We start from the raw sequence: 57,671 nt of genomic DNA on the forward strand, positions 1-57,671 counted from the left end.
TGTACACATACACTGGAACCATTGTCATGCCTGGGCTTGTATCAGATGTAGCACCAGTCATTCTTTTGGTGTTGATTTTAACTACCAGATTGCCTTCATTATCTTTAACCAAGCTGCTGTCAAAACCGGAAACTACAGCTGTAAAGTTGCTCGCAGACATGTCTACTAATTCATCATATTGGTTTTTAGCAGCCAGTTTCACTTGTGCTTTTGTTGTTTGCGCAATTGTATCAGAAGCAGAAACGAAGTCAATTTTCTTAACAGCTTCAGCTTCTCCTGTGAATGTTACAGTTGCTTTATCAACTGCAGCTGTATCCAGACCGGAAAGAGTTACTGTGTATTCGCCCTCGCTAATTTTCACATCAGTCAAAGTCAGAACTGCGGACTTTTTGTCATCAGCGAATTTAACTGTAGTTGCTACATTAACACTACCTTTTTTCAGTGCCAATGTTGCTTTCGCAGTATCAACTGGTTTGTTGAAGTTTACAGTTACTTGTTTTACACCAGTTGCTTTAGCTTCTGTTACAGATACTTTACCAGCCGGTACGTATTGTTGCTTCGCTTCGTATGCGCCTGTCAAAAGCAGGTCGCGAGTTGCGTTAGCTTGGCCGCTGAATGTACCGTCTTCGCCGTTAGCAAGAAGTTTCAGTTCAAGTGCCAAAGCGACATAACCTTGAGCCCAACCGGATACAGTTGTGTCTGTACCAGTTTTAGCTTTTGCATCAGCGTCTTTACCCAGTACGCGAACCAGGAAAGTTGCCAGTTGTTCTTTTGTTACTTTACCCGCTGGGTTATATGTGTTTTCGCCGTAACCGTCAGTTACACCAGCTGTTTTCAAAGCTTCGATGTAAGGCAATGCATAACCATTGGCTGCATCGTCCATACTAACATCTGTAAAGCTCGATGTTTTCAAGTCTTTGTTGATTTCAAGACCCATGATCAATGCCGCTACTTTCGCGAATTGCGCACGGTTCATTTCGTCTTTCAAGCCGAAAGAAGTGTCGCTCACGCCGTCAAAAATACCGGCGCTGATCATTGCATCGAATTTCGCTTTCGTCGCTGCATCCAGATCTTTCAGATCTGTGAAGTCTGCGGATGTTTTACCGAATGCTACGGAAGAGAACATCGACAGTGCAACTGTTGCAGAAAGCACTACGGATAAGCTTTTCTTCATAAAGGTTGTTTCCTCCTAAGTATTTGAAGTTTTTTGTTATAAAAACTTATAACCAACGGGCGACTGTGACTTTCGCGCATACTTTTTTGTAGCTTCGCGTCTATCTCCTTGGCTACAAACTGAGTATACTATCTCGTACATCGAAATTCATTGATAAGAATTTTCCAGTTGGTAGAGTGCGAGACAATAGATTTTTTAATGCAATTTGCCTACAAGACAAGCTTACTATTGATTTATGAACAAATTGAGAATTGAAGCTGAATGATAAATAAAAGATTCCTTAAAATATCATGAAATACTGAGTAAACACAAAAAGACTGCATCCAAAATTCGGACACAGTCTTTCTAGTTATTGTTTAAGGTATTTTCTTTTGTTGCTTCAATACACGGTTTGCAATCGCTGCTGCTTGAGCACGGGTCATGTTGCCTTTAGGATCGAAACTGAAAGTTGGTTTCTTTTGGCCTTCGACTGGTGTGTTTTCAATACCATCGATGAAACCCGCTTTGGCTACAGCTTCTACAGATGCCAACGCATACGTATCAATATCAGCAGCGTCTGTGAATTGTTTCTTCAAATTAGCTAATGATTTTGTTGAATCCGTGCTTACTTTCATATTCGCCGCTCTCTCAATCATTACTGCTGCGTCTGCACGACTGATGGAATTCGTAGGCAAGAATAATCCATTAGAGTTTCCTCTGACGATGCCAGCACGGGCCCCGGCTTCAATATGCATGAAGTCATACAAGCTGCTGCTGTTTGATAATCCTAGACCCCTGCGTACATCGGCGAATGTACCTTGGAAGTTCGGATTCGTCGGATCGTTCGTATGATACGTTGTATCCTCATTTACTAAAGGAATTTCGAAAATGTTAACCAACATCGTTACAAATTCACCGCGGGTAATAGCATCGTTCGGTAGGAACTGACCTGCTGTTTTGTTGTTCATGATCCCTTTGGAATAAAGAATATCCAAGTAATCGCGAGCCCAGTCATGATTGGTTACATCATTAAAGCTATTATCCATGTACATGACTTGGAAATACCCGAAACTTTCAACCGGGACTTTAATGGTGTGGGATTTTGGATCAACTACACCACCAATATTTTTCCAGCCAACATACTGATTACCGGTACCGCTTGGATCAATAAAGGTACCAAATTGATACACGGATAGATATTTCCAGGAATCGTTACGAATTTCATCATCGTATTTCAATGTTAATGTTCCACGTTCAGTTGGAATAACTAAATTCTTGATGAATCTAGAGTAGAATGCTGTTTCCCCTGGCCCAAGAATGGATGGAGAAGGTAGATTGCCACTACCTTGGAGCGCATCTTTCAACGTCGCTGCTGTGCTAGCTGCACTAATATCAATTGTACCGCCATCAACCCAGAAAAGTTTGCTCGCCGGTCTAAAGCGTCCTGTAGGTTCTTGAAGGAATCGAGTTCCGGCCGGAGTTTCTGAAGCTTTATCCACGCGCCCATCATCTTGATTAGCAATACCAAAAACAAGATTGCGATCTGCTGAAATGAACTGCTCCGTTTGTGTACGATCATTTCTCATCAACTTCGTATCTTTAGGGAATGTCAGTTGAAGGTCGCCGCCGAATAAATTCATTTTCGATGCAAGGGTTGTACGATACTGAGCGCCTTCAATTGGCGTATTCAAGTTATTGAGAACGAAACTACCTTTAGTTTTTGCGGTACCACGAGTAATTTCAAAGCTAACGGTATTTTTACCAGCTTTTAAATTAGGTACATCGAGTCTGAATTGCCCAGGAGCAATCAATTTCGCTGATACTTTGTTATATATGATGCTATCTGCACCATCAGCTTGAACAATGACGGTTTGAAAGTTTGTGTTTACATTAGCTTGATCAATGTTGCTAGCGTTTTTTACGAAGTTCGTTGGTGAAATTAATACATAATCAACTGGCTGTTTTGTAACAGTTATCATTTTACTTGTTGTACGACCAGTCTTATTTTTGGCAACTAGTTCGAGTACATAATCCCCATATGCATCTAATGTTAGTGGCGTTGTAATATTAAACTTTGTCGTCATCTGGTTGTTATCTAATGGATTGACGACCTGAGACAATTGAGCCAGCAATGGAGTTGTTCCTGCTGTAAGAGTAGAACCGACAGGTACACTTCTTACATAGAGAATGGATGTAGATTCAGGATCCGCTGAGTTCAATTTTGCATTCAAAACAGTACCTGTAAGTTGTAGCCTATTGGAAGTTGTCAGGTAAGAACCTGGCAAGCTGCCAGCTTTATTAGGTGTAACTGTAGCGTCGAGGGCCAATTCCTCGATTAGAGGTGCAAAGTCGCTTAGCACAAAGACATCGTAATTGGTTTGAGTTACAAGTACTTTCGGGTTCGGCGCTGGTCCGTTTGGCCTTAAGTAAAGCGAGAACTTGATTGATTTTTTTCCGTCAGCATTGAACAAGGTCAAAAATGATGCTTCTGGAATTGTGAAAGTTCCATCTTTCGCATCAATCATCCCCGTAGTTGGGGGTGTTGCAGAAGAATCTCCTACTGTAAGCGGGATATTAGTATCGTTAACTGTCAATTCTACATCTGAATATCCAGTTTTAGGAAGGTTGACGATTTTACCCGTAATACATGGACCCATTGTAGCACCACATGTTAATTGTGTTTTGTTGCTTACTACCTTACCATTGTATAAGTTATTAACAATAACATATGGCGCGCTGGAGATATTTAATTTATAGACCTTAGTTCCAGCAGGATTATCTCCTAGAGTCGGATTCGTACTAGATGGTACTATTGTCATATCAGTTAAACCATCTGGAATATTCTCAAGAACGACCGTTGCAATACCGCTTGCATTTACAGGTACTGTTACATTATTTAAAAATCCTGGAATTGTTACTTTAACCTGATTGGAATTAGCATTTGTATGAATTCTCAAAGTAGCTGGGAATTCGTTAATCTGATTCGTCCCTTGCTCGGACAACTTGACTTCAAAGGCCGGAGCACTAGGTGGTGCGAAGTATTGAGCTACATGATCTAAATAAGGAAGATTCGGATTCGTATAGTTAAACAAGTATCTTGTTGTTGCCTGTCCACCTAAACTAGTGATAAATGTAACATCAATCTCTTGTGAGGTTGTTGTTCCGCTAAGAGGAAGAATAGCAGAGATATGATGAACATCATAAGCCGTTCCAGGCGTTACTGCAGCCGTTGTCGATAAACTTGGTGCAGTTCCTGCTGGAACTGGTGGAACTGCTGTTGAGTTAGCATTCAAGCTTCCCGTTGTCGTTACTGTTCCATCGGCAAAATTATATCGTATGGATGCTCCGCTACCTGCTACACTAATATCAGCATAGGTGTAATCAGCACTGCCTGCAGTTATATTGCCTTTGCTGTTTTTTAGATCTGCGGTAAAAGTAATATTGTTATCAGTACTGCTTTGTAAATTCGGTACATTAACAAGAGCTTGATTAGTACTGCTTGCAGATTCTTTAAACCTTACCTTACCGTTAAAAGCAAAACCCAGACCGTTATTGTAAACAAACGTTCTTTTAGCAGTGTAATAATTCGTTGGGTTCTTGGAGATAAATGTAATTTGATTATCCCCTGGCGTAAGTGTCAAATCAGAAGCTCTTCCGGTATTCATAAGGAAGGTAAAGATACCATTAGAGAAGTTCGTCGCTTCATATGTAGCTCCGGAGACGGTTGCATCTACTTGAAAAGCATTATTAGAATTACCTGTAACAGTCAAGTTCGTATACGGTCCTGTTGCCGGATACATGCCGCCATCCGCGAAATCGACATCATTAATTTTCAAACCAGTGATATTAGAAACAGGAGTAAAATAGATCCAAGCCGGCTTAGAGTCAACAGTAGATGTACCGCCATATTTAATGACAATTTTATTCAAACCTTCCGTTAACTGCACATTCTCAAAAGTAATTTGGTTGCTGTTATTCGGATTTTTAATCGCTCGATTTGTTTTATTGGGAGTTGAAATCCCTGTATTGAGATTTTTGATTTCGTAAAAGATATTCGCTATCTGATCATCGGAGATACCCCCAATATCAGCACTCAGTGTGATCGGATTCGATGTGATTCTTGGAACTGACGCATCTGAAAAGGGTGTAGGATCTTGGACCACCGTTGTATCATTAGGATCCGTATGTACGTAGTAATTCGTAATATTAATAACCGGCGCAGCAAAAGCAGTCATCGGCGGCAGGAGTGCGATCAGCATAGCTATCATCAGACTGATACTAATCCACTTGTTTCTGTTTGGTTTGCTTTTCAAAACTAGCTCCTCCTTATGTAAATGATATTAGTCAAGCCATGGTATTCTCTCAACTTACCAGTATTCGACAATCCCTCCTATGTACTTCCAACATTCTACAAGATTAGACGCGGCCATGAGCCAAAAGTTGTTGTATCTTTCTTATCGGTAGATTCGCAGGAAATGTTTAGAGCAAGAAAAAAATTCATAAAAAGCAAGAAAAACCCAGCCGCAATTGGCTGGGTTTGAATGATTTATAAGGGCGTTACTTGCCTACGCGATCGCTCTGGACAGGCTTGCCGAGCAGACGCTGGAAGAAGTTCAAGACAGGCTTGCGGCTCTTGCTGATAATGCCGATAGCTTCGGCGCCGACGAGCATCACCAGGAATAGTGCTACGATGATCATGACTAGTCCCCACGTAAAGTCCTGGGAGATAAACACGGAACAGACAACGGCGCTGCCGCCGAAAATAAGGGCTATTCCGTAGATAATCAGTACGCTTGTACGATGGCTAAAGCCGAGCTGCAATAAGCAGTGGTGCAGGTGGCTTTTGTCCGGTGCTGAGATCGGTAATTTATTAACGTAGCGACGCATGATCGCGAAAAAGGTATCGGATAAGGGCACGCCCAGGATCATGATCGGAATTAACAAAGAGACGACAGCGGCTTGTTTGAAGCCGAGAATGGACAAAGTCGCAAGGGCGAAGCCCAGGAATAAGGCACCGGAGTCGCCCATGAAGATTTTGGCCGGATGGAAGTTGTAGAACATGAAGCCTACGATACTTCCGAGTAAAATAACGCTGAGCAGTACAACGGTCACGTTCGGCATCATAAGAGCCAGCACCAGAATGGTGGCTGTTGCGATACCGGAAACGCCGGCGGATAAGCCGTCCAAACCGTCGATGAGGTTGATGGCGTTGGACACGCCAACGATCCATAATATAGTAATCGGAATGCTTAACCAGCCAATGTTGAAGTTGGTCGTTCCGAATGGAATGTTAACGAGGTCGATCTTTAGCCCGAATGCTACGACGATACATGCGGCGATAAGTTGTCCGAGCAGCTTCCATTTGGGCGAAAGTTGGAAACGATCATCCAATGCCCCCGTAATGACGATGACGAGGCCGCCTAGCAGCAAACCAAATGCTGCATCCTTGTTGACTCCGTCGAGTGCTGGAGAGATGACGAAATAAGCTCCGACGAACGCAAGGAATATGGCTAATCCTCCGAGACGCGGCATTATTCGGGTATGTACCTTACGATGGTTCGGGGCGTCAACGGCTCCTACCCAGAAGGCAAGTTTTTTGACCAGGGGTGTTAGCAGCAGCGCCATTAAGCACGAAGCGATAAACCCAATCGCATATAATCCATACATCTTCTTCTTCACAGCTCCTCTTATCTGGGGTGGCAGGTCATCCGCCGAAATGAATTATACTCCGAATTGTCCACAAATACCACTGCTAATTTTGTCTGAAATGACCTTTTTCAGGCAATTTTCAAAGATTTTTTCATGGTTTTGTGACTTTCTCTTTTTCGCGCATGACTTTCAATGCGAATTTCGGGAGTATAAGCATTCTCTTGTAGCGCCAAGGCTCCTGCAGAAGGCGGTAAAACCACTCCAAACGAAGTTTTTGAAACATGAGCGGCGCCCTTTTTAGCTTGCCCGAAAGAACGTCAAAACTTCCGCCGACGCCCATCATGACCGGCACGGCAAGTTGTTCCTTATATTTGGCAATCCAAGGCTCCTGATTGGCTGCTGATCTTCCTACAAAAAGGAGATCGGGCGCAGCCTGAACGATATCCGCGATGACTTCAGCGTCTTGATCAGCTCCAAAATAGCCATCGCGAACGCCGACTAGCTCGATACCTGGATATAACGCCTTTAGGCGATCAGCTGCAGCCTGTATCACATCCGAAGATGCGCCGAGCAGGTAAACCTTCCAGCCTTTCGGCTCTCCGACTTTCATAAGTTCATGGAGCAAATCATAACCCGGCACCCGCTCCGCTACAGGCTCACCCACATAATTAGCGGCCCAAACGACGCCAGTACCGTCAGGAACGATCAGCTCAGCCTCCTGCATCATGCGCAGATAAGCGGGATCTTCCTGAGCGGCCATCACCATGATGGGATTGGCGGTAATGATTTGATGCGGTTGTCTTTGCTCGATCGCGTCCGTCAAGTAGGCGACGGTTTGCTTCATTCCCATCTTGGAGACCGGAACGCCATAGATACGTACTTTGGGTATGGTAGCAGCTGCCGACGCTGCCGCTGAATTTGTAGTTGTTGTTAGGCTCATAAAATCTCTCATCCTTTATGACGTTGGAATCGGATATTTGGTTGCTTTTATTTGTTTCCAATATAAAAGGAAACGATTTGCTGCGCGGGGCGCTGCGCCTGCGCTTTCAGTTCTTCGATGGCGGCGCTGCGGGACGCCGCCCATTCGGGTTTGCCGTCGAGAAGCTGCAGCGCCTCGACGGTGAAGGCTTCGGCATCGAAGCGAGCGGTCGATGCCGCGGCTTTCATGCCGAGCCTATGGAGGAACTGGTCGATCTTCGGATCGTACGAGATGCCGACCATAGGCACATACTGCGAGGCTGCATAGATCAAAGAATGCAGCCTCATCCCGATCAGCAGGTCGCAGCCCGCGACCTGCTCGAGCATATCCTGCGGATGGACGACGCCGAGCGCCATCCCTACACGATCACCGTGATCGCCCAGCCGGTCGATCACGAACTGCGACGCCACCTCATCCGAGGGGAGGTGGAAGGGCAAGAACCGCAGCCGCACATCCGCGCGGGCTGCGACCAGTTGCCCCAAGGACCGCGAGAGAGCTTCCAACTCCGAGCGGTCCTGGTTCCAGAAGCGGACGGACACGCCGACCGTCCGCACGCTCGCAGGCGCGCCGTCAGCCGCGCCCGAACCCCCGCCGGACGCCTGCGAAGCAGCGTCCGTACCGGCCAGCCCGGCCGAGGGCCCCACCGCGCTGCGCGCATCGCGCAGCGGCAGGCCCATGACCGGGTCGGGCACGACCTCGATGCGCTCCCGCGGGAGGCGCATCTGCCCAAGCAACTCCGCGGACTCCGTGTCGCGGACCGACACATACCGGCAGCGTTTAAACACGCCGCGGATCCAGCCATCGAACATCCGGCGGTTCACCGGGCCGATGCCTTGCGAATAAATGAATGTCGGCTTGCCCAGCCACTGCGCCAGCTTCAAAACCGCCAAGTAATACGGGATCGTCTTGGCGCTTGTGGCATCCTGCAGCAAGCTGCCGCCGCCGCTGATTAAGCCGTCCGCTTCGCTCAGCGCGCTAAGCAGAGCTCCCGGCTTCATCCGATGGTACGCCTGAACCCCGTACATCTGGGATGTTTTCTCCGGATTCGCCGACAACACGATGGGCTCAATCCGGATTCCTTGGGCGCGTCCTTGCTCCTGCAAAGCAAACAGGATGGATTGAAGCACGGCTTCATCGCCGCTATTATCGAATCCATAGTAGCCCGATAGCGCTATTTTGACAACTGAGGCACCCATCGTTTCCAACTCCTTGCGACAATTTCCCAAGCTGCAATTAAGACGAGGCCAATCAATGCACCGAATACGAGACCGTACGTGATACGGATAAGTGAAATATGAAGCGGCGTATGCAAATGCGCGAACGTATCTACTATCGAGAGCTGCCCGATGACACCGATGAACATCAGATAAACCGCATTTTTATAACGAACCGCCAAGTAAGCCCCAAGTAAGAAGAGCGGATGAGCGAGCAGGAACTCTTTAGTCCGAGGACGCACGCCCAGCGTATTTTCCAAGAAAGAACGGAACAATTTTTCCACGGTGGAAGCTTGTCCTTCATTACCGGTACGCGACAAGTAATAAAAGATAGCCGCAAGCGCTACGCCCGCCGTTACGATCCATAGCACACTTATATAGGAAGAAAGAAGACGTCGAACGTGAGCCCACTTCTCGACGTACGTATTTTTCTCACTAAAGAACAGCAAGTACAATCCTGCAATCGCAATTGGCAGCAAGTGCAGCACACCAACCCCGCGGAATTGCTGCAGCACGAGCAAATAGGTAATGTGATTCAGCAGCGCAACCACATACACGACTCCGATTAGCGAGATCAAAGACGTTTTGAGAAGCTGCCACAGTCCATAAGCAATTCCTGACTTCCACTTGGCTGCTACACCGGAACGTACCGACCGGATCGCGAGCATGATTGCCACGCTCGGCGCGCTAATGGCTGTACCCAGCGCAAGGCCTTGCGCGTAAAAATTCGCCGACAAGGCATGCAAAGCAACCGCGCCCAGCAACCCTGCAACGAAAAGGAACAAAGCTAATTCCGGAACAAAGAAGGTAACCATAAGAACAATCAAACTTACGCCGCCCACAAGCATGAAGATACGTGCTATTTTCTGCCAAGCGGTGGTTTCCACTTTAAATGTCTCTGCTTGTCCTAATGTAAAGCCGACTTTCTCTATGCGAGGGATGGCCCCGTCCTTACCATTCAGACTTTCATAGAAAGCTCCTAATGGATCGACCAGTTTGCCTTTATCCAAGCTTTTTACAGGTTTGGCATTTAAGAAAACCATGCGGATATTGCGATCTTTGACCGCCAGCACGAATCGATCGGCAACGCCTTGAATGCGATCCTGGAGCTCAGCTTTTTTCAGAGGTTCTGTCAGCTTCTCCCCGTCTTTCTCGGTAAAAGAATGCAGTCGAACCACGTTATAGTTGGTCTGTTTCGCTAAGGTGTTGAACCCTTTTTGCGGTTCCTTCAGCAGCTCAATAGCCGCCAATCCGATTCCATTTTTATGCAGCAGATCAGCCATTTTGTTCAAGTTCACTTCGGTATTTTCTTCCGTGTAACCCGGAACTTCGTTACCGTCTACGATGATACGTTTCACGCCGATATCATGCAAACTTTTGAGCAGACGATCCATTTCATTGGTAACGAAAGGCCTGCGGTTGGAAAGGCGCACCACAATTTGGAACCCTTGGTCCTTCAGCATTTGCAGTGTGATCGGGTCCGGATCCATGGTCTTGATGGAGGCGTCATCCATGCTCATTTGAATAATAAGCCCGCTTCTATTTTTAAAATTCCAAGGTTTCGTGGCTACCTTCAAATCGCCAAACGTCTTTTGAATCAGCGGCTCCAACTTCTGCTGGGTCGCGTTATCGGCAAACAAGATATATGTGTAATTCTCGTTCGGCTCTCCAAAAGTTTGCGTCATTGCCATCGCATCACGCGAATTAAACATCTCGATCCGGCGGCTCGATCTTAATTCAGATAGCGTGCTCTCGTAAACAGCCATCGATCCGATGCCTGCCGCCTTCATATTCTTGAGCTGCTCCGTCACAAAGCTTTGCGGATTCGTCTGAATATCGGCAATATCGAGCAAATCACGATAATCAAAAACAAATTCCACTTTATTGACGGATGTTTCCGTCTGATTACGGGTAAAGGCTAAGGGCAGCGAGCCCAACATGCCGATAATAACAAGCCACCATAAAATGTTTTTCAGGGGATTATTCCATGTTTTATACCACTGAACCAAGTTGTCCACTCCTTAGAGTTTTTCGCAAGAAAAACTGACATCGAAAGCATATGCTGAGCTTTCCGGAGGAAAGCTTTCTTCGTAAGCATTAGCTATACTTTCCCTCTTACATTCGAAAACCTCTCCAGACTTGAAAGCCTAAGCTTAGGTCGAATGAAAGCGGATTTGACTTCCAACTATTCATTAGACGACCTATAACCGACTTTGGTTCTGAAGAGGTTCCTTACATCCTATTTCCTTATCCTGCTTTTTATCCGTCTACACGGCTAAGTACATATTGAATAATGCCATCTAACTGCTGCGAAGCCTCAGAACCTATAGATCCCTGCACCGCAAAATAAAATTTGATTTTCGGTTCGGTACCGGAAGGACGCAGGCAGAACCACGATCCGTCCGCCAATCTGAATTTCAATACATTTTCTCGTGGCAGTCCGTTAATGCCTTGTTCGTAATCCTCGACACCCGTCACGTTAATACCATTGATCTCAGCAGGCGGGTTGGTTCTCCAAGCTTGCATAATTTGGCCGATTTGTTCCACGCCGTCTTTCCCTTTGAGGGTTCTTGATTCAAGCTTTTCCAAAAAGTATCCAAAGGATGCGTAAAGCTCCTGCAGTACATCGTATAAAGTCTTGCCCTGTTTCTTATAGTAAGCGGCCGCTTCGCAAATAAGCATCGCTGCAATTACTGCATCTTTATCACGCGCATAATCTCCCGCTAAATACCCGTAGCTTTCTTCATATCCGAACAGGAACGCATACTCACCACTCTGTTCGAACTGAGTCATTTTTTCCCCGATATATTTAAAGCCGGTTAACGTATTTAATGTAGGAACTCCGTAATGTTTCGCGATGACCGCTCCCATTTCACTGGTCACGATCGTCTTTACGACGACGCCATTCGCTGGCAAAGTTCCGCGTTCTTTCAAACTCGATAGCAAGTAGTTAACCATGATTGCGCCAGATTGGTTACCCGTCAGCACAAAATATTCGCCATTCGGATCTTTCACCACTGCACCCATGCGGTCCGCATCCGGATCGGTTCCGATGATAATATCGGCATCCCACTCCTTCGCCTGCGCAATTGCGATCGTGAAGGCGTCCTTCTCTTCCGGGTTCGGCGATTTGACCGTCGAGAACTGAGAATCCGGTAGCTCTTGCTCCGCTACGACGCGTACTTGGCCGAAACCTACGGCTTTCAATACTTCGCGCACAGGCAAATTACCTGTACCGTGCAGCGGTGTGAAGACGATGCGGAAATCGTCGTTGATTTGTTTGATGATTTCCGGGTTCTGACTAACGGCTGCAACCGCCTCAATGTACTTCGCGTCGATCTCTTCACCAAGCCACTGAAGAAGTCCTTGTGCTTCCGCCTCCGCCTTAGTCAGCTTCTTCACTTTAGCAAAGGAATCTACACTCTGTACTTCTGCGATGACCTGCTCAGCAAAAGCCGGAACGAGCTGCCCTCCGTCTGCGCCATACACTTTATATCCGTTATATTCAGGCGGGTTATGGCTCGCAGTAATCACAACACCTGCTGTCGCTCCCAAATAACGAACTGCAAATGAAAGCTGCGGCGTCGGACGAAGCGCTTCAAATACATACGCTTTAACGCCATTCCCCGCGAATACCAGCGCCGCTTCCAGCGCGAACTCCGGTGACATATAACGCGAATCATAAGCAATAACAATGGAAGGAGCATCTGTACCCGTTCCGCGCACATATTGCGCTAAACCTTGGCTCGCTCGGCCAACCGTATAAATGTTGATCCGGTTCGTACCGGCGCCAATGACACCACGCAGTCCGCCTGTGCCGAATTCCAAATCTTTGTAGAATCGATCCTCGATTTCTTTTGCATCATCACGAATAGATAACAGTTCTTCCTTGGTTCGAGCATCAATTGCTGGGTCCTCCAGCCATAGTTGATATTGAGTTTGCACACGCGTCATAGTTGTCAGGTTCATCTCCTTTAGTCTATGTATTATTTATTAGCAAGGGCGAACATAAGTTCACCTTCGACTACCACCTTGTCGCCAACTTTCGCTATGGCTTGGCCTTTCACAACGGTTCCTTTAACCCGCGTAATGGTCATTTCCAGCGTCAGAGTGTCTCCAGGAACAACTTGCTCGCGGAAACGCACGCCGTCGATGCCTGCGAACAAACCGATTTTGCCTTTGTATTGCGGCATGGACAGAACGGCCACAGCGCCTACTTGTGCCAACGCCTCAACGATCAGCACGCCAGGCATTACCGGATACCCGGGAAAATGCCCTGTAAAGAACGGCTCGTTTATCGTCACATTCTTAATACCTACAGCTCTAACGCCCTCTTCCACTTCCAAAATGCGGTCAACCAACAGGAATGGCGGACGATGAGGAATAATTTCTTGAATTTGATTAATATCTAGCATAACAAAGATGCTCTCCTTTCAAATTGCTTGCATAAAATACAAGGTAACAACTTACAATAATGTTGTCCCTTCACGAACTGCAGGAAGTGAAGGTTGATATAAGGGAGCTTATGTATAGGCCTGATTGGCTGGTCGATACATAGGCTCTTTTTTCATGGGTACTCAGCTTTATCTTTACGGTTCAATAAGAGGAATTGGATAATATAGATAATCGAGGTAACGAATGAAACGATGATGACAAACCATAGGTACGTGATCGCAAAGGTTAATTCAAAGACGATAAATAGAATGGCCAAATAATAAAGGACGGTCGTTAATTTGCCCATTACATTCGCAGGGACCGTTAGCTTACCCCGAAAATGAAAGAACGCGGAGCCGATAATCATTCCCAAATCGCGAATGAACATGGCTGCTGCCGCTTCCCAGGGAATCATGCCCGAGATCAGCAGGGATAGAATCACTGTGATCATCATGCACTTGTCCGCAAGCGGGTCCAGCATGACACCCACTTGAGTAATAAGCCCTCTGGTTCGCGCCAAATAACCGTCGAGAATATCCGTAAGTCCCGCAAGCAGCAGGATGAGAAAGGCGATTTTGATATAGCCGTTGAAGAAGAACATGAGGTAGACAGGGATCAGGAGAAACCTGCTGATCGTGAGCATGTTCGGAATATTCAAGTTACCACTCCCGAGCCGTGAAATCTACAAAACGATCCTAAACCTCCTTCATTATACCGTTCCTTTCCAAAAAATAAAACTCCCTCGCGGGAGTTTCGGTTAATTCGCAAATACCAAATCGTACAAATGCCGCCACGTGCTCATATGGAAGATTTCCGAAGCAGGCTGTTGGCCCAGCTTGGTATAACCGATCCAGAGGCCGATATAAACGGCAAGCACCGCTAAAACGGGAACACGAATGATTTTGAGAATAAGAAATGTAATTTTCAGCCACTTCGGCTGCGGTTTCTTCTTTTTTGGAGTAGACTTGTCGGGCATATGTTGCCTTATCCCTCCCTTTCCTCTATCAGGCGCGCAAATTGTTCGCCAAGTTCATCATCTGATCCGAAGAAGTGATAGCTCGGGAGTTGAGCTGCAGGGCACGCTGAACCATGACCAGATCTGTCATTTCATCCGCTAGCGTCACGTTGGATTGCTCCAGATAACCTTGCATCAGCGAGACACGGTCTGCATCGTTATTGGCAGTGCCGTTGACGGTTTGCAGCACGTTGGCTTGCTCTGCAGCCGTCATGCCGGTTGGCAGCGTATACAGGTTATCTCCTAAATCCTTCAGAAGCTGCGAACGCACTACGCGAACCAGCTTGATTTCTCCAAGATTAATCGGCGCAGCGCTTGGATCTTGTTCATTATATCCTTTAACGGATCCATCCGGATCAACAACTGCACGGTAACCTCTAGGAATACTGATGACGCCTCCGTCTGCACGTCTCACGAAATGCCCCTCTTTGGTCGTCAACACGGTATTGCCTTCCGCATCAGGGCTTAGGTTGAACGCGCCGTTACGCGTCCAAGCTGTCCGGAATCCCGGATTGCCGTTCTCGTCAACGCTGCTGATCGCAACCTCAAACAGTCCGTCTCCCTGAATCGCGAAGTCCGTTGCATTGCCTGTCGACTGGATCGGCCCTTGCGCCAAGTTCGTCTGGATCTGCACCAAACGGGAGCCCCAGCCTTGGTTGAAGCCGAGCGGCGAGAACCGTCCTTGCTGGCGGAAGCCCTCAGGCTGGCCTTTCACATTCGTTAGAACGTCCTCGAATGAAGCTTCCTTCTTCTTGAAGCCGTTCGTGTTCACATTCGCTATATTGTTCGAAAGGATATCCAGCTTCTGCTGTAAGCTGTGCATGGATACCGATGAGTTAATCATGGAATTGTTCATGGCTTACTCCTTCGCGGGCCGGATTATACGCGTCCTACTTCGTTAGCGGCTTTCTCCATACTTTTATCATAAAATTGAATGACCTTCTGGTTCGCTTCATACGCGCGAAGGGCAGTCATCATGTCAACCATCGATTGCGCGGAGTCCACGTTGGAACGCTCAACGAAGCCTTGACGCACCTCAACCTGATCGCCTGCGGCAACTTGGGTAATGGTCGCTTCATCGCCGGGATTAATGCGGTATAACCCGTTGCCTTCTCTAAGCAGCAGATTAGGATTCTCAGCCCGGGAGAGCATAAGGCCGATCGGTTGCCCTGCAGCATCGACGATCTGCTGACCATTGCTGTCCAGGAATTCACCTTTATCCGTCACCTTGAACACATGAATCGGCTGGCCTGTCCCATCGATGAGACGAATCGGCTGGCCATCTCGTCCGACAACAAGATCACCATTCGCGTTGACCAACCGGCCCGCCGTATCGGCAGTGAATTTACCGTTCAAGGAATACCGCTGCTCGCCGTCGGCATTCAGTACCGTGAACAATGCCTGAGGCTGGAACGTCCGCTCGCCGTCCTCGTTCACATACTTACCAGCAGCATCAAACGTCATTCCAGGCACTTGAATGTTAGAGACAAGGGCAAAGTCGAACGGATTCTGCGTTTCCTGCAGGTCTCCCTGCGTATGTAACGAGATGCTCTCCTCCGAGAACACCCCGGTATTCAGCCTCCCAAGCGGTGCCGCCCCCGCGCCTTGTCCACCACGAATCGTGGAAATCAGCATCTCCGGGAACGAACGGGACAGCGCATGGCCTTGTTTAAAACCCGGTGAATTGATATTGGCAATATTATTCGTTATCGTATCATGTCTGCGCTGCTCAGAAATCATCCCCGAAGCGGCGGTATACAGTCCCCTTAGCATGTTTTCACCTCTTAGGAAGTATGCTGATTCATTAGTTGAATTTGCGTTTGCTCACTTTATCCAAATTGTCGAGCATGATGCCTGTTCCTTTGACGACGCAGGACATCGGATCTTCCGCAATTAATACAGGCACTTTAAGCTCGTCCGCGAGCAGTTGGTCCAAACCGTGCAGCAAAGCTCCGCCGCCTGTCAGAATAACGCCTCTATCGATAATATCGGCCGAAAGCTCTGGTGGCGTGCGCTCCAGTACGCCTTTCGCAGCCGTCACGATCGATGAAACCGGATCCCACAGCGCTTCCTGCACTTCGCTGGAGTGTATCGTGATCGTAAGCGGCAAGCCGGATACCATATCTCTTCCGCGAATATCCATCTCTTCATCTCTTCCGTGTGGATATACCGTTCCGATCTTGATCTTAATATCTTCGCTCGTCCGTTCCCCAATAAGGAGCTTGTACTTATTTTTGATATACTTCGTAATCGCCGTGTCGAACTTGTCCCCCGCGATTTTGATGGAGGAGGAGGTGACGACGTCACCCATGGACAAGACTGCGACGTCCGTCGTTCCTCCACCGATATCTACGACCATATTGCCGCTGGGCTGGAAGATATCCATGCCGGCGCCAATCGCTGCCGCTTTAGGCTCTTCTTCCATGAATACCTCTCGGGCACCGCTGCGCTCCGCCGCTTCACGAATTGCTTTTTGCTCAACCGAGGTGATGTTGGTGGGAGCGCAAATGAGAATTCTCGGATGAGAATACCAGCTTTTGCCCCCCACTTTGGCAATAAAATGCTTCAACATCATTTCCGTAATATCAAAGTCCGCGATAACTCCGTCCTTCAAAGGACGAATCGCTATGATGTTGCCCGGTGTCCGTCCGACCATGCGGAAGGCTTCCTCGCCTACGGCAAGCACCCGTTTCGTATCGCTTTCAATTGCCACTACGGAAGGCTCATCGAGCACGACGCCGCGTCCTTTTACGTGGATTAGTACATTCGCCGTACCGAGATCTATTCCAATATCCTTACTCAACATTCAAGTTAATCCTCCCTAAACTAAACCGTCCATCCCGTGAAGAATCGGCGCTCTTATATATAGTTCTAATTATAAGCTAAATTCGCTATAAATGCATGAATTCCTCTTTTTTTGTGAAAATTCGACAAGACCATTATAAGGAAGGATTCACGGATGTCGGAACCGTCAGGACTTGACGGTGACTAAGTTTTCGGAGGACTTAGGGCTGCGCGTTTTCCGGTATTTGATTTTTGTTGCTTCTCCTCCCCTAAGGTGCCTGATGGATTTGTGGTACTCCAAAATGTGCTTGACCTGATTGGCCAGGTCCGGGTTGATTTCCGGCAGCCGTTCCGTCAGATCCTTGTGCACCGTGCTTTTAGAAACGCCGAATTCCTTAGCAATGGTGCGAACCGTGTTCTTGGTCTCAACGATACAAGTACCAATTTTAATGGTCCGCTCTTTGATGTAATCGTGCACTCCCCTCGCCTCCCTACTCGAGATAGTTTGGTACATTATATGAGGGGCATGACTAGATATTCTACGTAGCCAAGCCTGACAAGCTGAATTCGCACATTTATTTTACAAAGGTCCCCCAAAAGTGACCCTAAACCTTCGAAGAATATTCCGTCCGCATTGAGCTTTTGCTCAATCGGCGTCTAAACTCACCATTCAAGTCGGTCAAACATCTCCGAATTGCTTCGATAAGAGTTTAGACATTACTTTTGGGGGAGCCCCTGGTGATTACGCAAAAAAAGCAGCGGGATGGACCCGCTGCTCTTAACATATGTAGGCTTATTGCTGTTTTTCGTTCAAAATCGTCTCCGGATTTACCGCAGCGCCATCACTGCCTTGGCGGACTTCGAAGTGCAGGTGTACACCGTCTTCTTTTTCGAATTCGTTGCGTCCCGCTTTGGCGATCACATCGCCTTTTTTCACTTCAGCGCCTTTAGTCACCTTCACGTCAGCCAAGCTTTGATAGACGCTCACAAGACCGTTGCTGTGCGTAATCTCGACGAGATTACCGACAACCGGGTTCTGCTCGACAGCGGTCACTTTACCGCTCATCGCAGCCAATACTTCAAAGGCGGAACCATCTTTTGCTTTATAATCGATGGCCGTGTGCGGTGTCAATTGATCCCCGTATTGGATCATTGCCGCTTGCTTTGCTTCATTCGATGCATTGGTGTCATAGAAGCCGATGGAAACGTCAACTTGCGACTTGTCTTTAAAAGGCAAGCCCATCGTTTCGGATTGTGCGGATACCGCTACCGAGTTGTCAGGAGCTTTGGTGCCGTCTGTCGCTTTCTCATTGCTGCTAACCTTAATACCCAGATCTTCTTGGCTGACTGTTTTTTTCCCGGCGTCCTGGTACACCCACATTAAGGTTAAGATAATTGCCGCTGCTGCCATATACGTTGCTGGGAATACCCACTTCTTAGCAAGCAACCTCTTCCATGCAGATGTAGTGCTTTGTGCTCCTTGTGCAGTTTTAGGAGCTTCTTCCTTCTGAAAACCTTTGTTTTGATCATTCATGGTTATCACCTCATCAACCATTCTTGACACATTTAAAGGTTTTATACTTGAAGAAAGATATTTTTATAGAAACGGTAAAGATATAAATCTAAGTTTAAAAATTCCGCTTTCAGAACCGAGAAGGTTGAACGAATCTCGGAGAAGGAGGAACGGAGCGTAGAGATTTGCTACGTGAGTACCGGACTTCCCGAATTCGTTCAAGATTCGATGTCGAATCAGCTCCATGAAATACTTCGTTATCAAAGTGGAATTTTAAAACATCCTCTTAAGATTTTTTTATAAAAGGGGTTGCTTTTTCGATAGAGATGCCAGTGTAATAATAGGCTACGATCTGCTCGGCCGTTTTGCCTTCCTTCGCCATGCCATTGGCGCCCCATTGGCTGAGGCCGACGCCATGCCCGTATCCATAGGTAGTAAACTCTATCTGCTGAGGACCTTTCCACTTCCAGGAGAATTGAGAGGAAGCCAATCCCAGTTTCTCTCTTACTTCACGGCCGGAGAAGATTTTGCCGCCGATCGTCATGCTTTTAATGCGGCGGCCTGCCGACCACTCTATCACTTTCATTCCTTTCGAGCTTGTACTGACGGTGGCGATGCTGGTTACTCCCAGCTTTTGAAGCATGCTTTTGTAGCTGATTTGGATGGTTTCCTGATAACGCGGTGAAAGCTTTGCATCCCAAGGACTTGGCACACTGCGAAGATAGGGGATCTTGTATGGCCAGTAGTCTTCCGAGTTTTCGGTATACCCGTTGCTCGTGGAGAAAAAAGTGGCATTAATCGGCTGGTGCTGATAGGTGAGAATCATATCTTTCGTATCGTTTACCGCTCTATCGATTTTGGCCATGTTCGCTTCGTACATACTCTTGTCCCACTTATCGCGCAGCTCTTGCTCGCTGAGATAGGCTTGATGGGCCGTTGTATCTGTAACAAGCGCATCATTGACAGGCATATTGCTGTAATCTTTCTCCAGCACTCTGCGCACTACATAGGTACGGGCGGCCATCGCCTGCGCTTTCAGCGCTTCCAGTTCGAACTCGATCGGCATTTCAGCGGCAAGTACCCCCTTGACGTACAGCTCTAGCGGAACGGTCTCGACCATATTTTTCTTAGTTAAATATACAGGGATCATTAGACCTTGTTCCGTAGTTTGAGCAGCCAAATCGCTTCCGGTATGAACGGGGCTGTTGGTGTGCGGAATCTTCTTGACTAGCAACCCAGGGACAATGATAGTGACGCAGAGCATGGTCGACAAGCAAACAGCCATCCAGAGGATGACCCTAACATTCAGAGACTTCAGAGCCTTATTCTTCTTGTACATTGTCTAGTGCCTCCATAACCGCGGTTGCTAGCAGGTAGTTTAGCTATACCTTATGGTTATGTGAGGGATTACTAGATTAGAACTCGGAAGATGCCGGCCATTAATCGCTAGGCAATAAACGTTTTCATAATTAATTGCAAGATCGCATTGGATTAAAATCCAATGAAATGCGTTCAGACCACGCCTTTGTGAAAAGTCTCATTTCAAAAAAAACGGCTTTTCATGTTGTTAATTTTGCTTATACAGCCTCTTCCGTCCATTTATTTGCATGTAGTGCCGGTAATCGAGCATAAATTGGGGAAATCCTTGTAGATAGCTGAATTAGCGGCACTATTGGTAGTTTTTTCACATTTCTAACATGATTTGCTCTAAAAACAGGCACTTTTTGCCGGAAAAATTTATCTGAGCACCTACAAAACTAACCTGCGCAAGGTTATGAATAACTCATCACTTACACGTAAATCGGCATGTTGCATAATCCCGGGCAAAAAAAAGCCGGCCCCCTAAGGAACCGGCTTCGGTTTCTAAACTTATGCTAACGTCGGCTGGATGTTGAAAAAGCCCATGTCAACCACTTCTTCCTCTACTTCTTTGGGTACTACGCGATGAATATCCGCTCCCAATTCGCGGAGGACGTCCGTAATGTCGACATACCCTCGGTCAATGTGATGGACGCCGGTGATCTCGGTTTCACCATCGGCCGCTAGTGCGGCTAGAATGAGCGCCGCTCCTGCACGCAGGTCGGTTGCGCATACTTTAGCGCCTTGCAGCTTCGCATTACCGCTGACGATAGCCGTGCGGCCATCGACTTTGATTTGTGCATTCATGTTCGCGAACTCTTCCACGTGCATGAAGCGATTCTCGAACACGGTCTCAGTCACGAGGCTCGTGCCATCCGCTACCATCAGCAGCGCCATCATCTGCGACTGCATGTCGGTCGGGAAGCCCGGGTATGGCAGCGTCTTCACGTCCACGGCACGGAGCGGTCCCGACGCGCAGACGCGAATGCCGTTCTCATCTTCCTCGATGAGGACGCCCATTTCTTGCATTTTCGAAATTACTGGTCTGAGATGATCTCCTATTGCGCCCTCCATGTACAGATCGCTTCCCGTAATGGCTGCCGCAATCATGTATGTACCCGCTTCAATCCGATCCGGAATAACCGTATGTACGACCCCTCGGAGCTTCTCTACGCCTTCTATGCGGATAACGCCTGTTCCTGCGCCACGAATAACTGCACCCATCGCATTCAAGTAATTGGCCAAATCGACAATTTCCGGCTCTTTGGCTGCATTCTCGATGATCGTTGTACCTTCGGCTAACGTGGCCGCCATCATAATATTCTCGGTTGCCCCGACACTAGCTACGTCCAAATAAATTTTGGCGCCTTTCAGGCGGCCTTTAATCTTAGCTTCAATATATCCTTGTCCCAGCTCGATGTCAGCGCCCATAGCTTCGAAGCCTTTGAGATGCTGATCGATCGGCCTTGTACCGATGGCACAACCGCCTGGAAGGGAAATTCTCGCCTGCCCTAATCTCGCTAAGAGCGGGCCCATCACGAGGAAGGATGCTCTCATTTTGCGGACAAGATCATAAGAAGCTTCGCAAGTGGCGATTTGCTGAGCGCGAACACGTATCACCTGTCGATTATATTCCACTTCAATTCCTAAACTCTGCAGTACTTTATTGATGACTAGTACATCGTCAAGGGGAGGCGCATCATGGATGACACTTTCACCTTCCGCCCCCAGAATGGAAGCTGCAATAATCGGCAGAACCGCATTCTTCGCTCCGTTGATCTTCACATTCCCAGCTAACTTTCGGCCACCGCGGACGATAATTTTGCTCATCATGGTCCCTCCGCGAACTTATTTTGAATAATACTGTAGTTTCCTGTCGATCTTACGCATTACACATTTCCTAAGTTTATCATTTCACCCTATATTGGACAACTGTGTTCTTTTGGCATTTCGATTGCCAACCATAGAGTTCGGATAGCGTTTCATTTTTTGATCCGTTCTATTATCCATTGTTGACAAGAAAACTGCGCATTATTCGAAAAAGTTGATTAAATGAAAGTTTCAAAAGTCCGCTTTGGCTTTTTAAACATCCTTCAGAACATTTTGCTGAAGCCCATGGAGAGTCCTAGATATTGGATAAAAAAGCTTGCAACCAGGTTGCCTAGAGCAATGGAGAGCAATATTTGCAGCATAATGGCTTGCGCGCCTTTGGGCATTTTGAGCAGCACATCAAAGCGGAACGACTGCAAAGCCCACCAAGCGAGACCAATGCACAGGATATAGACTACAATGTTGACCATATTCATCATCGACGCATATTGGGCCGCTTCACTCCATTTATCTGTATCCGTCATATAAACGCCCTCCCGCTTTATCGATTGAGTACTTTCGCCAGCATCGTTACGAACTCAGCGCGCGTTGCCTCCGCATCGGGACGGAACGTGCCGTCCGGGTAACCGCTGATCCAGCCGTCCGCCCACATTTGCTTGAGGATGCCGATGCCCCAATAGGATTCATCGACATCGTTAAACGGCGAATTACCGCGTCGCTTACCGGTCATATTCATGCTGCGGGCCAGCATCTGCGTCATTTCCATTCGCGTTAGCGTGCGATCCGGGCCGAATGTACCGTCGGGGTAACCATCTATAAGGCCGGCCTGCACCCCTTTGGCCACGTTATCATAAGCCCAATGCGAGGAGGTAAGATCGCTGAATCGCAGCTGCCTTAGTTTAGAAAGCTTCAGAGCTCTCGTCAAAACTGTTGCCGCTTCCGCACGGGTAATGGAGCGGTCTGGAGCAAACCGATAGTTGCCGTACCCGCTGATAATTTCTTGCTGAGTGAGCTTGCTGATCGCATCAACCGCCCAATGGCCGTCGATATCGATAAATCCGCTGACCAGCGGATAGCTGCCCGCCTTCAATTGATACATCTGGCTTAAAAACCATTTGTCAGCTTGAAGTTTAATATAATATGTGCCTTGATCCAGAGCTTTCTCCATGAAAAGAGAATCTGCTCCATATTGACTTTTATAAAAGCCTTGCTCTTTCAAAGAACTATCGTATAAGGTCGCAAACAACGTACGCGCCGAAGGAATGTTCGTTAAGCTCACTTGAGCAAGTCCGTCTTTATTCATCCGGAATTCGAACCAGTCCACGTCGTCGTTTTTGTGAAACAAGCCCTCATATTCAGAGAACATGCCGACAAAAGTGGCTTGATACGATTTATCGTTAGGCTCATTCGGATCGATCAGTTTCGGGTTGTATTCAATCACAAGCGCATACTCGCCCGTGATCGGTTCTGAGTAGTCCTTAATGTTACTAACGCGAATATAATACTGGCCGGGCAAAAGCTCCATCAAGGAGCTGATTTCCGTCGTGCCGTCTCCGGACTGGTCGATGGTTACCCCCTTCTCCCCTTCCTTTTGGAGGAAGATCACAGGGTCAATCCGGGCCGTATCCACTGATAAACGCAAGCGCATCGTACCTGACTTCTCAATAGGAAGGACAAACCAGTCCAGGTCGCCTTTCTTATGAAAAGTACCACGGATCGTCTGACTACGGTCCGGCAGTGCAAAAGCTTTATACTGCTTATCATTATTTTCGAACGGATCTTGATAAATGAGGAAGTCCGTACTCAGGGAGTAACTCAAGGACGTTTTCCGCGTACGGTCTACCGATTGCAGCTGGATATAGGTACGGCCTTTGCGTACTGGAAAAGTGAAGGTTTGGCCGGCATCCGCTGCACCTCCCGAAGTATACGTCTCTCCGGAGTCCACCCGAACTCGGATTCCAGAGCTGTCACCGCTGCGCAGCAAGAGCGCGATCGCCCCATCGTAAGCCGCATCAATCGCATACCAATCCTGATCCTGAGCGGAGCTCAGCGTCGCATGAATGGAAGCATGAACAGGAAGCTTCGCCGCTTTATCCTGCCGATTGTTCGGCTCGAAGCGGTCCTCCGTGTATGGCTGCGTGAGCGCTTGATCAACGCGCAACAAGCCGTAGCCCGTCTTCGCGTCCCAGCCCGCAATTTCCAAATCTTCCGCTGTCTGCTTCAGCAAATCACGCACTTGGTAAGCATGCATACCAGGGTATTTTGCCCACACCAGCGCAGCTGCAGCCGCTACCTGAGGAGCTGCCATAGAGCTGCCGTCCTGATACTGATAGCCGCCTCCAAGCGAAGTCGTATAAACGTCCCATGGCGCCATAAGATCGAGCTCAGGACCCGAATTCGAGCGGGAATCGGCATGCTTATCGGGCGTAACGCCACCGACGGCGAGAACAGTTGGATACGCCGCAGGATATTTGACGCTAGTTCCTTCATTCCCCACCGCCGCCACCAGCAGCACATCGTGATCTTCGGCATACTGTACGATGTTGGCCAAATAATCGGAATACTTGTTCAACCCAAGCGAAAGGACAACGATTTTCGCGCCATGATCCACCGCGTATCGAATCCCTTCGCCAAGCTTCGCTTCGCCGCCTGTGCCATCAGCCTCCAAGGCTTTGATCGGCATGATTTTCGCATTAGGCGCGATGCCCGTAATCCCTTTATCGTTATTCATCGTCGCTGCAATAACGCCAGCTACGTTCGTTCCATGTCCGTTATCATCACTGGGCTTCTTCCCGGATTGAAGGAGGTTCGTACCTTCAACGAAGTTGCCTGCCAAATCAGGATGCGTCAGATCCACGCCGGTATCCACAACGGCGACGACCATTGACGTCTTTGCATCGCCTGCGGCAGCCCAAGCTTCGTTTATATGAATCATATCCAAATAGACTTGTTTCACCCTCATCGGGTCGGTCGATTGCGGATATGCCGCTTCTGCTTTTGGTACCATCCCTGCAAGTTCCACAACCAGCGCCAATAAAGCAATGAGCAATAGATGTCGAGTCAGTTTCATGAAATCACAGGCTTTCTTATATAAAATTCGTGTTTAAAAAGTTCGCTTTCAGAACCGAGAAGGTTGGACGTTACCCGGAGAAGGAGGAACGGAGCGAGATGTGAGTACCGGACTTCCCGGGTTCGTTCAAGATTCGATGCCGAGATGCTCCCAGAATAACTTCGTTATCAAAATGAACTTTTTAAACAACCTCTGAAGAATGGTCTTTAAGACATTCTCTATCTATACCACAATCCCTGCCTACTTGATATATATAACGGATGATCGTCGCAAAAAGTTCAGATGTTGCGCAAAAAAAATACGCCTGACCAAAAAACGAACAACAAAATGATTTAACTCGTTACCCTCGTGTAAATTTGCAATGGTTTGCCGGATTAATTGGCAAGTTCACATCTTGTCTGAAGACATATCCAAGTGACGCAGGAATTGAGCATATCATTACTAAAGTCCGGAATAACACAATAGCATATAAGATACATCCACCAAAACAATTTGGAGTCCGATTTTACAAAATTGCAGCTTGGTTTGTGCAAGAGGATGTTCGATGAGCGCATGATAAGCTTGCAAAATCGAACTCCAACCACTAACTTCATTCACCACGTTTTTGCAATTCGGCGAATTCGAACTGCGATAAACGCAATCTACGCAAAAAAACCTTCCCCCACGTTATTACGCGGGAAAAGGCTTTTTCAGAAGGTCTTTTACATAATCAGAAAATCTTTCGTCAAGGTGAAAATGGATTCGATACCTTTCAGCACAAACTGTGGAACGAAGCCAAGCGCTACGCCAATCAGGGCACAGAGCCATACCGTGATACCGAGCGGAACCGATACTTTGACCGCGGTCGGCTCGTAGTCGCTGCGCATGAACATCTGCCGAACGACGCCGAAGTAATAGTATAACGAAACGACGCTGGTGGCGATCATGAGCGCGCCCAACCAATATTGATGCGTCTGCATGGTGCCCAAAATGATATACAGCTTCCCGAAAAATCCGCCTGATACTGGAATACCGGCCAGAGAGAGTACAATCAGCACCATGGCTACTGCAGTGAGCGGAGCCCGGTAGTACAAGCCGCCGAAGCCTTTGAGCTCGGTATGCCCTTCCGCTTGTTCGATGATCATCAGGACGGCGAACACCCCGATATTCATGAATAAGTAGGCAATCAGGTAGAAGATGAATTCCGAGAAATTGCTGTAATGCGTTCCTGAAAAATAGGTACCTACAGGGACGAGCAGATAGCCTGCATTCGCAATCCCCGAATAGGCGAGAAGTCGCTTCATATTCGATTGTTTCAATGCTACGAAATTGCCTGTCACCATCGCGATCGCTGCCATTACCGAGATGGCTAAGAACACATCCGATTGGATGGCGCTGCCTTCAAAGCTGCTGAATCCAAACAGCAGATAAAACACGCGGAACAGGATTGCGAAGCCTGCCGCCTTGGATACAACTGCCAGGAACGCGGTCACCGGCGTCGGTGCGCCCTGGTATACGTCAGGGGCCCAGCTGTGGAACGGCGCAGCGGCGATTTTGAAACCGAAGCCTGCCAGCAGCAGGAAGAAGGCGACATAGAGAAGTGCCTCGTAAGACGGCACAAGCGACGGCAGCGCAGCGCCAATTTGTGACAAATTGGTAGAACCGGCCATACCGTACAGGAATGACATGCCGTACAAAATTATTGCCGAGGAAATACCGCCCATCACCAAGTATTTGAACGCACCTTCGTTCGACTGTTGATTATGTTTCTTCATCGCGACTAGCAGATAGGACGTGATGCTCAGCAGCTCCAATCCGACGTACAAGGTGATGAGATCACCGGATGAAGACATGATCATCCCGCCGAGCGCTGCCGGCAGCAAGAAGTAATAGTATTCTCCGACATGCGGAATGTCGTCTACTTTGACGAAGCCAAGGCTCATCAGAACGATAAAGCCGGTACCTGTCGAGATAAAAAGCTTGAGCAAGTTCGAGAAATCGTCCACACGATAACTGTGATTGAGCAGCCCAATCGCCTCTTCGGGGTTCAACTGGAGAACGACGAATACGGCGGAAACGGCAATGCCGACCAGGGACAGCCATCCAATGATGGAGCGGCTTGCTCTGCTTGGCAAGATCAAATCCAAGAGCGATAGGATGATTGCAGTGGCAACCAGGGAGAGCTCAGGGAGCAGATGCGATAAATCGGCGACATGGAGTCGAAGCTGTTCCACCGGACTAACCTCCTATCTTCCCGGCTACGCTTTGGATCAATTGATCAAAGCTGCCTATCGTTTGCTGCAGCGGCTGGCTCAGCGCGCTTGGGAATACGCCTAGCAGGAGAATAAAGGCAACCAATGCGATCATCGGTATGGCCTCTATCAACCTTGCGTCACGCATCCCCTGTGTCTGTAAGCGTTGCTCCAGCGGGCCGAACGTGATATTCAACACCCCGCGAAGCACGTAAACCGCCGCCAAAATAATGCCAAGCGTCCCGATAATCGTATACACCTTATGGGTTTCGAACAAGCCGAGGAACGCTAAAAATTCACTAATGAAACCGGATAATCCCGGCAATCCGAGCGATGCCATACCCGCAATCAGCAGAATACCGCTAATGAAGGGCACCTTTGCCGCGAGTCCGCCTAAACGGTCCAGATCGGTGGTTTGCGTCCGCTCGTAGATGCTGCCGACAAGCAGGAACATCAGCGCCGATATCAGACCATGCGAGATCAGCTGGAACACGGCGCCCTGCAGGCCGCTGATGTTGAATGCAGCAATTCCGAGCAGGACAATCCCCATATGGCTAATACTGGAGTAGGCAAGCACAAGCTTGAAATCCTTCTGTACAATAGCGAGTATCGCGCCGTACACAATGTTGATAACGCCGAGCAGCGCCAGCATCCACGCCCACTGTTTGGCTTCCGCCGGGAAGAACATAATGCCGAAGCGAATAAGGCCATAGGCCCCCATTTTCAGCAAAATACCCGAGTGAATCATAACGACAGACGGCGGAGCTTCCGTATGCACCTTCAGCATCCACGTATGGAACGGGAAGATCGGCAGCTTGATGCCGAAAGCAACCAGCAGCATGATGAAAACCGTCCATTTCATCGCGGAACTGAGGAAAAACGGCGTTCCCTCTTGATTTACATAGGCCTGTGCATCTTGCAGTAAATTATAGGCGATTGTATGGATGTCGCCACTGTAAAACACGATCGCTTCCGTCTGCGACTGCACTTGACTAAAGCCCGCCGTGCTGACCAGAATCAGGAAGGCGATCAGCATGACCGCTGAACCGAGTCCATTATAAAGGAGGAAGCGGTTCGCCGCTTGCTCCCGATTCATGTACCCCCAAATGCCGATCAGGAAGAACATCGGTACCAGCGTGATTTCGAAGAAAATGAAGAACAAGAACAGATCCTGCGCCATGAACACGCCGAACATCCCGGTTTCGAGCAGAAGGAACAGGATGTAGAACGTTTTCCAGCGTTTTTTGATGTATACCGAAGCCAGTGCAGCCATCGTTGAAACGAATGCTGTTAGAAACACTAATGGCAACGATAACCCGTCTACCGCCATCGAGTATTTAAATTCGAAGAAGTAAGAGGTCAACTGCTGAATCCCTTCGTGATTGAGGGGAACCTTAATCCAGTCGAGCTGCTCCTTATACTGAAGAGGATCGCCTTGATAGTTGTAGTCCGAGTATAACCATGCCGCCAAAATAAGCGGAATCAGCGTCGTTGCGATGGCTATCGTTTTGATTAAGCTGCCTTTATCACCCCGGATAAAGAGCAGAATGAGAACCCCAAGCAAGGGCGAGAATGCGATGAGACTTAGAATCGGTATGCTACCCAGCATGGATAAACCTCCTTCCCGCTATAGCGAGTGCCAGAATCAGCATACCTAGAAGCGTAATAACGCCATAGGTCTGCAACTGCCCGTTCTGCAGGCGGGAACCCAGCCGACCTAACCCGACCACGGCAAAGGCAACGAAACGAACCAGACCATCGATGATGTATACATCAATCAATTCCAAAAGGTAGCCGAGCCCGCGAAGCGGCTTTACAACAACCCCGTTATAGAACTCATCGATGAAATATTTGCGGTTCAGCAGCGTATACAACCACGGCACTTTACCGGAAACGATATCGCGCGGAATAGAGCGTTTCAAGTACATCAGATACCCGAGTCCAATACCCAGCAAGCCTGCGAGGGTAGATAGAATGATAACCGTCCAATTCGCGGCTTCCTCATGGTTTTCGCCTGTCAGCCAGTGGCTAAGCCATTCATTGAACGGCGTGTTCACGAACCCTGCAATAACGGCCAGCACTGCCAGCACAATAAGCGGAGTCGTCATTGAAGCCGGGGATTCGTGCGGTTCATGATCATACTTCTTGCTAGGCGAACCCATAAACACCAGGAAGAACAAGCGTGACATATAGAATGCAGTGAAGAACGCTGCAATAACGCCAACCCAGAACAGAAACTGATTATGCGCATAAGCCTCGCTCAGAATCAGATCCTTCGACCAGAAACCTGCGAACGGGAAAATACCGGACAGCGCGAGAGTTCCAATGGCGAACGTCCATGTCGTAATCTTCATTTTGCGGGATAACCCGCCCATTTCGTTAATGTCTTGCGTATGTACGGCATGAATAACACTACCTGCACCCAAGAAGAGCAGCGCCTTGAAGAATGCATGGGTGAACAGATGGAACATCCCTGAAGCGAACGAGACACCAATGCCTAACGCCATCATCATATATCCGAGTTGACTAACGGTCGAGTAAGCGAGAATGCGCTTGATATCGTTCTGAGCGACACCGATTGTCGCAGCGAAAATCGCCGTGAACCCACCAACATAAGCAACGACGAGCAGCGCGTCCGGTGAAGCTTGGAAAATATCAAACGTGCGCGCGACCAAGTAAACGCCAGCAGCAACCATCGTTGCCGCATGGATAAGCGCACTGATCGGCGTCGGGCCTTCCATCGCGTCCGGCAGCCACGTATGCAGCGGGAATTGACCGGATTTGCCGATGGCTCCTATAAAGATCAGAATCGCGATCCAGGTCACGATCGTCGGATCGATTTTGCCTGAAGCGAATGCATTATGGATAGAACTGAAATCAAGCGCGTGGCCTGGCATATACCAGAACAGCAGCAGAATGCCGATGAACAAGCCAACGTCCCCGATACGGGTAACGATGAAGGCTTTTTTCGCTGCCGCTTTCGCCTCCGGCTTGTAGTACCAGAATCCCACCAATAAGAAGGAGCAGGCACCTACAAGCTCCCAGAAAATGTAGAGTTCGAGCATATTGGCCGAGATGACAAGACCAAGCATGGAGAAAGAGAACAGCGCGATGTAACTGAAAAATACATGGATGCGCTCGTCGCCCTTCATGTAACCTTTAGAGTAAATGTTGACTAAAAGGCTGACGAGCGTTACGATCACGAGCATCAAGGCATTGAGATTATTGACCTCAAAGCCCATTTTCAGCGTGTAGTCGCCAACCTGAAGCCAGCTTAGCTTATCCCATGTATAATCCTCGACATGACCGTCCAGTCTTTCCAAGAAAATCAGCAAGGCAACGATAAATGAGGCCAACATCGCCGCAATACTGATGTAAATTCCAAAATCCTTCAATTGACGTCCCATAGCCGTAAGCGCTAGAAAAGCGAGCAGCGGAAACAACGGAATGAGCCATGCGTATTGTGAATAGTCCGATACCATGTCCTTTTCAGCCCCCTAGCGCTTCATAGAATCCATTTCATTGACCTCTGATGTTCCTTTATTCCGGTAAATCGTGATCAGAATCGCGATCCCCACGGCCGCTTCCGCAGCCGCAATCGTAATATTAAACAGGGAGAAAATTTGCCCCGTAAGCGCCGGATGGTCGCCGAGCTTCGAGAAGGCCACCAAATTCAGGTTTACTGCATTGAGCATCAGCTCAATCGACAACAGCACGATAACCCCGTTCTTCTTCGTCAGTGCACCGTATAAGCCGATGCAGAACAGGATGGCCGCCAGCGTGAGATAAGGAGTAACGATAGTACCCACTGTCTAATCCTCCTCTCTCTTGGCAATGACGATCGCACCGATGAAGGCAACCGTCAGCAGCACAGACATGATTTCAAAAGGGATCACATGCTCATTATAGAGCAGTTTTCCGATTTCGAGGGTATTGTCTTTGCCAGCATCCAGCGTGCCCGTAGCGACGAAGTTCGTTTTTTGAATCGCATAAAATAAGATCCCGAACAAACCTAATGCCCCGACAATGGCGAGGCCTTCATGCCAAGGCCGTCTAGGCTCCGCTTCGTCGCCTTGTCTATGCTTCGTCATCATAATGCCGAAGATCATCAGAATCGAGATCGCGCCCGCGTAAATCAACACTTGCACAAAAGCGACAAATTCGGCTTCCAGAATGACGTAAAGTCCCGCCAAACTGATGAAAGTCAAGGCTACGGACACGACCATATGAATGACCTTGGTAAAAGAGATCATAAAGATGGCGCCGCCAATCGCCAGCAAAGCGAAGATAAAGAAGGCCCAGCTCGTTCCGCTTGAAAGGAAATCACCGATTCCGCTAAACATCTTTTTTGGCGCCCCCTTTCGGCATGGCCGAGTTGTTCTCCTGGCGAATGTTTTGGTTATTATCATTAAGCCATTGCAGGTTTTTGAATAAATCGTCCCTGCTGTAAGTGCTCAGCTCAAAATTATTCGTCATGACGATCGCCTCGGTCGGACAAACCTCCGTGCATAGATCGCACAAAATACAGATTTCAAAATTAATATCGTACGTATCGATAACCTTTCCCTTCTTCTCAGGGTCAGGGTTCGCTTTACCGGTTAAAGTAATACATTCCGTCGGGCAAATGCGGGCACATTGATTACAGACAATGCATTTTTCCGGATCAAAATGTTGAATGCCACGGAAGCGATCCGGCATTTTAAGCGGGACGTCAGGGTACGCGTAGGTCACCTTCTTCTGAGTCATGCTTTTTAGCGTTACGCCTAAGCCTTTTACTAAACCCTTCATTGTATCCCTTCCCTTCTTAAACCAAACTCATAACGATCGCGGTCACCAGCATGTTGACCAGAGCCAGCGGAAGCAGCACTTTCCAGCCGAAGCCCATCAACTGATCGACCCGTACCCGTGGCAGTGTTGCCCGTATCCAGAACAGGAAGAATACGATGAAAGAGAATTTCAGCAGGAACCAGATGATACCTGGAATGAAATCAAGGAACGGGAACGGCGCATGCCAACCGCCCAGGAAAATTAAGCTGGTCAGCGAGGCGATGACGAATACGTAGACATACTCCGCCAGCATGAAAAAGGCGAAACGGAATCCGCTGTACTCGACGTGATAACCTGCGACAAGCTCAGATTCAGCCTCCGGCAAATCGAAAGGAGTCCGGTTCAGCTCCGAAACCCCGGCAATCACGAAAATGATAAATCCGAGAATTTGCGGAATGAAGTTCCAATGCCAGAAGCCGCCGGTTTGGTGATCCACAATCGTGTGAAGGTTGAGGCTTCCAGTCATCATAATGACGCCAATGACGGAAATGACGAGCGGCACTTCATAACTGATCATTTGCGCAGCAGAGCGCATGCCGCCAAGCAGCGCGTATTTATTGTTCGACGCCCAGCCGCCGAGAATGATGCCGATCGTGGAAATCCCCGTAAGGGCAACATAATAAAGCAAGCCTACATTGAGATTGGCATTAAATAGCTTATCGGAAAAAGGAATCGTCGCAATAATCGTAAATGACGGGATAAACGTAATGATCGGCGCCAAAATGAAGAGCTCGCGCTCCGCTTTTTTAGGGATCGTATCTTCTTTGATCAGAAGCTTCGTTACGTCCGCTACGCTCTGCAAAAGCCCTAACGGCCCTGTCCGGTTCGGTCCGATTCGCAGCTGCATCCAGCCGATAACCTTGCGCTCAAAGTAGATGGCATAGGTTACAAAACCGAGTACCAGCAGCAGCATCACGACGCCCCAGAACAGGAAAATGAAGAAGTTGGTCCAGCTTAGACTCTCCTCCAGCAGATTCATCATTAGGCATCCACCTCCCCAACGACAATGTCAATTCCGCCCAAGATCGTAATCAGATTGGTCATGGTTTCGCCGACTAGCAGCTTGGGCAATATTTGCAGATTTATGAAGGAAGGTCTGCGGAATTTCAAGCGGTACGGCTCCTGTTTGCCTCGGGAAATAATGTAACAGCCGATTTCTCCGCGAGGAGATTCTATGGCTGCGTACACTTCGCCTTCGGCAGGGCGGATCACGCGAGGTACCTTGCCCATCGTTTCGCCTTCAGCAGGGAATTGTTCTACCGCCTGCTCCAGAATGCGCAGCGATTGCCGCACTTCTTCCATACGAAGTATGTATCGATCATAGCAATCGCCGCCAGTACTTACAGGCACGTCGAATTCAAAGCGGTTATACAAGCTATACGGCTGCGTTTTGCGTATGTCCCAGTTGACACCGGTACATCTTAAGTTGGCTCCGCTGAGGCCGTAGGCAATTGCCGTCTCGGCATCATATTTACCTACGCCTTTAATCCGCGCAAGGAAGATTTCGTTGCCGGATACGAGGGTATGATACTCTTCCAATTTGTCGCGCATATAAGGGACGAACTTGCGTACCTTCTCAATCCAACCGTCCGGCGCATCCCATTTAACCCCGCCTACACGCATGTAGTTGTAAGTCAGACGGGCTCCGCAAAGCTCGTTGAACAGGTCGATAATGATTTCACGGTCGCGAAAAGCGTATAAGAAAGGGCTCATTGCGCCAATGTCCAGCAAATAGGTGCCCCACCAAACCATATGGCTGGCAATGCGCTGAAGTTCCATAACGATCAAGCGAAGGAATTCCGCACGCTCCGGCACTTCCAGCTGCATCAATTTCTCCACGGCGTGGACGAGCACGTAATTGTTGGTCATCGCCGATACGTAGTCCATCCGGTCCGTATACGGGATGATTTGCGTATAGTTGAGATTCTCAGCCAATTTTTCCGTTCCTCTATGTAGATAGCCCATTACGGGTATAGCTTCTTTGATAATCTCCCCATCCAGCTTGACGATCACGCGGAATACCCCGTGCGTACTGGGATGCTGAGGGCCTACGTTTAACAGCAGCTCTTCTGTCCGTAACAAATGCTACACCTCCGGGTCGAGCGGTTCGTAATCTTTGCGCAGTGGATGACCGACCCAATCGTCAGGCATCATAATTCTTCGTAAATCGGGATGTCCGGGAAAATCGATGCCCAGTAAGTCAAATACTTCCCGCTCGTTCCAATTGGCTGTAGCCCACACCGGCGTTACCGATGGGATGCTCGGCTGCTCGCGGTCTGTTTTCACTTTCACGCAGTATTCGCGCTGATGCGTGAGGGAAAGCAGATGATACGCCACCTCCAGGTGCGTCTCCTGATCGACTCCGGAGAGATTGCGCAAATAGTCGCAGCGCAGCTCTTCGTGATCTCGAAGCGCCAGGGCCGCCTGCGGCCAGCGTGCGCTGTGGATAACAACATAAGGACGATGCGAGTCCTTCTCGTTGATAAAAGCGTCGACGACGGCGTCTTCGCCCACGTCGGCTTTCAAGATCGCGACCAGCCGATCGAGCAGCGGCTGATTCGGCGACGGCTCCTTCGGCGCGGCTGGCTCCGCCGAATCCGGCTTCGCTGCACGCGCGCTGGCTCGCGCGGCGCGTGCTTCTGCGGCGGCCTGCGCTTTGGCCGCCTTCTCGTCCTCGGCGGCGTCTCCGGACGCCGCCGGTGGTGCCTCCGCCGACGCGGGCTCGCCCGTCGGCGTAGCGGCCGCCCGCGCCGCCTGGCGGGCGGCTCTCGCCGCAGCGCGCTCGGCTGCGGCATCGGCTGCGGCGCTGCTCGGCGCTGCACCGTCGGCAGCAGCCGCTGCGCTGGCCCGCTCGTCGGCAGACGCCTGCGCGAGCTCGGCAGCCGGCGCGTCGCTCGGCTCGCCCGTCGTCTGCGCCGCCGGGTCGGCCGCCTGGATCTCCGCCGCGCGGTCTACCGCGGCTTGCACGTCGTCGCTGAGCGGCGTCTTGTTCAGCTGCGCCTCCGGCGTCAGCTCGCCGACCTGCTCAGCTGCTTTCTCCAGCGGCGAGTCGCCTTTCTCGGACTCGCCAGTTCTTGCTTCCTCCGCTGACGTGCCCTCCTCAGCGGCCTTTGCCTCGTGAGCAGCCTCTACTTCGGATGCCGCACCTGGCTTCTCCTCAGGCTGACCCTCCGGCTTCTTCTCGTCACTCATCGATTGGTCACCCGCTTCCCGGTCTTCGCTTCATAGCGAATTTTCTCCTGAAGCTTATTAATACCGTAGATCAGCGCCGCCGGATTCGGCGGGCAGCCTGGTATGTACACATCGACAGGAACGACCTGATCGACACCTTTTACAACCGAATAAGACTTCACATACGGCCCTCCGGCTGTTGCACAGGAGCCCATCGCGATAACCCATTTCGGCTCCGGCATCTGCTCGTAAAGACGGCGCAGCAAAGGAGCCATTTTCTTCGTAACGGTCCCTGCCACAATCATCACGTCAGATTGCCGGGGGGACGTACGGAAGATGACTCCGAAACGGTCCAAATCATAGTGCGAGCCGCCCGTTCCCATCATTTCAATGGCGCAACAGGCAAGGCCAAAGGTTAACGGCCAAAGCGAATTGCTGCGAGCCCAAGCTTTCACTTGCTCCAGCGTTGTCATAAATACGTTGCGGTTTAGCTCTTCCCGCTCTTCGGGAGATATCGATTCTAGACTGAAGTCCATTGCAGCACCTTCTTCTTCCAAGCGTATAATAAACCTATGGCAAGCAAGGCTACAAAAATGCACATTTCAACTAAAGCAAAAAGTCCAAGCTGATTGTAGGCAACAGCCCATGGATACAGGAATACGGTCTCTACATCAAAAATGACAAACATTAAAGCAAATAAATAATAACGAATGTTAAAACGGATTTGTCCCTCACCTACGGGCTCGTTCCCGCTTTCATACGTCGTATACTTCTCCTCGACGGGTTTACTCGGTCTTAGCCATTTGCCGATTGTCAGCGCCGCAATAGGCAGGAAAATGCCCAGTCCCAAAAAAATCGCCACAATCACATAATTATTTGTGTACATCATCCGGATGTAACCGCCTCCATTCTTATTTAATTTTCTTATGCCACTCATTAGATTTGGTAATAATCACCTTAACAATTATAGCAAAAAGGATTTTAGGCGTCGATGACTAATTCCGTCTCCCCTATGTACTTTTTCCATTTTTATCTTTTCTTACACGGCTGCTGGAGAAATAAGGATTTGTTTCGCTGTACAAAAAAGGCGAAGGAACTAAGTTCCTTCGCTCTTTTGAATCGATCTATTTTCTTCCGGCTACTGTAATCCGGTTCAATGCTCTTTGCAACGATGCTTCGGCACGCTTGAAATCGACGTTAGATTGCTTCATATCCGCAAGACGTTTTTCCGCGCGTTCCTTCGCTGCTTTCGCACGATCTATATCGATTTGTTCTGGCAGCTCGGCGCTTTCCGCCAGTATGACCACTTTATCCTTGCGCACTTCCATAAATCCGCCGTTCACTGCGATGATTTCGTCTTTAGAGCCCTGTTTCTTCACAGTAATCGGACCGATTTTCAATGGAGTCACCAGTGGAATGTGGTTCGGCAGAATTCCAAGCTCCCCTTCAACACCCTTCACTACAATCATGTTCGCTTGTTCAGCGTACACTTTGTGCTCAGGAGTAACAATTTCAAGTAGGAATGTACTCACTTGGATTCTCCTTCCTCAGCTTACGCGCAGGTTTACCAAAGGTAACCTTACAGCGTTTTCGCTTTCTCGATTGCGTCCTCGATCGTACCTACGTTATGGAACGCTACCTCAGGAAGGTTATCGTGTTTACCTTCAAGAACTTCTTTGAAGCTGCGCACAGTATCTTTCAATGGCACGTACAAGCCTGGGAAACCGTTGAACGGCTCAGCAACGTGAAGCGGCTGAGACAAGAACAGACGGAGACGACGCGCACGGGTTACGATCAATTTGTCCTCGTCGGACAACTCATCCATACCCAAGATCGCGATGATATCCAGAAGCTCTTTGTAACGTTGAAGAACTTGTTTAACGCCTTGTGCTACTTTATAATGCTCTTCGCCCAAAATTTCAGGCGTCAAGATACGGGAAGATGAAGCCAGCGGATCTACCGCAGGGAAGATACCCGCAGCCGCGATGCTACGCTCCAAGTTCGTTGTTGCATCCAAATGCGCGAACGCTGTAGCTGGAGCCGGATCCGTATAGTCATCCGCAGGAACGTAAATCGCTTGAATCGATGTTACGGAACCTTTTTTCGTGGATGTAATACGCTCTTGCAATTGACCCATCTCTGTAGCCAAAGTCGGTTGGTAACCTACCGCGGATGGCATACGACCGAGCAACGCCGAAACCTCGGAACCTGCTTGGGTGAAACGGAAAATGTTGTCGATGAACAGAAGAACGTCTCTTCCTTCAACGTCACGGAAATACTCAGCCATTGTCAAACCGGTCAAGGCTACGCGAAGACGCGCGCCAGGAGGCTCGTTCATTTGACCGAATACCATCGCTGTTTTCGCGATAACGCCGGAATCTTTCATCTCGTGGTAAAGGTCATTACCTTCACGAGTACGCTCGCCAACGCCTGCGAATACGGAGATACCGCCGTGCTCTTGCGCGATGTTGTGGATCAGCTCTTGCATCGTTACGGTTTTACCTACACCCGCTCCGCCGAAGAGACCGATTTTACCACCCTTAGCATAAGGAGCCATCAGGTCAATAACTTTAATACCTGTTTCAAGAACTTCCGACTTCGTGGACAAGTTCTCGAAAGCAGGAGCCTCTTTATGAATCGGGCTAGTTTCGGAACGGTCAACAGTCTCGATACCGTCGATTGGTTCTCCAACTACGTTAAATACACGACCCAATGTTGCTGCGCCTACCGGTACAGTAATTGGAGCACCTGAATCAACAGCTTCAGCGCCACGTACAAGTCCGTCTGTAGAGGACATCGCTACGCAACGAACGAGGTTGTCACCAAGGTGAACAGCCGCTTCAACCGTGATGGAGAGCGTTTGTCCGCCTTCCGTTTTTTCAATCTTGATTGCATTCAGAATTTCAGGGAGCTGTCCGCGTTCGAACTCAATGTCGACGACAGGCCCTGTAATATTCACAACGCGCCCTTTGCTCATGGTTTCCCTCCTAAGAAAAGCTTCGCCTCTGGTCGAGGTCATTTATAAGAAAAAACATCTATCGAAGTCATTCAATGTAGCCAGACCGCTTTTTGATGAAGTTTTTCATGCCAATAAGAATTTTATTATCCGCACTATCGGAAATTTATAAATTCTTATGTGGACAATTAAGCGTTCGCGCTCGCTCCAGCGACGATTTCCGCAATTTCTTGCGTGATCGATGCTTGGCGTGCACGGTTGTATGCCAATGTGTAGCTGTTGATCATCTTCGTTGCATTCTTCGTTGCCGAGTTCATCGCTGTCATTCTCGCACCGAACTCGCTTGCTTTACCTTCCAGCACTGCACTGTAAATCAGCGTTTCCGCATACTTAGGTAGCAATACTTCCAGTACGCCTTCCGGTGACGGCTCGTATTCGTAACTAGCAGCCGACGCTCCTGTTACATCCTCCATTGGAAGCAGGCGAACCATCGTTGGAATCTGTGTGATCGCGTTTTTGAATTGGTTGTAAACCAGGAACAATTGGTCGTACGTACCATTTTCAAAATTCGTAACCGCAGAAGCCGCAATCGATTTAATATCCGAAAACTTCGGAGAATCAGGAAGACCCGTTACTTCCTCAACAATCGGAATATTACGTTTGGAGAAGAAGTTGCTTCCTTTACGGCCAATTACAAAAACGGCGTACTCCGACGTCGATTTATGTCGCTCACGAATCTCGGTCATAACCTTCCGCAACACGTTCGCGTTGTAGCCTCCTGCCAATCCCCGATCCGAAGTGATAACCAAATACGCGGTTTTCTTCACTTCGCGCGTCTGCAGCATAGGGTGCTTCACACCTTTGGTGCCTGCTGCGATGCTTGAGACAACTTCTTTCAGCTTATCCGAATAAGGACGTGCTGCTTCCGCAGCTTGCTGAGCTCTTCGCAAGTTCGCTGCCGCGACCATTTCCATCGCTCGCGTAATTTGCTTCGTGTTTTGTGTGGATTTGATTTGGCGCTTAATCTCGCGCATTCCTTTTGCCATACCTGTCACCTCTCTTTTGAGGCTTTGGAAAGCCTTCATTCGAAGGCCTGATCTCAGACGCATACGCCTAATCTCAGGCATAACACGGGAGTACCTGGGCTTTTCCTGTGAAAAGCTCAGGTATTCACACTTTATTCAGAAACTGCGAAGCTCTTTTTAAATGTACCGATAGCTTCGATCAGCGCTTTATCGTTATCCGCAGTGATGTCTTTGGTATCACGAATGCTGTTCAAAATTTCCGGACGGTTGGATTCCAGATAAGCCAGGAACTGCGCTTCAAAACGAGTTACGTCTTGTACTGGAATATCGTCTACGTGACCTTTAACGACCGTATACAGGGAGCAAACTTGTTTCTCGAGGGAAAGCGGCTGATGCACGCCTTGCTTCAAGATTTCCAGTGTGCGAACCCCACGATCCAGGCGGGCTTTTGTTGCTCTATCAAGATCGGATCCGAACGCCGCGAATGCAGCAAGCTCACGGTATTGAGCCAAGTCTACACGCAGTGTACCGGCAACTTTTTTCATCGCTTTCGTTTGAGCGGAGCCCCCTACACGGGATACAGAGTTACCAACGTTAACCGCTGGACGCTGACCGGAGTAGAATAGGTCGGACTCAAGGAAGATTTGACCGTCCGTAATGGAAATTACGTTCGTCGGAATGTAAGCCGAGATATCGCCCGCTTGTGTTTCGATGAACGGAAGCGCAGTAATGGAACCGCCGCCGAGCTCATCGTTCAATTTCGCAGCGCGCTCCAGCAAACGGGAGTGCAGGTAGAATACATCACCCGGGTATGCTTCCCGACCTGGTGGACGGCGGAGCAAGAGGGACAACTCACGGTATGCAGCCGCTTGTTTGGACAAGTCATCGTATACGATCAATACGTGCTCGCCTTTGTACATGAAGTACTCAGCCATAGCACAACCTGCGTATGGAGCCAACCAAAGCATTGGTGAAGGCTCGGACGCGGAAGCCGTAACAACGATTGTATAGTCTAATGCGCCGGCAGCGCGAAGTTTTTCAACTACGCCTACGACAGTGGATTGTTTTTGACCGATAGCAACGTAGATACATTTCACGCCGTTGCCTTTTTGGTTAAGAATCGCGTCGATCGCGATCGCCGTTTTACCTGTTTGACGGTCACCGATGATCAACTCACGCTGACCGCGACCGATTGGAACCATCGCATCAATCGCTTTGATACCTGTTTGCATAGGTTCATGAACGGATTTACGAGCCATAACGCCTGGAGCCATGTTCTCTACAGGGCGGAATGAAGTTGTGTTGATAGGACCTTGACCGTCAACCGGTTGACCCAAGGAGTTAACGACACGGCCGAGCATGGCTTCCCCTACAGGAACCTCCATGATACGTCCTGTGCGTTTCACTGCATCGCCTTCACGGATATCCTTGTAAGGTCCGAGAATAACGATACCTACGTTGCTTGCTTCAAGGTTAAACGCGTAGCCCAAAACGCCGTTTGAAAACTCCAGCAGCTCGCCTGCCATTACGTTTTCCAAACCATGAGCACGAGCGATACCGTCACCGACTTGAATAACAGTACCTACTTCAACCACTTGCATATCTGATTTATAGTTTTCAATCTGTTGTTTAATCAATGAGCTGATTTCTTCAGGTTTGATACTCAACGAACTTCACCCCTATTCTTACAGTGCTTGATTTAACGATTTTTGCAAACGTTCTAGTTTACCGGACAAACTGCCATCATACAAACGATCACCGATACGCACTTGAATGCCACCAAGTAAAGCGGGGTTTATCACCGTTTGAACACGGAGCTTTTTACCTGTCACACTTCCAAAGTGACGTGCGACTTCCTGAACCTTATCTTCGGAAAGCGCAAACGGCGTATAGACGATAGCAGACGCCTGTCCAAGCGCTTCATTTGCAATTTTCACAAAATCCGTATATAAGGACATGAGAAGCGATTCTCTTCTTTTGGATACGAGCAACTGCAAGGTGTTAAGAACCGTTTCAGACACATTGCCTTCAAAAGCTTTTTTCAGCAATTCCGTTTTCTCCGACACGGCTATATTCGGATGCTTCAAGAAGTTCTGGAAGTCTGCATCATTCTGCACAACATCCACGACTGCTTTCAGATCTTCCTCTACTTGCGCAATAATGCCGCGTTCCGAAGCGAGTTCGAACAGCGCCTTGGCGTATCTCTTCGCTACGACGATGTCACTCATGCGTTGTCCCCTACCTTTTTGAGGTATTGATCAACAATTTCCTTCTGAGCCGCTTCGTCTACTTCCTTCTCAACAATCTTGGAAGCAATCTTCACAGAAAGTGTTCCCACTTCTCCACGAAGCTCTGCAACAGCTTTGTTCTTTTCTATATCGATTTCGCGAAGCGCTTCTTCTTTTAATCTGGAAGCTTCTGCTTTCGCTTGGGAAATAATATCTTCTGCTTGTTTGTTGCTCGTATTTCTAGCTTGCTCGATCATATCATAAGCTTCTTTCCGTGCTTCTTGGAATGCTTCTTTCTGCTCGGAAACGAGCTTTTCAGCTTCCTGACGGTTTTTATCCGCTGAGCCCATTTGCTCAGCAATCAGTTGTCTGCGCTTCTCCATAATATCGACAAGCGGCCCGAAAGCATACTTACTTAGCAGCCAATACAAAATCACAAAAGCAATAATCGCAAATACAAACGATTCCCAGTGCCAACCCATTCCTTGTCACTCCTTTCGGTCATCTCAAGCAAAACGAAGGCGCGGATGGACTAGGCCCTCCCCGCCAAACCTACTCATCTTTGAGATTAAGCTCCAAAGAAGATCAGGAATCCAAGTACAACACCGATAATCGGAACAACCTCGACGATACCAACCCCGATAAACATCGTTGTTTGTAAAGTTCCGCGAAGCTCAGGTTGACGAGCGATACCCTCAACTGTTTTACTCACGATCAAACCGTTACCAATACCTGCACCTAATGCTCCTAAACCAATTGCTAAAGACGCTGCTAAAAATTCCATTTTGTAAATCCTCCTCAATAAAAGTTAAGTTTTTAGTTAATTTACAATATCTCATCTCAACCTGAATCGGTTGAATTGGACTTTAATTAATGTTCTTCGTGTACGGTCGCCTGCGAAATGTATACCATCGTAAGGATTGTAAACAAGAACGCTTGAATTGCACCTACGAAAATACTGAAAGCTTGCCAGCCAATCAAGAGCGGAATACCAAAGCCGCCAGCCATCAAAATTGTTGCGATCAAAACTTCCCCAGCGAAAATGTTCGCATACAAACGCAAGCCAAGTGTAAGTGGCTTGGAAATTTCTTTGATTACATTCAGAGGGAAGAAGAACCAGAATGGTTCAAAATAGTGTTTTAAATAATGCTTCGTATTACGCGTAAGTCCTAGAATATGGGTCAATACGAATACGATTACTGCTAGACCAAAAGTAACGGACACATCCGCAGTCGGCGATTTCCACCATGCGATCTCTGCGTGTTTTCCTTTTGCCTCCAGTTCGTGAATCGTCGCTTCAGACAGAACCGTCTGACCGAACAGCTTAAATTCATGATGGTGTTCAGTAACGATACCGAATGGTAGACCCAACAGGTTGGCAACAAAAATGAACATAATTAATGTCATGCCCAATGAAATGTAGGCCTTCGCATACTTAAGCGGCATGGTGCTGGCAATCAGATTGTGAACGAACTCGACAACCCACTCCAAGAAGTTTTGCATTTTGGAAGGATTCGTAACCGACAAATTTCTTACGGAGACGAGCGCGGTCACCAATACGATAACAAAAGTCACAATAATCGCCAAAAATGTTGATAAATCAATATTTAAACCACCAATGTGTAGCACGGGAAACTCATGCATTTACCTTTTCACCCCTTTCCATGCACTCACGATTTACGTTTAAAAATAAAAAGTATACCCATCAGGAGTGTAACCATTTGGACATAAAATAATCCAATAATGGTGAAAACTACACTGACTTGCTCTGGAAACTTTACTGCAACCATCATGGCAATGATGGCCATGCAAGCTCTGGATATAAATCCAGCGTTCAAACGCTTCGGAGCCGCATTTTCACCTTGCAGGGATACGGACTTAATTTTCATCATAAGCATCCATGCATTAATGGCGCTTACAATGGATCCTACTACAAATCCTATCGCATAAGTCCGATAAGATGGAGCTACGCTCCATATGAGCAAGCAGACAGAGATGCAGATAAGCTCTGCTCGATAAAGGGTTTTCAACTGGTCATTCACGTCGGTCGTCCTCCAAGAACTTCTTGAGCATCATCACTGCGGTGCCGATACCGAGAAAGAAACCGATCATCACGCCAGCTATGATCCACCCTTTTGAGCCACCGAGATACTTCCCGCATACGTATCCGATAGCCGTGCAGATTACGATCTCTAATCCGATCGCAGATACAAGACCCGCAGCACGCCATGGATTGTCATCTGGCCTTGGAGATTTCAAATCGTCCACGCCTTTCGCTTCTACAGGGATTTTGGGCCATGCAGGTGAATCCTCATATATTGTATCGAAGCTGTCTTTCTTTTGTCAATTCACGCTAATTCAAACATTTACTGTAGGTAAATTCGCAAACCCTTGCGGCTCTAGGGTTTGCGAATTTTCAAACCAAACAGTTGAACTGTACGCTGTAGCGTTTGTCATGATTTTGTCACGGTTAGAACGCGTCGGGGCGATTAGGGTTCTTGCCAAAATGGTGAAGAATAGCCTGCACGATGCGCTGGGATGCTTTTCCATCCCCGTAAGGGTTGGCAGCTTGGCTCATTTTATTGTATAAATCCGGGTCGGTCAACAGCGCGCGAGCGCGGTTGTAGACTGTTTCCTCGTCCGTACCGACAAGCTCTAAAGTGCCTGCTTCGATACCTTCCGGACGTTCTGTCGTGTCACGCAGAACAAGAACTGGAATACCGAATGAAGGCGCTTCTTCCTGAAGACCTCCCGAATCGGTCAGGATCATGTGCGTCTGCGGATATAAATTATGGAGTTCGAAAACATCTAGAGGCTCCATCAGCTTAATCCGTGGATGATCGCCAAGGATTTCGTAAGCCGGCTCTCTCACCGCCGGACTTAGATGGACCGGATAAACGATCGCGATATCTTCAAACTCATCGGCAATCCGCTTTACGGCCCGGAAAATCTGACGATGCGGCTCGCCTTGCGCTTCACGGCGATGAGCCGTCATCAAGATCAGCTTGCGGCCGGCAGCCCACTCCAGAACCGGATGGTTGAAGTCCTTCTGAACCGTATACTGGAACACATCGGTAACCGTATTGCCCGTTACATAGATGCGGGACTCGGGCTTGTTCTCCTTGCGCAAATTGTCGGCGGATTGCTCCGTCGGCGCAAAATGCAGATCCGAGAGCACGCCGGTCAGCTGGCGGTTCATCTCTTCCGGATACGGAGACATTTTGTTCCACGTGCGTAGGCCTGCTTCGACATGACCCACTTGGATTTGCTGCATGAACGCCGCATAACTGGCGAGGAATGTAGTAAGCGTATCCCCATGAACGAGGATCAGGTCCGGCTTAGCCTCTTGGAACACAGGCTCCAATCCTTGCAGCACTCGAATGGTAATCTCATTCAATGTCTGGCGGTCCTTCATGACGTTCAAATCATAGTCTGGCGTGATTTTGAAAATGTCCAGCACCTGATCGAGCATCTGGCGATGCTGTGCCGTAACGCAGACGAGCGATTCGATATGCTCAGGATGCTTTTGCAGCTCCAGAATGAGCGGAGCCATTTTGATCGCTTCCGGTCTCGTTCCGAAGATGGTAATGACTTTCAAACGTTTCATCATCGCTTTTTTCTCTCCCTTAAGAGGTTGTCACACCTCACAATTTCAACTATTTCGTTCCGAACAACCGATCTCCGGCGTCGCCGAGGCCCGGCACGATGTAGCCGTGATCGTTCAAGCAATCGTCAACTGCTGCTACGTAAATATCGACGTCCGGATGCTCATTTTGCACAGCTTTGACGCCTTCAGGCGCAGCGATCAGGCACATGAGCTTGATTTGCGTGCAGCCTCTTTTCTTCAACACCTCAATGGCTGCATTCGCAGAACCGCCGGTGGCCAGCATCGGATCGATGACGATGAGCTCCCGCTCCTGAACGTCCGTAGGCAGCTTGACATAATATTCGACAGGCTGAAGCGTATCGGGATCACGGTAAAGACCCACATGTCCTACCTTAGCTGCAGGAATAAGCTTCAATACGCCTTCCACCATACCTAGACCTGCGCGCAAAATCGGGATCAGTCCGAGCTTTCTTCCTGCAATCATGCGGCAGTCCGCTGTTGTCACCGGCGTTTTTACTTGCACATGCTCAAGTGGAAGACTTCTCGTAATTTCATAGGCCATTAAAGTCGCTACTTCGTCAACGAGCTCACGAAAATCTTTCGTTTTCGTATTCTCATCCCGAATGTATGTAAGTTTGTGTTGAATAAGCGGATGATCACAAATAAAAACTTTTCCCATAAGTTCCTCCTAAGCGTTTTCGATAGAAAACTTGCATCGTAAGCATAAGCTGAGATTTGCTGCAGCATAATTGTCTTCGTAAGTAATATTTGTTAAAAATACCTGAACTGCCAGGCAAACCTTGTCCATTATATCATATGTTATCCAACTTATCTTCTGTAGAACCTAAAGAAAGGAAAGAAGAACAAAAAGGTACCACAAGCTTGAAAGCATATTAATCGACGATGACATACAGGATGATAAGAAGAAAGAGTTGAATCAAGTTAAAGAAGGGCTTCTGGATGTGGTTGGACAAATCCGTGAAACCTGTAACGAATTGCTGCCGCCATTCTTAAAAGAAATTGGTATTGTAGAAGTCTTTGAGAATTTATTTATGCAAGTACGGCTCCGTACGAATTACGTGCTCAATTTCGACAAGTCAGGTTTTCAAGCCGTATTGGATGATGATCAATTATTGGCTCTTTATCGCATTGTTCAGGAACTTCTAAGGAATGCAACACGACGTTCACATGCATCCCGGGTGGATATGAAATTATCGTGTGCAAATGAAAAGATTTAGTTCTTTTATCGTGATAATGGTGTAGGCATGAATCTGGAACAACATCAATCCTCCTTTAAACACATGGGGTTGTTTGGCATCAAAGAAAGAGTCGCCAGTCTCGAAGGAGAAACTAGATTCCGATCAGCCCCGGGGCATGGTTTTGAGGTTTCGATTTGGATGCCGGCAGCCGTAAGCCCCGTCATTTCTGAAATAGGAGAGGAGAATCCGCGTGATTCTCATTATAATGGTTGATGATCATCCTTCGGTCGGTCAAGGTACCAAATATATGATCGAAGAAGAAAGCGACATGAAGGCAACCGTAGTTTCTATGGGCATGCAAGCGTTAGAGTTGCTTAAATGCGAAATGTTCGACCTGTTGATAATCGATTTGAATATGCCTGTCATAAACGGGGGGAATTAACTAGAAGGATAAATGATCTTCATTTAGATGCACCAATTTTAATCTATACCGGGTATGACATTACTCCTCATTTTAATATCGTTGTTGAAGCGGGAATTTCCGGTTTTATCGACAAGACTGCAACGCGCGAGCAACTTATTATTGCTATACGCTGCGCATTGCGCGGCGAAACGATTATACCGGTAACTCTTTTTAAGCAGCTAAGACGAAAAGTGATACCTATTACTTAAATCACTGTTATACGCTTCCAAATCTCATTAATTATTTAAGCAGGTTCTCGTTGTCTCAGAAAAAGATTCATGAAATCCATCAAAAACTTGGCCCCCGGGCGATCGAAATATTGGAAAATCACCCCTATGAAATAAAATAGCATCGATTCCCTTCTCAATAGCCGAACAGCTTGCACAGGATAAGGGGATTTCACCCCAGTCCTCAGAACGGATTTCGGGTGCCATCCAATATGTGTATGTTCAATATCAAAACAGCGGTAATAGTTATCTCAGTCTCAATGTATTGGAACACAGAGTTTATCACTTAATGGGTAAGTCACTTTCACAAGCGCGCATCCATATTGAAATTGAAAAATTTGCTAATCAAAAAGAGCACCAATTGCTACGAACCAAAGGCGGGTTATTTTATTACCGTCCCCTTTACTTCACGGAGATTCAAATTGCACAGCGGCTTGCAGATTTAACTTCAACGATGGGCAAGGTTCCGAAGCAGTATCAGCTGGTGATGGATAGACTGATTCAAGAAGGGAAGATCCCTATCCTGGATGAAGGGCAAAAGGAAGGGATTGAACAATTTTTCTTGCGAGAGTAGGGCAGTAATACATATAGTCATAAAGTTTTCCGAAGTAAGCTATGCCGATCCAAACCTTGGATAAGCCCTATCGAATTCCAATGGTTGGAATAAATTTGTCAGAAATCAACAAATAGTTAAATATCTAATATTTTGTCCAAACAAATTTGGTACATCCTTCATTAAATATTTATGTACCGCAAGTATCGTCCGGGGAAAAGTACAAGTGCAAGGAGTGATATTATGAAAGTTATTATTTTAGCAGGGGGTTTTGGCACAAGATTAAGCGAAGAAACTCATTTAAAACCAAAACCGATGATCGAAATTGGGGATAAGCCAATTTTATGGCACATTATGCAGCATTACTCCAGTTATGGTTTCAATGATTTTGTTATTTGCTTGGGGTATAAAAGTCAAGTAATCAAAAACTATTTCTCCAACTACTTCCTCAATAACTCTGATGTGACCTTTGACTTCCGGGAAAAAAATGAATGTATCATTCACCGCCACTCTGCGGAGCCTTGGCAAGTGACCTTAGTTGAAACCGGACTGCACACATTGACGGGAGGGCGGATTAAACGAGTACAGAAGTATTTCGGGAACGAGCCTTTTATGTTGACATACGGCGACGGTGTCAGCGACGTTAATATTGCAAAATTAGTCGAGTTTCACCGCTCCCACGGGAAACTGGCTACAGTAACCGCTACAAGGCCACAAGGGAGATTCGGCATGTTATCCATCTCCTCTGACCAACAGGTAGAGAAGTTTCAAGAAAAAATAGAAGGGGATGATGGTTGGATTAACACTGGCTTCTTTGTACTGCAGCCGGAAGTGTTTGCTTACTTAACTGGCGGGGATGAATCCGTATTTGAGAAGCAGCCGCTCGAGAACCTTGCTAAGGATGGACAATTAATGGCGTTCATGCATAACAGCTTTTGGCATCCGATGGATACGTTACGAGACAAAGAGTATTTGGAGGAGCTTTGGGCATCAGGGAAAGCCCCGTGGAATACGGGAGAGGCGGTACGGCGGCTGAAATAAAAATAGTAATAACGGGTTCTACGGGATTTTTGGGTAGCCACCTTACGAGAGTTTTAGTCAAAGAAGGTTATGAAGTGATTATTGTAAAAAGAAGTTTCTCCAATACTTGGAGAATTTCCGACATATTGTCCGAAGTAACGGTCTTCAATCTCGATGAAGAGCCGTTCGAGCGGCCTTTTATACAATGCGGTCCAATCGATGCGGTCATTCACACCGGTACCAAGTACGATCGAAATGATGAATCGGCCTTGCAACTGTTGAATGCTAACGTTTCGTTTCCGCTGGAATTGCTGGAAACGGCTGCTTCCTACCAGACCGGGATGTTTATCAATACGGATTCTTTTATTCATAAAAATAATGCCGGTTATAGGCACTTAGCCAAATATGCGCTGACCAAAAAACAGTTCCTCGAATGGGGCAAGGAATTAAGTGCAGCGGAGAAAATTCGCTTTCTTAATTGTCGGCTGGAGCACATATACGGATAGTAAGTTCACCACCTATATTGTAAAAAGTTGTTTACAGCAAGTTCCCGAGCTACAACTGACACCAGGCAATCAGAAGAGAGATTTTATACATGTTCACGACGTCGTTTCGGCCTATTCTTTGCTGCTAAAGCAGCTACCGACTAATTTTCCTTGGTTTAGAGAATTTGAAATAGGAACAGGAACGACGACGACCGTTCGCCATTTTGTAGAGCTGGTTCATCAGTTATCCCAATCCGGAACGAAGCTATATTTTGGTGCCATTCCGCATCGGGAGCACGAAATTATGGAGTCAATCGCCAATATTTCCGAACTCCGCAAATTAGGGTGGAACCATAAAATAAGCTTACAACAAGGGATCAAATACGCGATTATGAACGAAAAAAACAGGAATCGGTTAAATTGACTCCATGACATGGTTGGAGGAGGGAGATAATTGGGACAAATGAGCAACAATACAATCTATCAGACCGACCTTCAGTATATGTTCCAAAATCTTGACTCGAGTGAGAAAGCGAAACTTAAGAACGCATCGATTTTGATTACCGGTTGTGCCGGCTTTTTGGGATATTACTTCATGTCGTTTTTATCCGAGTATTCCGAACAGCTAGGAATTAAAAGAGTAATTGGCATTGACAACTTTAAGCTTGGAAAACCGAAGTGGGTTACGGAACTAAGCCAATCGAATCCAAGGGTTGAACTTCATAGCGCGGATGTTACTCAATTTACATCGTTTCATGCGAAGCAAATGGGTGATGTTGATTTTATTATCCACATGGCCTCGATCGCTTCACCGACCTTCTATAGAATGTATCCGCTGGAAACTGTTGACGCCAATGTGTGGGGACTGCGGTCTTTACTCGATTATTATAGGGATAAGGACATAAAAGGATTTTTGTTTTTCTCCAGTAGTGAAGTGTATGGCGATCCGTTTCCGAATTATATCCCAACCCCGGAAGATTATAGAGGCAATGTGGCCATGATAGGGCCGCGCGCATGCTACGACGAGGCCAAGCGATTCGGGGAGACTCTCTGCTATTTGTACGCCGAAAAATTTCGTATGCCCATATCAATTGTCCGACCGTTCAACAATTACGGTCCCGGTATGCGGCTTCATGATAAACGGGTGCCGGTCGATTTTGCCAAAGCTCTCGTTGAAAAGAAGAGTATCGTCATGCATTCGGACGGGACTCCGACACGAACGTTTTGTTATGTGACGGATGCGATTATCGGGTACCTAAAAGCACTGCTGTACGAACCGTTCGATTACTTTAACATAGGCATGGAACAGCCCGAAATTTCAATCAAACAATTGGCCCAAATTTATAAAGAAGCAGGCTCGGCTATATATCATTTCAGTCCGTCGATCGAATTTAAGGAGTCTGAAGAAAAAAGCTATTTAACGCATAATCCGTCCAGACGATGCCCCGATATAACAAAGGCGAAAACCTTACTGTACTATTCCCCTGCTATTTCCGTAACCGAGGGTGTCCATCGATTTCTAACTTTTCTTAAAGAGGAGGGGAACATCCATTGATAACGGTGATCGGACTTGGATTTGTCGGCTTGACCACCGCTCTAGGCTTCAGCGATAAAGATTACCTCGTTTACGGCTACGATACGAGTCAAGACAAGACAGAACGGTTGAGAAAAGGAATGGTTCCTTTTTACGAGCCTTATCTTGACGAGAAACTGAATCAATATATGAATAATCGCTTTCATATCGTAGATGATTTAAAGGACGCTATCGACAAGAGTGAAATCGTCTTTTTTTGTGTAGGAACCCCAAGCCAGGCTGATGGGAGCGCCGATTTAAGCTATATTTTCGATGCGGCCAAAAGCGTAACCGAATGTATAACCAAACCGCAGTTTAAGGTGCTGGTCATTAAGTCGTCGGTTCCGCCGGCAACGACAAGCGAGTGTATAAACCCTTATATAGAATCGTTAGGTTTTAAGGTTGACGAGGACGTCGGTCTAACCAACAATCCCGAGTTTTGCGGGAGGGGCATGCCTGGAGCGATTTTATGAATCCGGACAGGATCGTTATCGTCAAGAGTCCGACAAGAGCGGATAAATAGCTGAACAATATTTACCGGTCGTTTCAAGCCCCGATTTACCGGGGTAGTTTAACTACGGCAGAGTTTATTAAATATTTATCTAACACGTACTGGCCACTCTCATTAGTTTCGCAAATGAGCAATCATTAATCGCCAGAGCCATAGGTGATATTGATATTAGAACTGCCTTTCAAGTGCTGCACCGGGACAAGAGATGGTTTGAGGCTCCGGCCGCAATGACATCCTATGTTTATCCGGGCTGCGGCTTCGGAGGTTATTGCCTTCCCAAGGATACGCTTGCGTTAGTTAGTCAGTCTATCAAGAACGGGTACTCGCCGGATATTTTAAAAAGTGCAATCCAGGTGAACGAAGTCATTCAACAATTTGTGGTCAGAGAAATAACCGAAAAAGTCTGCCCGAAGGAAACAATAGGGATGTTGTTATTTTAACCGCATGGGATGAATTTGTAACGAACGAAAGGTCCATTAGAAACAAGCGCGTTTTCGATTATCGCTATTTATACGTCTGAATTAATGGAATCGGGGTGATGGTCTGGTGGATGACGTTTACACTTTAAAACCTTTTAAGGACACGGGGAAACGGTTTTTAGTCATCGCGCGGGTACGAGATGACTCCCTCCATAAAGAGTGGATAAAGCCATCCAAATATAAAAATTTTGACTTGTATTTGGAGTATTACGGGGATGGGGGCAGCGATTTTCGAAGCGATTGTGACTTCTACTCGGAGGGAAAGGAAACAAAGTGGCCCAGAATCTATAAGATTATCCAGAAGTACCGCGAACATATTTTTAAATATGACGCTGTATGGATCCCTGACGATGATATCAGCGTAGACTGTAAAACCATTCATAACATGTTTAAAACCTTTATGAAATACGAGTTATCTCTCGCCCAGCCCGCCTTAACAATGGACTCGTTTTATTCTCATAAAATTACACGACAACAAAAAAAGTATGTACTGCGATACACCAGTTTTATAGAAGTGATGGTGCCCATATTCTCCAATAAAGCTCTTCAAAAATGCTGGAAATCATTTAAATTAAGTCAATCCGGTTGGGGACTGGACAACATCTGGCCTAAGTTTTTGGCTTTTCCCAACAATAAAATAGCTATTATCGATAAAACGCCGGTTAAGCATACGAGGCCAGTAGGGGGAGGCACATTATATCAGGATATTCAAGGCTCCTCATACGATGAATTACACCGTATTCGAAAGCAATACAACGTTAAAAATCTATTTATTACGTATGGTAAGGTATGGGATAAAAAGCAGGCTAAATAGGAAACTGCAAGCAGCCAAACAATTCTTGTCCCCGCATTTGGAGAACAAAATCGTTCCGTCGTGTACTTGATCGACTCAATAGCACACAAGACTTTCCAGGATTTCATTTTGAAATCGACAACCAGCCAGTATTAAGAGCAAACCCATAAGACTCGGGGTTGATGGAATTGCACTATCATCAGATCGCTCAACTCTTTACTAATGTCCGTTAACCGGTCGAAATTTGTATGCTATTGATACCACAGTTTTAAGAAACTTTTATACGCCGCTTACGGAGATTAACAGGGCTGTTCAATCAGTCGGAAGCAAAGGCACTACCACCGGCGGTATGCATGCAGATAATAAAGGGAATGTTTTTTACACGATGTTGGAAGCAAAAGGGGTTGGCTTTTATCGCCCTGAAACGAACAGCTTTCATCATTTCGTATCAGATGACACAATGTTATGAGTTGTCTGGGTAGCCTTCGATCAAAGAGGGTCAATCATATTCAACAAAACCGATTGCACCAAATACTTGATGAAGCCCAACAAGATATGGATTGGACCTATCCATACAATTTGATCATATGGAAAGCATTTGTTGGCCATCATGAGAAGTCCTATTTATATGCACGATAGTACTTTTACAAAGGACGCCTTTAAACTGGTTGTCCTTTGTAGCAACGGAATCAAATTTAGCCGTTATTCCCGTTACGGAGAACCGTATCATATTTGGGCGTGTCCATTTCCATGGATGATTTTGGGACGGGGTATTCTTCGTTAAGCTGTGTCAAAGATTTATCCATCGACAAATTGAACATCGATCGTTCCTTTATTACGAATATTTCAACGGACGAGCGGGACGCGGCCATTGTCAAAACGATTATCGCCTTATCCCGAAATCTGAACATGAAGGTGTTAGCGGAAGGCGGGCTGGATTCACGGGGGCATCCAAGCCAGAGGGAATCCGGACATCCTATTTGTTCATCCGGTTAAAGACGAATCCGTCCGTCAATGGATATGCAATTGCTGATTAGGAAAAAAAGGAGGAAACAACGCTATGGGAAATGACGTCACTGTAATGTTGCCTTCATACAATGCTGGAAGGTATTTGAAAGAAGCTGTGCAAAGTGTTTTTGATCAAACGTATACAAACTGGAAATTAATTATTGTCGATGATGCATCTACGGATAACAGCATCGATACGATCCAAAAGTTTTTAAAGGATCCACGTGTTACCCTAATTCGTAATCCACAAAATTTAGGCCAATCTAAAAGTCAAAATGTTGCCTTACAATTAGTGGATACTCCATATGTGATCCAGCTGGATGCTGATGATTTGTTTTTTCCAAATACAATCGAAAGACTTAAGCAAGAGGCAGATAAACAATCGGAGGATGTTGCCGTATTTTACGGGAATTTCATGTATATTGGGGACGGGATGAAGAAAGGGAAAAAGAAAGCTCATATAAGAAGATATAGACAGTTTAAAGACGGATATGATTTTTTGCTGGAGGATTGTACGGTCCGTCCAAGGTTCTATCGGACTTCAGCTCTAAAAAGGGTTGGAGGCTGGCCGACGGATGATCCATATGAGGGACGATATATTGAAGACAGAAGCATTATATTACGTTTATTTGAATACTATCGTTGCCGCTGGGTGGATGAAACACTGTATAAATACCGAAAGCATAGCTCCAATTTGTCTAAAGCTATAGAGGTTAATGGTGAAGTTGTGGAATGGGTTGTTCGCGAGGCTTTAAAAAGATGGGGGGACCATTATAAACCGGTCTTCGCCTTTCATGAAGGCTGGAATCGAATGGTTCAGCTGGTGCCGAAAAAGAACAGTTTCAATAACAAATTAGGAATATCGTACGGCGGACTGATGCCTAAGCCGAAGGAAATCGTTTTTGGGGGTAGAGTGAAGCTAAGACATCTCGGAGAGAATTTCCCTGAAGATAAGTTAAACTATAATCTTATGTATTTAGTGAGCAGCTACCTGCCTGCTTGTGCTGAGCAGAAGGTGAAAGTATGCAGGGAGAACGGTATCAAATTAGTATGGAACCAGAATGGGGTCGCTTTTCCGGCATGGGCGGGTAAAGCTTATAAAGATATGAATGAACGGCGTCGAAATTTACGTAAGCAAGCAGATTGGGTCATTTACCAAAGTAATTTTTGCAAAATGAGTGCCGATAAATTCCTAGGCCAGTATAACGGGAAGTTTTCGATCCTTTATAACTGTGTAGATACAACGTCATTTACCCCCCCTAAAAAGATCCCGTCATTATCTAAAATCCGTTTGTTAGTAATGGGAAGCCACTATGATAAAGAACGAGTGACACTGGCCTTGGATACATTAGCGCTGTTATTAAAGAGTGGGGTTCGCGCGGAGCTCCAAATTGCCGGAAATCTGAAATGGCCAAACGCTAAAAAGGAAGTGCGAAGCAAAATAAGCTCATTGCGTTTGGATAAACATGTCCGGATTACGGATTCTTATTTGCAAGAAGATGCACCGAAGTTTTATCGAAAAACACATATTTTGCTGCATTTCAAATACAATGACCCAAGCCCTACAGTTCCAATAGAAGCCATGGCGTGCGGGATCCCCGTTATAGGGTCTCGTAGTGGAGGGATGACCGAATTATTAGGCAAAGACGGAGGAACCACCCTGGAAGTGCCGTTTAGTTGGGAGAAAATGTACTACCCAAGTGCCAAAGCCGCCGCAGACGCAGTCACCATAATTATGAAGGATTGGAAAGCTTGGAGCAGCAAGGCACGGAAAAGGGCAGTCAAGCATTTTAGTAAAGAGAAATGGCTAAAGGAGCATAAAAAGATATTTAGTAAAGTTGTGGAATCGAACTGAAAAAATTGCTCTCTTACAGTCAGCCAGAAGATCTGGCTGGCTTATTTTTAGGCTATGTTATTCTTTATTGTTGATTTAACAAATAGTTAAAAATCTAATACGATTGTCCAAACAAATTTGGTACATCCTTCATTAAATATCTATGAACCGCAAGTATCGTCCGGGGAAAAGGACAAGTGCAAGGAGTGATAATATGAAAGTTATTATTTTAGCAGGGGGATTTGGCACAAGATTAAGCGAAGAAACACATTTAAAACCAAAACCGATGATCGAAATTGGGGATAAGCCAATTTTATGGCACATTATGCAGCATTACTCCAGTTATGGTTTCAATGATTTTGTTATTTGCTTGGGGTATAAGAGTCAAGTAATCAAAGATTATTTCTCCAACTACTTCCTCTATAACTCAGATGTGACCTTTAACTTCCTGAAAAAAAATAAATGTATCATTCACCGCCATTACACGGAGCCTTGGCAAGTGACCTTAGTTGAAACCGGACTGCACACATTGACGGGAGGACGGATTAAGCGAGTACAGGAGTATATCGGGAATGAGCCTTTTATGTTGACATACGGTGACGGTGTCAGCGACGTTAATATTGAAAAATTAGTCGAGTTTCACCGCTCCCACGGGAAACTGGCTAGCGTGACCGCTGCAAGGCCGCAAGGGAGATTCGGCATGTTATCCATCTCCTCTGATCAACAGGTTGAGAAGTTTCAAGAAAAAATAGAAGGGGATGGCGGTTGGATTAACGCTGGCTTCTTTGTACTTCAGCCGGAAGTGTTTGCTTACTTAACCGGAGGGGATGAAACCGTATTTGAGAAGCAGCCGCTCGAAAACCTTGCTAAGAATGGAAATTTAATGGCGTTCAAGCATAACAGCTTTTGGCATCCGATGGATACGTTACGGGACAAAAAGTATTTGGAGGAGCTTTGGGCATCAGGGAAGGCTCCGTGGAATACGGGAGAGGAGTTACGGCGGCCGAAATGAAAATAGTCATAACGGGTTCTACGGGTTTTTTGGGCAGCCACCTTACGAGAGCTTTAGTCAAAGAGGGATATGAAGTGGTTATTATAAAAAGAAGCTTCTCCAATACTTGGAGAATTTCCGATATATTGTCCGAAGTAACGGTCTACAATATCGACGAAGAGCCGCTTGAGCGGCCTTTTATACAATGCGGTCCAATCGATGCGGTCATTCACACCGCTACCATGTATGACCGGAATGATGAATCGGCCTTGCAGCTGCTGAATGCTAACGTTTCGTTTCCGCTGGAATTGCTGGAAATAGCTGCTTCCTACCAGTCCGGGATGTTTATCAATACGGATTCTTTTATTAATAAAAATAATGCCGGATATAGGCACTTAGCCAAATATGCGCAGACCAAAAAACAGTTCCTTGAATGGGGTAAGCAATTAAGTGCAGCGGAGAAAATTCACTTTCTTAATTGTCGGCTGGAGCACATATACGGATCCTTTGATAGCGACAGTAAGTTCACCACCCATATTGTAAAAAGTTGTTTACAGCAAGTTCCCGAGCTGCAACTGACACCTGGCGATCAGAAGAGAGATTTTATACATGTCCACGACGTCGTTTCGGCCTATTCTTTGCTGCTAAAGCAGCGGCCAACTGATTCTCCATGGTTTAGCGAATTTGAAATAGGAACAGGAACGACGACGACCGTTCGTCATTTTGTAGAGCTGGTTCATCGGTTATCCCAATCCGAAACGAAGCTGCATTTTGGTGCCATTCCATATCGGGAACATGAAATTATGGAGTCAAGCGCCAATATTTCCGAACTCCGCAAATTAGGGTGGAACCATAAAATAAGCTTACAACGAGGGATAGAATACGTGATTACGAACGAAAAAACAGGAATCGGTTAAATATACTCCATGACATCGTTGGAGGAGGGAGAGAAATGGGCCAAATGAGCAAAAATACGATCTATCAAACCGATCTTCAGTATATGTTCCAAAAGACTCGAGTGAAAAAGGGAAACTTAAGGACGCATCGATTTTGATTACCGGCTGTGCAGGTGCTTTTTGGGATATTACTTCATGTCGTTTTTATCCGAGTATTCCGAACAGCTAGGAATTAAAAGAGTAATTGGCATTGACAACTTTAAGCTTGGAAAACCGAAGTGGGTTACGGAACTAAGCCAATCGAATCCAAGGGTTGAACTTCATAGCGCGGATGTTACTCGATTTACATCGTTTCATGCGGAGCAAATGGGTGATGTTGATTTTATTATCCACATGGCCTCAATCGCTTCACCGACCTTCTATAGAATGTATCCGCTGGAAACTGTTGACGCCAATGTGTGGGGGCTGCGGTCTTTACTCGATTATTATAGGGATAAGGACATAAAAGGATTTTTGTTTTTCTCCAGTAGTGAGGTGTATGGCGATCCGTTTCCGAATTATATCCCAACCCCGGAAGATTATAGAGGCAATGTA

General features: G+C 47.2%; 54 protein-coding genes and 3 pseudogenes (1 of these 57 running past the window's edge). 15 read left to right on the forward strand and 42 right to left on the reverse strand.

The window, feature by feature from the left end; all coding sequences use genetic code 11:
* The 42 genes from ICC18_RS29790 to upp all read right to left on the reverse strand — a co-directional run.
* On the reverse strand, nucleotides 1-1,174 hold a 1,174-nt coding region (locus tag ICC18_RS29790), incomplete at its 3' end, for an S-layer homology domain-containing protein (protein ID WP_188178063.1).
* A gap of 356 nt (nucleotides 1,175-1,530) precedes the next feature.
* Complete coding sequence (locus ICC18_RS29795; RefSeq protein ID WP_188178064.1) at nucleotides 1,531-5,466, reverse strand: S-layer homology domain-containing protein; 3,936 nt, start codon at nucleotides 5,464-5,466, stop codon at nucleotides 1,531-1,533.
* 244 nt (nucleotides 5,467-5,710) lie between these two features.
* Nucleotides 5,711-6,820 (reverse strand): MraY family glycosyltransferase, encoded by a 1,110-nt coding sequence (locus ICC18_RS29800; protein WP_188178140.1) that lies wholly within the window; start codon nucleotides 6,818-6,820, stop codon nucleotides 5,711-5,713.
* Between the two features lie 133 nt (nucleotides 6,821-6,953).
* Nucleotides 6,954-7,742 (reverse strand): WecB/TagA/CpsF family glycosyltransferase, encoded by a 789-nt coding sequence (locus tag ICC18_RS29805; RefSeq protein WP_188178065.1) that lies wholly within the window; start codon nucleotides 7,740-7,742, stop codon nucleotides 6,954-6,956.
* Nucleotides 7,743-7,789: 47 nt separating this feature from the next.
* Complete coding sequence (csaB, locus tag ICC18_RS29810) at nucleotides 7,790-8,977, reverse strand: polysaccharide pyruvyl transferase CsaB (RefSeq protein ID WP_188178066.1); 1,188 nt, start codon at nucleotides 8,975-8,977, stop codon at nucleotides 7,790-7,792.
* Nucleotides 8,953-11,004, reverse strand: a complete 2,052-nt coding sequence (locus ICC18_RS29815) for a DUF5693 family protein (protein WP_188178067.1) — start codon at nucleotides 11,002-11,004, stop codon at nucleotides 8,953-8,955. Before ICC18_RS29815 ends, csaB begins: the two co-directional genes overlap by 25 nt.
* A 250-nt stretch (nucleotides 11,005-11,254) precedes the next feature.
* Nucleotides 11,255-12,949, reverse strand: a complete 1,695-nt coding sequence (locus tag ICC18_RS29820) for a phospho-sugar mutase (protein ID WP_188178068.1) — start codon at nucleotides 12,947-12,949, stop codon at nucleotides 11,255-11,257.
* Nucleotides 12,950-12,981: 32 nt separating this feature from the next.
* Nucleotides 12,982-13,410, reverse strand: coding sequence for a 3-hydroxyacyl-ACP dehydratase FabZ (fabZ, locus tag ICC18_RS29825; protein ID WP_188178069.1), 429 nt, complete (start codon nucleotides 13,408-13,410; stop codon nucleotides 12,982-12,984).
* 152 nt (nucleotides 13,411-13,562) lie between these two features.
* A complete protein-coding gene (locus ICC18_RS29830) occupies nucleotides 13,563-14,087 on the reverse strand; it encodes a CDP-alcohol phosphatidyltransferase family protein (protein ID WP_223192994.1) in 525 nt (174 codons plus the stop codon).
* Between the two features lie 99 nt (nucleotides 14,088-14,186).
* The gene (locus ICC18_RS29835; RefSeq protein ID WP_188178070.1) at nucleotides 14,187-14,405 is read right to left on the reverse strand and encodes a DNA-directed RNA polymerase subunit beta; all 219 of its coding nucleotides are present in this window, start codon (nucleotides 14,403-14,405) and stop codon (nucleotides 14,187-14,189) included.
* Nucleotides 14,406-14,433: 28 nt separating this feature from the next.
* The gene (locus ICC18_RS29840; protein ID WP_188178071.1) at nucleotides 14,434-15,300 is read right to left on the reverse strand and encodes a flagellar hook-basal body protein; all 867 of its coding nucleotides are present in this window, start codon (nucleotides 15,298-15,300) and stop codon (nucleotides 14,434-14,436) included.
* A gap of 23 nt (nucleotides 15,301-15,323) precedes the next feature.
* Nucleotides 15,324-16,217, reverse strand: a complete 894-nt coding sequence (locus tag ICC18_RS29845; protein WP_188178072.1) for a flagellar hook-basal body protein — start codon at nucleotides 16,215-16,217, stop codon at nucleotides 15,324-15,326.
* A gap of 31 nt (nucleotides 16,218-16,248) precedes the next feature.
* Nucleotides 16,249-17,250 (reverse strand): rod shape-determining protein, encoded by a 1,002-nt coding sequence (locus ICC18_RS29850; RefSeq protein ID WP_188178073.1) that lies wholly within the window; start codon nucleotides 17,248-17,250, stop codon nucleotides 16,249-16,251.
* Between the two features lie 165 nt (nucleotides 17,251-17,415).
* Nucleotides 17,416-17,706 carry a sporulation transcriptional regulator SpoIIID gene (gene spoIIID, locus ICC18_RS29855; RefSeq protein ID WP_188178074.1) on the reverse strand — a complete coding sequence of 97 codons (291 nt, stop codon included), beginning with the start codon at nucleotides 17,704-17,706 and terminating at the stop codon, nucleotides 17,416-17,418.
* A 315-nt stretch (nucleotides 17,707-18,021) separates the two neighbouring features.
* Nucleotides 18,022-18,762 carry a M23 family metallopeptidase gene (locus ICC18_RS29860; RefSeq protein ID WP_188178075.1) on the reverse strand — a complete coding sequence of 247 codons (741 nt, stop codon included), beginning with the start codon at nucleotides 18,760-18,762 and terminating at the stop codon, nucleotides 18,022-18,024.
* Nucleotides 18,763-19,027: 265 nt separating this feature from the next.
* Complete coding sequence (gene spoIID, locus ICC18_RS29865) at nucleotides 19,028-20,080, reverse strand: stage II sporulation protein D (RefSeq protein WP_188178076.1); 1,053 nt, start codon at nucleotides 20,078-20,080, stop codon at nucleotides 19,028-19,030.
* Between the two features lie 530 nt (nucleotides 20,081-20,610).
* Nucleotides 20,611-21,930, reverse strand: coding sequence for a UDP-N-acetylglucosamine 1-carboxyvinyltransferase (gene murA, locus ICC18_RS29870; protein WP_188178142.1), 1,320 nt, complete (start codon nucleotides 21,928-21,930; stop codon nucleotides 20,611-20,613).
* Nucleotides 21,931-22,193: 263 nt separating this feature from the next.
* The gene (locus tag ICC18_RS29875) at nucleotides 22,194-22,454 is read right to left on the reverse strand and encodes a DUF1146 family protein (RefSeq protein WP_223192995.1); all 261 of its coding nucleotides are present in this window, start codon (nucleotides 22,452-22,454) and stop codon (nucleotides 22,194-22,196) included.
* 17 nt (nucleotides 22,455-22,471) lie between these two features.
* A complete protein-coding gene (locus tag ICC18_RS29880; protein ID WP_223192996.1) occupies nucleotides 22,472-25,000 on the reverse strand; it encodes a S8 family serine peptidase in 2,529 nt (842 codons plus the stop codon).
* Nucleotides 25,001-25,701: 701 nt separating this feature from the next.
* On the reverse strand, nucleotides 25,702-27,213 hold the full coding sequence (locus tag ICC18_RS29885; RefSeq protein WP_188178077.1) for an NADH-quinone oxidoreductase subunit N: 1,512 nt from the start codon (nucleotides 27,211-27,213) through the stop codon (nucleotides 25,702-25,704).
* 4 nt (nucleotides 27,214-27,217) lie between these two features.
* Nucleotides 27,218-28,840 (reverse strand): complex I subunit 4 family protein, encoded by a 1,623-nt coding sequence (locus tag ICC18_RS29890; protein ID WP_188178078.1) that lies wholly within the window; start codon nucleotides 28,838-28,840, stop codon nucleotides 27,218-27,220.
* The gene (gene nuoL / locus ICC18_RS29895) at nucleotides 28,830-30,713 is read right to left on the reverse strand and encodes an NADH-quinone oxidoreductase subunit L (RefSeq protein WP_188178079.1); all 1,884 of its coding nucleotides are present in this window, start codon (nucleotides 30,711-30,713) and stop codon (nucleotides 28,830-28,832) included. The genes ICC18_RS29890 and nuoL overlap by 11 nt, the downstream gene beginning before the upstream one ends.
* A 15-nt stretch (nucleotides 30,714-30,728) precedes the next feature.
* A complete protein-coding gene (gene nuoK / locus ICC18_RS29900) occupies nucleotides 30,729-31,040 on the reverse strand; it encodes an NADH-quinone oxidoreductase subunit NuoK (RefSeq protein ID WP_188178080.1) in 312 nt (103 codons plus the stop codon).
* A gap of 3 nt (nucleotides 31,041-31,043) precedes the next feature.
* The gene (locus ICC18_RS29905) at nucleotides 31,044-31,574 is read right to left on the reverse strand and encodes an NADH-quinone oxidoreductase subunit J (RefSeq protein WP_188178081.1); all 531 of its coding nucleotides are present in this window, start codon (nucleotides 31,572-31,574) and stop codon (nucleotides 31,044-31,046) included.
* The gene (gene nuoI / locus ICC18_RS29910) at nucleotides 31,567-32,019 is read right to left on the reverse strand and encodes an NADH-quinone oxidoreductase subunit NuoI (RefSeq protein ID WP_188178082.1); all 453 of its coding nucleotides are present in this window, start codon (nucleotides 32,017-32,019) and stop codon (nucleotides 31,567-31,569) included. The genes ICC18_RS29905 and nuoI overlap by 8 nt, the downstream gene beginning before the upstream one ends.
* A gap of 16 nt (nucleotides 32,020-32,035) precedes the next feature.
* Nucleotides 32,036-33,040 (reverse strand): NADH-quinone oxidoreductase subunit NuoH, encoded by a 1,005-nt coding sequence (gene nuoH / locus ICC18_RS29915; RefSeq protein ID WP_188178083.1) that lies wholly within the window; start codon nucleotides 33,038-33,040, stop codon nucleotides 32,036-32,038.
* Nucleotides 33,040-34,140 (reverse strand): NADH-quinone oxidoreductase subunit D, encoded by a 1,101-nt coding sequence (locus tag ICC18_RS29920; RefSeq protein ID WP_188178084.1) that lies wholly within the window; start codon nucleotides 34,138-34,140, stop codon nucleotides 33,040-33,042. Before ICC18_RS29920 ends, nuoH begins: the two co-directional genes overlap by 1 nt.
* 3 nt (nucleotides 34,141-34,143) lie before the next feature.
* Nucleotides 34,144-35,250: an NADH-quinone oxidoreductase subunit C gene (locus ICC18_RS29925; RefSeq protein ID WP_188178085.1), complete on the reverse strand. Its 1,107-nt coding sequence runs from the start codon at nucleotides 35,248-35,250 to the stop codon at nucleotides 34,144-34,146.
* Nucleotides 35,247-35,765 (reverse strand): NuoB/complex I 20 kDa subunit family protein, encoded by a 519-nt coding sequence (locus ICC18_RS29930; RefSeq protein WP_188178086.1) that lies wholly within the window; start codon nucleotides 35,763-35,765, stop codon nucleotides 35,247-35,249. Before ICC18_RS29930 ends, ICC18_RS29925 begins: the two co-directional genes overlap by 4 nt.
* Complete coding sequence (locus tag ICC18_RS29935; protein ID WP_188178145.1) at nucleotides 35,750-36,115, reverse strand: NADH-quinone oxidoreductase subunit A; 366 nt, start codon at nucleotides 36,113-36,115, stop codon at nucleotides 35,750-35,752. Before ICC18_RS29935 ends, ICC18_RS29930 begins: the two co-directional genes overlap by 16 nt.
* Nucleotides 36,116-36,353: 238 nt before the next feature.
* A complete protein-coding gene (locus ICC18_RS29940; protein ID WP_188178087.1) occupies nucleotides 36,354-36,761 on the reverse strand; it encodes a F0F1 ATP synthase subunit epsilon in 408 nt (135 codons plus the stop codon).
* Between the two features lie 47 nt (nucleotides 36,762-36,808).
* Nucleotides 36,809-38,206 (reverse strand): F0F1 ATP synthase subunit beta, encoded by a 1,398-nt coding sequence (gene atpD / locus ICC18_RS29945; RefSeq protein ID WP_188178088.1) that lies wholly within the window; start codon nucleotides 38,204-38,206, stop codon nucleotides 36,809-36,811.
* A gap of 167 nt (nucleotides 38,207-38,373) precedes the next feature.
* The gene (gene atpG / locus ICC18_RS29950) at nucleotides 38,374-39,231 is read right to left on the reverse strand and encodes an ATP synthase F1 subunit gamma (RefSeq protein WP_188178089.1); all 858 of its coding nucleotides are present in this window, start codon (nucleotides 39,229-39,231) and stop codon (nucleotides 38,374-38,376) included.
* A 131-nt stretch (nucleotides 39,232-39,362) separates the two neighbouring features.
* Nucleotides 39,363-40,877 (reverse strand): F0F1 ATP synthase subunit alpha, encoded by a 1,515-nt coding sequence (gene atpA / locus ICC18_RS29955; RefSeq protein ID WP_188178090.1) that lies wholly within the window; start codon nucleotides 40,875-40,877, stop codon nucleotides 39,363-39,365.
* Nucleotides 40,878-40,895: 18 nt separating this feature from the next.
* Nucleotides 40,896-41,438 carry a F0F1 ATP synthase subunit delta gene (locus ICC18_RS29960; RefSeq protein ID WP_188178091.1) on the reverse strand — a complete coding sequence of 181 codons (543 nt, stop codon included), beginning with the start codon at nucleotides 41,436-41,438 and terminating at the stop codon, nucleotides 40,896-40,898.
* Nucleotides 41,435-41,920 carry a F0F1 ATP synthase subunit B gene (atpF, locus tag ICC18_RS29965; RefSeq protein WP_188178092.1) on the reverse strand — a complete coding sequence of 162 codons (486 nt, stop codon included), beginning with the start codon at nucleotides 41,918-41,920 and terminating at the stop codon, nucleotides 41,435-41,437. The genes ICC18_RS29960 and atpF overlap by 4 nt, the downstream gene beginning before the upstream one ends.
* 86 nt (nucleotides 41,921-42,006) lie before the next feature.
* Nucleotides 42,007-42,222, reverse strand: coding sequence for a F0F1 ATP synthase subunit C (gene atpE, locus ICC18_RS29970; RefSeq protein ID WP_188178093.1), 216 nt, complete (start codon nucleotides 42,220-42,222; stop codon nucleotides 42,007-42,009).
* Nucleotides 42,223-42,308: 86 nt separating this feature from the next.
* Nucleotides 42,309-43,082, reverse strand: coding sequence for a F0F1 ATP synthase subunit A (gene atpB, locus ICC18_RS29975; protein WP_188178094.1), 774 nt, complete (start codon nucleotides 43,080-43,082; stop codon nucleotides 42,309-42,311).
* A 26-nt stretch (nucleotides 43,083-43,108) separates the two neighbouring features.
* Nucleotides 43,109-43,480, reverse strand: coding sequence for an ATP synthase subunit I (locus tag ICC18_RS29980; protein ID WP_188178095.1), 372 nt, complete (start codon nucleotides 43,478-43,480; stop codon nucleotides 43,109-43,111).
* Nucleotides 43,473-43,706, reverse strand: a complete 234-nt coding sequence (locus ICC18_RS29985; RefSeq protein ID WP_312029627.1) for a hypothetical protein — start codon at nucleotides 43,704-43,706, stop codon at nucleotides 43,473-43,475. Before ICC18_RS29985 ends, ICC18_RS29980 begins: the two co-directional genes overlap by 8 nt.
* Nucleotides 43,707-43,908: 202 nt before the next feature.
* Nucleotides 43,909-45,045, reverse strand: a complete 1,137-nt coding sequence (gene wecB, locus ICC18_RS29990; RefSeq protein ID WP_188178146.1) for a non-hydrolyzing UDP-N-acetylglucosamine 2-epimerase — start codon at nucleotides 45,043-45,045, stop codon at nucleotides 43,909-43,911.
* A 49-nt stretch (nucleotides 45,046-45,094) separates the two neighbouring features.
* Nucleotides 45,095-45,724 carry a uracil phosphoribosyltransferase gene (gene upp / locus ICC18_RS29995; RefSeq protein ID WP_188178097.1) on the reverse strand — a complete coding sequence of 210 codons (630 nt, stop codon included), beginning with the start codon at nucleotides 45,722-45,724 and terminating at the stop codon, nucleotides 45,095-45,097.
* Nucleotides 45,725-45,977: 253 nt separating this feature from the next.
* Between upp and ICC18_RS30000 the strand changes: the two genes are divergently transcribed.
* The 15 genes and pseudogenes from ICC18_RS30000 to ICC18_RS30070 form a co-directional block, all read left to right on the forward strand.
* The gene (locus ICC18_RS30000) at nucleotides 45,978-46,283 is read left to right on the forward strand and encodes a sensor histidine kinase (protein WP_188178098.1); all 306 of its coding nucleotides are present in this window, start codon (nucleotides 45,978-45,980) and stop codon (nucleotides 46,281-46,283) included.
* A gap of 211 nt (nucleotides 46,284-46,494) precedes the next feature.
* Nucleotides 46,495-46,686, forward strand: coding sequence for a response regulator (locus tag ICC18_RS34090; RefSeq protein WP_312029628.1), 192 nt, complete (start codon nucleotides 46,495-46,497; stop codon nucleotides 46,684-46,686).
* A gap of 375 nt (nucleotides 46,687-47,061) precedes the next feature.
* On the forward strand, nucleotides 47,062-47,508 hold the full coding sequence (locus ICC18_RS30015) for a hypothetical protein (protein WP_312029632.1): 447 nt from the start codon (nucleotides 47,062-47,064) through the stop codon (nucleotides 47,506-47,508).
* 222 nt (nucleotides 47,509-47,730) lie between these two features.
* Nucleotides 47,731-48,528: a glucose-1-phosphate cytidylyltransferase gene (rfbF, locus tag ICC18_RS30020; RefSeq protein WP_188178100.1), complete on the forward strand. Its 798-nt coding sequence runs from the start codon at nucleotides 47,731-47,733 to the stop codon at nucleotides 48,526-48,528.
* Between the two features lie 20 nt (nucleotides 48,529-48,548).
* Nucleotides 48,549-49,416: pseudogene (locus ICC18_RS34895) on the forward strand (NAD-dependent epimerase/dehydratase family protein); the annotation flags it as partial.
* A gap of 39 nt (nucleotides 49,417-49,455) precedes the next feature.
* On the forward strand, nucleotides 49,456-50,547 hold the full coding sequence (locus ICC18_RS30030; protein WP_188178101.1) for an NAD-dependent epimerase/dehydratase family protein: 1,092 nt from the start codon (nucleotides 49,456-49,458) through the stop codon (nucleotides 50,545-50,547).
* Nucleotides 50,548-50,552: 5 nt separating this feature from the next.
* Nucleotides 50,553-51,038, forward strand: coding sequence for an NAD(P)-binding domain-containing protein (locus ICC18_RS34095; RefSeq protein ID WP_312029633.1), 486 nt, complete (start codon nucleotides 50,553-50,555; stop codon nucleotides 51,036-51,038).
* Between the two features lie 190 nt (nucleotides 51,039-51,228).
* Complete coding sequence (locus tag ICC18_RS34100) at nucleotides 51,229-51,516, forward strand: hypothetical protein (RefSeq protein WP_312029634.1); 288 nt, start codon at nucleotides 51,229-51,231, stop codon at nucleotides 51,514-51,516.
* A gap of 106 nt (nucleotides 51,517-51,622) precedes the next feature.
* Nucleotides 51,623-52,369 (forward strand): DUF707 domain-containing protein, encoded by a 747-nt coding sequence (locus ICC18_RS30040; protein WP_188178102.1) that lies wholly within the window; start codon nucleotides 51,623-51,625, stop codon nucleotides 52,367-52,369.
* A gap of 41 nt (nucleotides 52,370-52,410) precedes the next feature.
* Nucleotides 52,411-52,987 (forward strand): annotated as a pseudogene (locus ICC18_RS30045) (L-dopachrome tautomerase-related protein); the annotation flags it as partial.
* Between the two features lie 93 nt (nucleotides 52,988-53,080).
* Nucleotides 53,081-53,344 carry an EAL domain-containing protein gene (locus ICC18_RS30050; RefSeq protein ID WP_223192998.1) on the forward strand — a complete coding sequence of 88 codons (264 nt, stop codon included), beginning with the start codon at nucleotides 53,081-53,083 and terminating at the stop codon, nucleotides 53,342-53,344.
* Nucleotides 53,345-53,408: 64 nt separating this feature from the next.
* Nucleotides 53,409-55,211: a glycosyltransferase gene (locus tag ICC18_RS30055; RefSeq protein WP_188178104.1), complete on the forward strand. Its 1,803-nt coding sequence runs from the start codon at nucleotides 53,409-53,411 to the stop codon at nucleotides 55,209-55,211.
* 193 nt (nucleotides 55,212-55,404) lie between these two features.
* A complete protein-coding gene (gene rfbF, locus ICC18_RS30060; RefSeq protein ID WP_188178105.1) occupies nucleotides 55,405-56,202 on the forward strand; it encodes a glucose-1-phosphate cytidylyltransferase in 798 nt (265 codons plus the stop codon).
* Nucleotides 56,199-57,098 carry an NAD-dependent epimerase/dehydratase family protein gene (locus ICC18_RS30065; RefSeq protein WP_188178106.1) on the forward strand — a complete coding sequence of 300 codons (900 nt, stop codon included), beginning with the start codon at nucleotides 56,199-56,201 and terminating at the stop codon, nucleotides 57,096-57,098. Before rfbF (ICC18_RS30060) ends, ICC18_RS30065 begins: the two co-directional genes overlap by 4 nt.
* A 174-nt stretch (nucleotides 57,099-57,272) precedes the next feature.
* Nucleotides 57,273-57,671, forward strand: a pseudogene (locus ICC18_RS30070) (NAD-dependent epimerase/dehydratase family protein); it runs 330 nt beyond the window's last position.

Origin of the sequence: Paenibacillus sedimenti, assembly GCF_014534655.1 — a bacterium.
GTDB lineage: Bacteria > Bacillota > Bacilli > Paenibacillales > NBRC-103111 > Paenibacillus_E > Paenibacillus_E sedimenti.

What these genes read in the sequence shown, in the direction of transcription:
- ICC18_RS29800 (WP_188178140.1), bottom strand. Translation starts at nt 6,820, where the DNA reads ATGTATGGATTATATGCGATTGGGTTTATCGCTTCGTGCTTAATGGCG.
- ICC18_RS29805 (WP_188178065.1), bottom strand. Translation starts at nt 7,742, where the DNA reads ATGAGCCTAACAACAACTACAAATTCAGCGGCAGCGTCGGCAGCTGCT.
- csaB (WP_188178066.1), bottom strand. Translation starts at nt 8,977, where the DNA reads ATGGGTGCCTCAGTTGTCAAAATAGCGCTATCGGGCTACTATGGATTC.
- ICC18_RS29820 (WP_188178068.1), bottom strand. Translation starts at nt 12,949, where the DNA reads ATGACGCGTGTGCAAACTCAATATCAACTATGGCTGGAGGACCCAGCA.
- fabZ (WP_188178069.1), bottom strand. Translation starts at nt 13,410, where the DNA reads ATGCTAGATATTAATCAAATTCAAGAAATTATTCCTCATCGTCCGCCA.
- ICC18_RS29835 (WP_188178070.1), bottom strand. Translation starts at nt 14,405, where the DNA reads ATGCCCGACAAGTCTACTCCAAAAAAGAAGAAACCGCAGCCGAAGTGG.
- ICC18_RS29840 (WP_188178071.1), bottom strand. Translation starts at nt 15,300, where the DNA reads ATGAACAATTCCATGATTAACTCATCGGTATCCATGCACAGCTTACAG.
- ICC18_RS29845 (WP_188178072.1), bottom strand. Translation starts at nt 16,217, where the DNA reads ATGCTAAGGGGACTGTATACCGCCGCTTCGGGGATGATTTCTGAGCAG.
- ICC18_RS29850 (WP_188178073.1), bottom strand. Translation starts at nt 17,250, where the DNA reads ATGTTGAGTAAGGATATTGGAATAGATCTCGGTACGGCGAATGTACTA.
- ICC18_RS29860 (WP_188178075.1), bottom strand. Translation starts at nt 18,762, where the DNA reads ATGAATGATCAAAACAAAGGTTTTCAGAAGGAAGAAGCTCCTAAAACT.
- spoIID (WP_188178076.1), bottom strand. Translation starts at nt 20,080, where the DNA reads ATGTACAAGAAGAATAAGGCTCTGAAGTCTCTGAATGTTAGGGTCATC.
- murA (WP_188178142.1), bottom strand. Translation starts at nt 21,930, where the DNA reads ATGAGCAAAATTATCGTCCGCGGTGGCCGAAAGTTAGCTGGGAATGTG.
- ICC18_RS29875 (WP_223192995.1), bottom strand. Translation starts at nt 22,454, where the DNA reads ATGACGGATACAGATAAATGGAGTGAAGCGGCCCAATATGCGTCGATG.
- ICC18_RS29880 (WP_223192996.1), bottom strand. Translation starts at nt 25,000, where the DNA reads ATGAAACTGACTCGACATCTATTGCTCATTGCTTTATTGGCGCTGGTT.
- ICC18_RS29890 (WP_188178078.1), bottom strand. Translation starts at nt 28,840, where the DNA reads ATGCTGGGTAGCATACCGATTCTAAGTCTCATCGCATTCTCGCCCTTG.
- nuoL (WP_188178079.1), bottom strand. Translation starts at nt 30,713, where the DNA reads ATGGTATCGGACTATTCACAATACGCATGGCTCATTCCGTTGTTTCCG.
- ICC18_RS29905 (WP_188178081.1), bottom strand. Translation starts at nt 31,574, where the DNA reads ATGTTTAGCGGAATCGGTGATTTCCTTTCAAGCGGAACGAGCTGGGCC.
- nuoI (WP_188178082.1), bottom strand. Translation starts at nt 32,019, where the DNA reads ATGAAGGGTTTAGTAAAAGGCTTAGGCGTAACGCTAAAAAGCATGACT.
- nuoH (WP_188178083.1), bottom strand. Translation starts at nt 33,040, where the DNA reads ATGATGAATCTGCTGGAGGAGAGTCTAAGCTGGACCAACTTCTTCATT.
- ICC18_RS29925 (WP_188178085.1), bottom strand. Translation starts at nt 35,250, where the DNA reads ATGAGTGACGAGAAGAAGCCGGAGGGTCAGCCTGAGGAGAAGCCAGGT.
- ICC18_RS29930 (WP_188178086.1), bottom strand. Translation starts at nt 35,765, where the DNA reads ATGGACTTCAGTCTAGAATCGATATCTCCCGAAGAGCGGGAAGAGCTA.
- ICC18_RS29935 (WP_188178145.1), bottom strand. Translation starts at nt 36,115, where the DNA reads ATGTACACAAATAATTATGTGATTGTGGCGATTTTTTTGGGACTGGGC.
- atpD (WP_188178088.1), bottom strand. Translation starts at nt 38,206, where the DNA reads ATGAGCAAAGGGCGCGTTGTGAATATTACAGGGCCTGTCGTCGACATT.
- atpG (WP_188178089.1), bottom strand. Translation starts at nt 39,231, where the DNA reads ATGGCAAAAGGAATGCGCGAGATTAAGCGCCAAATCAAATCCACACAA.
- ICC18_RS29960 (WP_188178091.1), bottom strand. Translation starts at nt 41,438, where the DNA reads ATGAGTGACATCGTCGTAGCGAAGAGATACGCCAAGGCGCTGTTCGAA.
- atpF (WP_188178092.1), bottom strand. Translation starts at nt 41,920, where the DNA reads ATGGGTTGGCACTGGGAATCGTTTGTATTTGCGATTATTGCTTTTGTG.
- atpE (WP_188178093.1), bottom strand. Translation starts at nt 42,222, where the DNA reads ATGGAATTTTTAGCAGCGTCTTTAGCAATTGGTTTAGGAGCATTAGGT.
- atpB (WP_188178094.1), bottom strand. Translation starts at nt 43,082, where the DNA reads ATGCATGAGTTTCCCGTGCTACACATTGGTGGTTTAAATATTGATTTA.
- wecB (WP_188178146.1), bottom strand. Translation starts at nt 45,045, where the DNA reads ATGAAACGTTTGAAAGTCATTACCATCTTCGGAACGAGACCGGAAGCG.
- upp (WP_188178097.1), bottom strand. Translation starts at nt 45,724, where the DNA reads ATGGGAAAAGTTTTTATTTGTGATCATCCGCTTATTCAACACAAACTT.
- rfbF (WP_188178100.1), top strand. Translation starts at nt 47,731, where the DNA reads ATGAAAGTTATTATTTTAGCAGGGGGTTTTGGCACAAGATTAAGCGAA.
- ICC18_RS30030 (WP_188178101.1), top strand. Translation starts at nt 49,456, where the DNA reads ATGAGCAACAATACAATCTATCAGACCGACCTTCAGTATATGTTCCAA.
- ICC18_RS30055 (WP_188178104.1), top strand. Translation starts at nt 53,409, where the DNA reads ATGGGAAATGACGTCACTGTAATGTTGCCTTCATACAATGCTGGAAGG.
- rfbF (WP_188178105.1), top strand. Translation starts at nt 55,405, where the DNA reads ATGAAAGTTATTATTTTAGCAGGGGGATTTGGCACAAGATTAAGCGAA.
- ICC18_RS30065 (WP_188178106.1), top strand. Translation starts at nt 56,199, where the DNA reads ATGAAAATAGTCATAACGGGTTCTACGGGTTTTTTGGGCAGCCACCTT.